The organism is Allorhizobium sp. NPDC080224 (assembly GCF_050281005.1).
Taxonomy (GTDB): domain Bacteria; phylum Pseudomonadota; class Alphaproteobacteria; order Rhizobiales; family Rhizobiaceae; genus Allorhizobium.
In genome coordinates this window covers 55,916-104,550 of sequence record NZ_JBNNWJ010000008.1, presented here as the reverse complement: position 1 = coordinate 104,550, position 48,635 = coordinate 55,916, and the positions used below count along the sequence as shown (strand labels likewise).

Sequence of the window (48,635 nt, the reverse complement as noted above, 5' to 3'; positions counted from 1 at the left end):
GCGGTGATCGCGACCGTCCCCGGTCCTTCGAGGAGCCATCGAGCGGGATCGGCCCGCTCCGGACGGAGGTTTCTCACATGGCACAGGATCTTGCACTCGCTCAACGCCACGCTTTTGCACTCGCCCGCACCCTCATGGTCCCGGTCACGCTGTTCAGGTCCGGCAACCAGTTCGGCGTCCTGCCGAGCGAAGAGATCGACGCCGATGACGATCTCGACATCATCCATGAATTCGATCCCTACGATCGCCGGCCGGCTCATTGAGCCGGCTTCTTTGCCTCCGGAGGTGCCACTTGCGAGCTGTGGCGGCAAGGGAAGCTGCGCCGCGGCCGGCCGCAAGCGGCCAAGGCAAGGTGCAGATTCGCACCTTGCGAGCCGCGCCCTTGCCGTCTTCGCTCTTCGTGGCGTCCGGCAGGCATTCCGCAAAGTGCGGAGAGAAGGAAGCCATAGGAAAGGCGGGCGCCAAGAGCGCCGGGAATGAGGATGGAGAAAAACGAAGTAGAGAAACTCAAGAACCGCGTTCCGTGCGCGGCCGTGCTGGCAAGGGCCGGGTTTGCCGTCGATCTGAAGGAAAGCACGCGGCGCGCCGTCAAGTACCGGCGTGGTGACGACATCATCATCGTGATCCACGACGGCAAGGGCTGGTTCGACCCACTTTCGGATGTCAAGGGCGACGTGTTCTCGCTCATTCAGCACCTCGATGGCGTCGATTTCGTTGAGGCGCTCGGCGCCGCGTCCGGGCTTGTCGGTTTCATGCCGGTTGAGCCGGCTTGGACGCGTCTCGCCCGCGATCGCGAACCTCACGCCTCACCGCTCGAACGCTGGCACACCAGACGCAAACCGTGGCGTGGCTCCGCGACCTGGCGTTACCTTCGCAACGAGCGTCTTCTCCCCGAAGTCGTCCTGCGTACCACGATCCATCAGGATCGACTTCGCGAAGGGCCATATGGCAGCATGTGGGCCGCCCATGTCGACGACAGCGGTTCTGTCACAGGCTGGGAAGAACGCGGTCCCGACTGGCGCGGTTTTTCGACGGGCGGCACCAAGGTTCTTTTCCGCCTGGGTTCGACTGACGCTTTCCGGCTCTGCGTCACCGAAGCCGCGATCGACGCCATGAGTCTTGCCGCTTTCGAGGGCTTGCGGGAGGGGAGCCTCTATCTCAGCACCGGCGGTGGCTGGTCCCCGACGACCGAGGCGGCAGTGCGCGTCCTTGCGGAGCGCCCCGGCGCTCAACTCGTCGCCGCCACGGATGACAACCCGCAGGGGGAGGCGTTCGCGGATCGGCTGCGAGCCATCGCCGAGAGCGCGGATTGCGACTGGCTGCGGCTGAAGCCGCCGGCGGAAGACTGGAACGATGCCTGGAAAGCAAAGGGATTGAAGGACAAGGAAAGAAGGGGAGGGAGAAGAGGCCTGCCGCATGCCCGCCGGCCGCGTCAAGGGTAAAGCTTCGCCCGGCTGAAGCCGGCCCTTGACCCGGCCGGACGGAGAGGCGGCCGTGGGGGAGGGGTCAGGAAGAGCTGAAGATGATGGTGAGGTCATAACGACCAGCCGCGCTTCGACCCGACGAGGCCAAAAGGAGCCCGCCCATGACCCTCTCGCCCATCCGCAAGATCTATCAGGGCATCGCCGACCGACGGCAGATGTTCCGCCTGTTCGATCGTCACGCACAGCGTCCGAACCGCTGGGAGGACGACAGTGCGCTCTTTTGCGGTGAGTGGTTCGAAATCGACCAGGCAGGCCACGACTATATGTTCGAGATCCTGCCGCCGCTCTGGATGCGGGGCGAGATGTTCGCCATGCGCGAATTCCTCACCGGCAGTGTGACCAGTGTCTTCTTCACTCTGAGGATCGATGGGCAGTTCCGCTATTTCCACGGCTACTGCGACCTCGCCGACCAGGGTTCGCCGACGCGGATGCGAGACGCGATCATCGAACGCGAGTCGCGCCCGGTTCGGGCGATGACGCGCGAGGAGCGCTTGGAGCACATCTGGTCGAGCACCCATGACGAATATCGGGGGTATGCAGGTGAACGCTGGCCCGAGCCCGATCGCGGCAAGCGCACCGTGATCTTCTACGGCGGCCGCCAGGGAACTACGCTCAAGCTCCTCGACACGCTGACCGACGACGAGGTCTTGGCGAAGCTGCCGGTCCATCTGCGCTACCTTCCTGACGCGATTGCGGCGTGAGGGAGCGTGTCATGGCAGACTATCACTCCCCGACCGTGGTGCAGCCGAATATCCCGGCCGCCGATATGACGCCGCTGGAGCGGCTTATCCTCGATCTCGTCTTCGACGCGGACAGCGAGGATGACGGCATCTATTTTCATTCATGGTGCGGGCCGAGCAGCATCGTGACTTTGTCAGTCGACGATCTGCGGTCCGCGTCTGATGCCTCGCGTGCGTATGGCGAAAGCAGTATCAGCGAGCGCGTCGCCGCACTTCTTGAGCGACGCGATGCAGGGACGGACGACGATCTGCCGGACGACATCGATGTCGATCTCAGTGACGACGGTTGGGACCGGATGTTTCAGGACATCGTGCGCCGGTCCGCCACGATCGATGAGATCGTCATTACGGCGGCCTTCACCTGCACGAAGATGCGGCCAGACGGATTCGGCGGCAGTGTGATGCGGATCACCGCCGACACCACACGGTATGCGTCGACCGTCGATATGCTGGAGACGGTGTGGGCCGAACCACAGCCATCTTCAGCAACGGAGAGCTCCGGCCTCGAAACGCGACGCCGGCTCGAAGACCTTGCCGCCGCGGCGGGATGGGACAGCTTCACGCTGCTTGTCGTAATCTCCCGATGGCTCGACCAGCACGGCCAAACCGAAAATCTCATTGGCTTCCTCGACGGCCTCGCGGTTGACGAGGACGCATAGCCTTTCCCTTTTCACGCTGTTCGGTCGCGACCGGCTGGACCATCCCAACAAATGGAACGGTCATGTTCACCTTTCCTCTCGAAAACGTGCGCGAGGTCATCGCGCGCGGAATATCCGACGCCGCCACGAACGGCGGCTTTCGAAACCCCTACTACGGCCTCCACCCCGGCAGGCAAGAGAAACCCGGCGTCTTTCTCGTTGGCGACGAAGGTGTCTACCTTTGTTCCAACGGAAAACTTGCGGAGGATCAGAGGCCGCTCGTCTGCTATGCCGAGGAGTGCGACCCGTCCACCAATCCGGACTACTGGCACTACAAGCGCCGGCATTTCGGAGGCGATGACGGCGTCGACTTCCTCGACGCGGCAGAGCTCGAACGGCTGGTAACGGCCTCGCCCTCAGCCACCCATCTCAGGATCGAGATGACCGACACAAGCGTGTCGCTCGGCCTGATCCGCCGCTGACAGCGGCGCTCGGCTCCACCCTTCCAACAAACACTCGCGACCGAACTGCCCACGGGTCACCTCGGGCGGGAGAACGGCGCGCGCTTTCCGAGCACAGGAGAAATTCGCAATGGCGCATGACGATCCCTTCACTCTCGATATGTTCGGCAGCAGTGCTCTGTCGTCGGGCTTAAGCCTCGGTGTCACGGCATTCGGCGGCGCTATCGCCGAAGCTGCCCCCGAAGCTGCCAATGACGACGATCCCGATCCGACACCGCCGGCCCCCGCTCCGGCAATGCCGATCGCCACCCTTCGAAAGCCTGCCGTCCGCAAACAGGGCGATCGCGCCAACCTCTATCTCGATGACGGGGGCCGCGGTCTTGCCACCAGCTGGAAGGAACGGGCGAAGGCGAATGTCGCGGCGGTTCTGCTTGCAGGTGAGATCGAAAGACAGGAGAGGGCCGCCACGAGAGGCGAGCAAGCGAAGCTTGTCCGCTTTACCGGATTCGGCGCTGGCGAACTGGCCAATGGCATGTTCCGCCGGCCGGGCGAGGTGGATTTCCGGGAGGGATGGGACGATCTCGGCTCGTCGCTCGAGAGTGCGGTATCCGAGGGCGACTATTCCAGTATGTCCCGCTGCACGCAATATGCCCATTTCACGCCGGAATTCATCATCCGGGCGATCTGGGCGGGATTGCAACGCATGGGCTGGCGCGGCGGTCGCGTCCTGGAGCCGGGTATCGGCACGGGGCTGTTTCCGGCGCTGATGCCGAAGGCCTATCGCGACAACAGCTATGTGACCGGCGTCGAGCTCGATCCTGTCACGGCACGTATCGTAAGGCTGCTGCAGCCGAAAGCCCGGATCATCGAAGGGGATTTCGCGCGCGCCGATCTTGCGCCGATCTACGATCTCGCCATTGGCAACCCACCCTTTTCCGATCGCACCGTGCGTTCGGACCGGCAATATCGTTCGTTCGGCCTGCGTCTGCACGACTACTTCATCGCGCGGTCGATCGATCTCTTGAAGCCCGGCGCCTTCGCCGCGTTCGTCACCAGTTCCGGCACGATGGACAAGGCGGACGCGACAGCCCGCGAGCATATCGCCAAATCCGCCGATCTGATCGCGGCCATCCGTCTTCCGGAAGGCAGCTTCCGCCGTGATGCCGGCACGGACGTCGTCGTCGATCTCCTGTTCTTACGCAAGCGCAAGGTGGGCGAGCCGGAGGGCGATCTGTCCTGGCTGGACCTGGAGGAGGTCCAAGCCGCGACCGAGGACGAGGGCGCGATCCGCGTCAATCGCTGGTTCGCGCACCATCCGGACTTCGTGCTTGGCGAACATGCCCTGACTTCCGGGCCATTCGGCGAAACCTACACTTGCCGCCATCACGCCGGCGTTGATCTCGAAACCATGCTGAACGCCGCCATCTCTCTTCTGCCGGAAGGCCGCTATGACGGCGAACCGTCCGAAATCGACATCGACCTGGAGGACGAGCTTGGCGAGATCGTCGATCTGCGACCTCGGAACGAGAAGGTCCGTGAAGGCAGCTTCTTCATCGATAATCGTCACGGCCTCATGCAGATGGTTGATGGCGCCCCGGTCGCGATCACGGTGCGCAAGGGCCGAACGGGCGGCGGCCAACCAGGCGAACGCCTGTCGGAAAAGCACGTCCGGATCATCAGGAAGCTGATCCCGGTCCGCAATGCAGTGCGCGAGGTGCTCAAGGCCCAGGAGCAGGATCGCCCGTGGAAGGATCTCCAGGTTCGCCTGCGCATTGCCTGGTCAAGCTTCGTCCGCGACTTCGGCCCGATCAACCATACGACGGTCTCGATCTCGGAAGATGCCGAGACCGGCGAGGTCCGGGAAACCCACCGCCAGCCCAATCTTGCACCCTTCCGCGACGATCCCGATTGCTGGCTGGTCGCGTCGATCGAGGACTACGACCTCGAGACCGACACGGCGCGGCCGGGTCCGATCTTTTCCGAACGGGTGATTTCGCTGCCGGCCCCGCCTGATATCACCAGTGCCGCCGATGCGCTGGCCGTCGTGCTCAACGAGTGCGGCCGCGTCGATATAGACCATATCGCCGAGCTGCTGCATCGTGACGCGCAAGCGGTCATTTCCGAACTGGGCGACGCCATCTTCCGCGATCCGGCCGACGGCTCCTGGCAGACGTCGGATGCCTATCTTTCCGGCCCGGTTCGCACCAGGCTTGCTGTGGCGCAAGCGGCTGCGGAGCTCGATCCGGCTTTCCAGCGGAATGTCGCTGCTCTTCTGGTGGTACAGCCGACGGACCTCCGCCCATCCGACATCACCGCGCGCCTCGGTGCCCCGTGGATCCCGGCTTCGGACGTCATGGCCTTCGTCAAGGAGACGATGGGCGCCGAGATCCGCATCCATCATATGCCGGAGCTCGGCTCGTGGACGGTCGAAGCCCGGCAGCTCGGCTATACCGCCGCCGGCACCTCGGAATGGGGCACGAGCCGCCGTCACGCCGGCGAGCTGCTCGCCGATGCGCTGAACAGCCGTCTGCCGCAGATCTTCGACACCTTCAAGGATGCCGACGGCGAGCGTCGCGTGCTGAATGTCGTCGACACCGAAGCCGCGCGCGACAAGCTGCAGCGGATCAAGGAGACTTTCCAGAACTGGGTCTGGACGGATCCGGATCGCACCGACCGGCTGGCGCGGGTCTACAATGACCGCTTCAACAACATCGCGCCCCGGCGCTTCGATGGAAGCCATCTGAAACTTCCGGGCGCCTCTGGTGCCTTCACTCTTTATGGGCACCAAAAACGCGGCATCTGGCGGATCATCTCTTCGGGTTCGACCTACCTTGCGCACGCCGTCGGCGCCGGCAAGACGATGACGATGGCCGCCGCCATCATGGAACAGCGCCGGCTGGGACTGATCGCCAAGGCGATGCTGGTCGTTCCCGGCCATTGCCTGGCGCAGGCAGCGCGTGAGTTTCTGGCGCTTTATCCTTCGGCGAACATCCTCGTCGCCGACGAGACCAACTTCACTTTAGCCAAGCGCCAGCGTTTCCTGTCGCGGGCCGCGACGGCTGTCTGGGATGCGATCATCATCACCCACTCGGCCTTCAAGTTCATCGGCGTCCCTTCGGCCTTCGAACAACAGATGATCCAGGACGAGCTGCAGCTCTACGAGGATCTGCTGACCAAAGTGGACGACGAGGATCGCGTGTCGCGCAAGCGGCTCGAACGGTTGAAGGAGGGTCTTCAGGAGCGGCTGGAATCCCTCGCCACCCGCAAGGACGATCTGTTGACGATCTCCGAAATCGGCGTCGACCAGATCGTCGTCGACGAGGCGCAGGAGTTCCGCAAGCTCTCTTTCGCCACCAATATGAGCACGCTCAAGGGCATCGATCCGAGCGGTTCGCAGAAGGCCTGGGACCTCTATGTGAAATCCCGCTACATCGAGACGAAGAATCCGGGTCGCGCGCTGGTGCTGGCGTCGGGCACCCCGATCACCAATACGCTCGGAGAAATGTTCTCGATCCAGCGCCTGCTCGGCTACGAGGCCCTGCGCGAGCGCGGATTGCATGAGTTCGACGCCTGGGCGAGCAACTTTGGCGACGAGAAGACCGAGCTCGAACTGCAACCCTCCGGCAAATACAAGCCCGTCAGCCGGTTCGCGAGCTTCGTCAACGTGCCGGAACTGATCGCCATGTTCCGCGCCTTTGCTGACGTGGTGATGCCGGAGGATTTGCGGCAGTACGTCAAGGTGCCGGAGATCGCGACTGGCAAGCGGCAGATCCTGACGGCTGCGCCGACGCCCGCTTTCAAGGCCTACCAGCAGATCCTCGAAACCCGCATCAAGGCGATCGAGATGCGCGAGGGGCCGGCGCAGCCGGGCGACGACATTCTGCTGTCCGTCATCACCGACGGTCGCCATGCGGCGATCGACCTTCGCCTTGTGATGCCGGCGATGGATGACGAGCCCGACAACAAGCTCAATCTGCTGGTTCGGAATGCCCACCGTGTCTGGAAGGAAACGTCGGAGAACAGCTATCTCCGCCCGGACGGCAAGATTTACGAGCTTCCCGGCGCTGCGCAGATGATCTTCTCCGATCTGGGCACGATCAATGTCGAAAAGACGAGGGGCTTCTCGGCCTACCGCTGGATCCGCGATGAACTCATCCGAGTGGGCGTGCCGGCGTCGGAAATCGCCTTCATGCAGGATTACAAGAAGACCGAGGCCAAGCAGAGACTGTTTGGTGATGTCCGCGCCGGCAAGGTTCGTATTCTGATCGGGTCATCGGAAACCATGGGCACCGGCGTCAATGCTCAAGCGCGGCTGAAGGCCCTCCATCATCTCGACGTGCCGTGGCTGCCGTCCCAGATCGAGCAGCGCGAAGGCCGGATTGTCCGGCAGGGCAACCAGCACGACGAGGTCGATATCTACGCCTATGCCACGCAAGGCTCGCTTGACGCGACGATGTGGCAGCAGAACGAGCGCAAGGCCCGGTTCATTGCCGCGGTGCTTTCTGGCGATACGTCCATCCGCAGGCTCGAAGACCTGAACGAGGGGCAGGCCAACCAGTTCGCCATGGCCAAGGCGATCGCATCGGGAGATGAGCGGCTGATGCAGAAGGCCGGACTTGAGGCCGAGATCGCGCGGCTTGAGCGGCTGCGCGCCGCCCATGACGACGATCTCTTTGCGGTCCGTCGACAGCTTCGCGACGCTGAGCGCGAAATCGAGATGGCGACGCGGCGTGTCAGTGAGATCGGCCAGGACATCGAGCGCCTGGTTCCGACATCAGGCCATGCCTTCACCATGACGGTGATGGGCAAGCCGTACACGGAGCGCAAGGATGCCGGCCGGGCGCTGATGAAGGAGATCCTGACCCTCGTCCAGCTCCAGCAGGAAGGCGAGGTTCACATCGCCACCATCGGCGGCTTCGATCTCGCCTATGAAGGCGAGCGCTTCGGCCGGGGCGACAATTACCACTATCAGACCCTGCTCCAGCGCACCGGCGCCGATTACGAGATCGAGCTTGCCATGACCGTCACGCCGCTCGGGGCCGTCTCCCGTCTCGAGCACGCCCTTGGCGGGTTCGAGGAAGAGCGGGAGCGCTATCGTCAGCGTTTGGCGGAATACCAGCGCCGGCTCGTCTCCTACCAGCCTCGGCAGGGCGGCACCTTCGCTTTTGCCGACGAACTGGCGGAAAAGCGTCGGAAGCTGCGTGAGGTCGAGGAGGCTCTGGCACAATCCGCACGCGATGACGCTAGAGCGGAGAGGGCGGTTGCCTAACCCGCCTGTTGACGTGAATCCGCGATCAGGACGGCTATTCGCCGTTGAGGACATTCAGCCGGTAACGCGTTGCCTTGCGCTCGCCGCTGCGCAGAAGAGCGCCTTTCTCGACCAGATCGGAGAGGTCGCGGGTTATGGTCGAGGGTGGAGCGCCGGTGATTGTCGCGTAATTGCCGGCGCTCAACCCTCCTGTGAAACCTTCAGGGCCTTCGGCCAGCATGCGCAGCAGCACTTTCTCCTGTCGCTCGTTCAGCGTGTCCCGCAGCCTGTCCATGAAACGCGCCTTCTCGATCAGGAAGCGGACCAGTTCGTCAGCGGATTTCTGGGCTTCGAGCGCCCTGTCCGCGAACCATGAGAGCCAGCCATCGATAACCAGCGTGGAACTCGCCGCCTCAAGCATGGCGTAATAGTCCTTGCGATGACTGAGCAGCGATTTCGACAATGCGCTGAAGGTTGGCGTCGAGATTGCGCGTGCAAGCACGCTTTCGGCGATCGCTCGGCCGATACGGCCATTGCCGTCCTCGAAAGGGTGGATGCTCTCGAACCACAGATGAGCAATGCCGGCCCGGGTGAGGGCTGAAAGCGGGTCTGGCCCTTCGGGAGAGCTCCGTTCGAGCCATTCGAGAAGTCTGCCCATCTCGACTGCCAGGTGCTCGGATGGAGGTGCTTCGAAATGCACGCGCTGACGGCCGAAAGCGCCTGAGACGATCTGCATCGGTTCGTCATGACGACGATAGCTGCCGATATCCGCAATGTCGCGGCGGCCATTCATGACCATCCGGTGCCATTCGAGAAGCCGCTCCTCGGTGATGGGGTCAAGCGGGTGGCGGTAAAGGTCCGCCATCATTTCGGCAATGCCTGCTTCGGCCGGCCTGCTGCGGAAAGCTGCCGCGGACATACCGAGTTGCCGCCGAAGCGACGATTGCACGCTGTCGCGATCCAGCACTTCCCCCTCGATCGCCGATGTGCTCAATGCATCCGAGCTGAGCAGCTCGATCACGACCTCCTCGCGGTCATCTTTCTCCAGATGGCGTATGGTGCCGACGGCGATAGCGGCATTCTCGATGAATGCCTGCTCCCTGGCACGCAGAAGCTCAGGGTTCCATTCGAACTTCGGCCATCCCGCCAATTCCCAATTCCACGCCATGGGCGATAAACTCCATCTTTATCGCCCATATTGCCCTAGTAATGTGAGCGATAAAAGCGATTTGTTTCGCTCATCCCCGCACCCTTCGTGAAACAAACAGGGGGAGAAAGAAAAGAGGAAAGGAAAAGATCCTCTCGCAGACCGGCCTTCCCGTCGCCGCTGACGCTCAACCGCGTCCTGCGCACCCCTGCCCATCGTTCTCGCAAGGCGCTTCGCCCCGCTCGCCCTGACGGTCAGGGCCGCTCGGACGCAGTTGCGCCGGTCCGCCCGCCCTGCGTTCCGGGAGCTGTCTTCGGAAAGAACTGAAGACAGCAAGGGGTGGCGACCGCCGCCCCGAAACCCCGGAAGGAGCAAATCCCATGCAGATCCTGAAACTTGATCCCCGTGCGCTGAAGGACAATCCCGACGACGCGCGGCGTTCCAAATCCTCGCCCCAAGCCGATGCGCTGCTGCTGGCGACGGTAAAGGCGGTCGGCATCATCCAGCCGCCGGTCGTGTCGCCGGAGACCGACGGAGGCAACGGCTATATCATCCAGGCCGGCCATCGCCGCGTCCGACAGGCGATCGCCGCCGGCCTCGAGGAAATCGAGGTGATCGTCCGCGAGGCGGCCAACGACAATGGCGCCATGCGTTCCATGGTCGAAAACATCGCCCGTGAACCGCTGGGTGCCGTGGACCAATGGAGGGGCACAGAGCGGCTCATCGCCCTGGGCTGGACCGAGGAAGCTATCGCCGTCGCACTCGCCCTGCCGGTCCGCCAGATCAGGAAACTCAGGCTGCTGGCCAATGTGCTGCCGGCTATGCTCGATCACATGGCGCTCGGCGACATGCCGAACGAGCAGCAGCTTCGCACCATTGCCGCCGCGTCGCTGGACGAGCAGAAGGAGGCCTGGAAAGCGCTGAAGCCGAAGAAGAACGAGCGGGCCGATTGGCACAATATCTCGCGTGCACTTTCGAAGACGCGGATGTTTGCCAAGGATGCGAGCTTCGGCGACGACCTAGCCGCAGCCTATGGCATCGAGTGGGTGGAGGATCTCTTCGCGCCCGCAGACGAAGACACTCGCTACACTGCCAATGTCGAAGCTTTCCTCGGTGCCCAGCAGGAATGGATGACGAGCAACCTTCCGAAGAAGGGCGCGATCGTTGAGGTCAACAATTGGGGCCAGCCGGAACTGCCGAAGAAGGCCGAACGGGTCTACGGCAAGCCGTCGAAGTCCGACCATGTGGCCATGTATCTCGACAGGGACGGCAAGGTGCAGTCGGTCGCCTTCCGGATGCCGGAAGATCATAGACAAGCGAAGGGCAAGGACGGGGCATCTACGGCAGGCGGTCAGGTCGTTTCCGACGAGGATACGATCATCGATGCGCCGAAGCCGCGCCCCGACGTCACCCAGAAGGGCCACGACATGATCGGCGATTTCCGCACCGACGCCCTGCATGAAGCACTCGGCCGCGCACCGATCGAGGACGACATGCTGATGGCCTTACTCGTTCTCGCTTTCGCCGGCCAGAACGTCCGTGTCGATTCCGGCGCCAGCGACACTGTGTTCGGGCCGAAGCGGTTCAGGCGCCATGCCGCCCGCCTGTTCTCCGAGGACGGAAAGCTCTCTTTCGACATGGAGACCGTGCGCGTCGCTGCCCGCTCCATGCTGATCGAAGTCCTGTCGTGCCGCCGTGGCATGTCGAACAGCGGTGTCGTTTCCCCCATTGCCGGTGAAGCGATCGGCGCCGACGGGTACCTCACGAACATGGGCTCGGAAGAGTTCCTGTTGTGCCTGTCTCGGCAGGCGCTGGAAGCGGCCGCGAAGGAGGCCAATGTCCTACCGCGCCAGAAGGTGCGGGAGACCCGTGCTGCTCTGGTTGAGCATTTCACGCAAGGCCACTTCGTCCATTCGTCCGCCCTCTTCGCGCCCGATCCGAAAGATGTCGCCGATCTGATCAGGCATGCCGACATTCTCGACGACGAGCAGTCCCAAGCTGCCGTCACCGAGGGTGGCTCTCACGGCGACACGGTCGAAGGCGCGGCGGTCGATGTGGAGGCCGGGGACGATAGTGCCGAAGCCGCCCGGCAGGATGGCAGCACCGCCACGGAAGATGAGGCTCTCGATCCGTTCGAAGACGAGGACGATCTGCCCGACACCTTCGACGGCGCTCCGGTGGCAACCGATCCTGACGACGGGCAGGACGCCTACGGGATCGCGGCGGAATAGCCGCCCCCTCACTTTTCTTCCAAATGATGTTCCGCCGCCGATGTTCTCCACCGGCGGCGGTTTTGTTTCCAGCACCCTCAAACTCAGGGAGAATTCGAATGTCCGCGCATCTCGCATTTCAGGCACCCATCGGCTCGATCATCGCCTGGTCGGACGGCACGCCGCGTCCACCCGAACGCCATCGCAGGAAGCTGTCTGCATGGCAGACCACCAACAGCAGCGGCCGCCTGATCCGCAAGCAGGGCGAACACGTCGGCGGCAGCATCATCCTGCCGGCGAGTTTTACGCTTCATGAAGGCGACCACGGCGCTAGCGGCGTCATCACCATCCGTGTTCATCGGACCTTCTCTTTGGAATCCGGTCTTCGGTTTACGATTGTCGAGCGTCCCGCCATCGGCAGTTGCCGGGTCTTCGACCGGCCGGGCGAACATGCCGAACTGGTTCACCTCGCCGTCAACCGCCAGGCTGCGGAGGAATGGCTGTCCCGGCACGGCTACCGGGATGCCGTGCTCGAGGTCGTCACCGCGGACGAGGTCGCAGCCGATGTTGTGGAAGGGAGGGCTGCAGCATGAGCACCAGCCCTGTCATGACCGAAGCCAGTGCCACCGCCGGGTTTCCGCGGGTATCCTTTGTCCGATCCGCCGATGGGTTTCCGGTCGCCCGCGTTGGCGACACGGCGTTCGCAATGTTGCCTGGTCGTACCGGGCGGCACTTTCTTGGCCTCGGCGGGAAGATCGCCCGGCCGCTCGCCGAGTGGCGGCGGTCGGACTTCTACGGGCATGCCGGTGAACTCGCCGACGAAGCGGCGTTTCGCGCGCGTGTGGTCGAGAACGCCGAGCATCAGCGCGAAATGCAGGCCCTCGGCCGTTCAGAGATCCATACGCGCGCCCATACGCCGTGGGGAATGTCGCAGTGCACGACCGTCTATACGGAGGGCGTCGAGTGCCATTCGACCGCCGGTCACGGCGGCTTCAAGCTCTCGGCCGAGCGCAACCGCAAGGTTCACCCGCTGCTGCGGTCAGAGGGCGGCTTCTATGAGGAAGATTGCGCCTGGGCGATCGTCGCGATCACCTTTCCGGATCTGTTCACGAGCTTCGAGCAGGGCTGCGCCGAACGGTCCATCAAGGACTGGTGGCCGGACGCCTGGGAAGCGATCTTCGGTACGATCCTTTCTGCCGGCGAATCCCATGTAAAGGACCGCCGCGCATTCGAGGCGGCCCATGCCGGGGACTGGATCGTCATCTCCGCCATCCGGTCCGATCATCGTCCCGGCATGACCGAGGTGATCGCCACGCGCGGTGGCCTGCGGGAGCCTAACGGCGAGGAGCGGCGTTTTCTCGTGCCGTCTGCCGAATATGAGCCGGACCGTTTCGGTTTCGTCATCGATGAGACGCGGCATGCGGTCTATGACGGCCCATCGAGCTTCGCTTCATGGTCGGGGAGGGATGCGGCATGATCCCCTCAATTGATCGTCAAGCGCAACTTCGCCGTATGGAGGACGCCTGCCGGCAGACTCGGCACCAACTCGACATGATCGAGCGCCAGATCATCCGCAAGATGACCGCTCTTATCCCGTCACTCGGGCGGCGCCGGACCACATACCGGCGGGGCAAACCGCCCGAGCCGGAAGCCTTCCTGACCCGCTATCGATGCAATCTTGCCGCGATCACCGCCGAACGCCAGCCGGAGATCGATGCCCTCTCTCGAAAGCTCGCGCGGCAGGAGGCGGCAATCGCGTCATTGCGTGGTCGTGCCTCGCCGCCTGGTGGCCTGGCCGAGCGGAGGTATGAGCCAACGGAAACGATCGGTAACCCCTGTCCGCGAATTGGCTGAGGCCGCGCCGGCGGCCAGGCGGTGCGGGGCGACTCTGATGTGGCGGGGCCCTTGCTTGGTTTCCATTCCGGCTTCTGTGTCTGCAGTCTCCCCTTGCCGGTCTGCCCTTCGGTTTCGTGGCGGTCTGAACCGGCGCCCGTTCGATTCAAGGCCGCTGTCGCGCCGCATGGCGGCCTGTCAAGCCGCTCGTCGCAAAGCAGGCACGCGGACTTCGCAGAGCCAAGGCCCCGCTTGCCCGCGCGCCGGCTCCGCTCGATTTGGCCTGCCCGGACCCTGAACCGCCCGTCGTCCGCCGGTTCCTTTCGACCGCACCGAAGGGCAGACCGGCCAAGGGGCCGGAACCGCTTCGGGAAAACCGAAAAGGATATCACCATGGCAAAGCCCACAACTCAGTCGCGTCAAACCGCTCGCCCCTCCGCCCGTGTCGTGCAACTCCGCAAGGGCGCCACCATCGAAATGGTCCGCCTGACATGCCCCGACGAAGCCCAGGCGCTCCGGATTGCCGAAAGCTTCGGCACGGCCATTCTCGACAGTGACGGTATCCGCGACCTGCACGAACGCCTGATCGTCGAGACCGCGAACATGCTTGCCGATGGTCTCGGAGAGCGGGCGATGCTGATCCATCTGCAGCGCATCGTCGGCGCCTATGTCGGATCGGCCCACGGCGCCGGTCAGTTCTACAGCAAAGCCGTCACCGAGGCGCGTGATGCCACCGCCAAGGGTGCGGCGGATGCCCGCGACGAGGATCTCGACGGTCCCGTTGGCTACGACAGCGCCGCCCAGCGCAAGCGGGAGTTTGCCGCCGACATGGGGATCCAGGCGCATGCGCTCCGGATGGCCGCCGAAGGTGCTGTTTCCGCCTACGAGCAGATCGTCGGCGAAACCTGGAAGCCCTTCGACCGGCCGGTCGACAATCCCGGTGAGAAGCTCGACCGCAAGGCGGCTGCGGCGCAGATGTCGGCCTTCGACTGAGGCCATCATGGCGGGGCTCAGGCTCCGCCGCTACCACATCGAGGCCGTCTTCGTTGGAGGCGGCCTTTCCTTGTGCGGAGGTCGAGGCGAAGCGAGACGAAGAAATGTGGAAGAAAAATCCTGGCGCAGGGGCAAGCGACACATCGCGGCCCGTCCCGTTCGGCGGTCCTGCCAGGGTACGCCGGTCCGCGCAACGGCTTCGCCGTCCTCCTCTTCGTTCCGGTCCTTTCGGATGCGCGGGCCTGACCCCGTCCCCGGCGGCGGACCTCCGTGACGGGGCCGCGATGGACGCGGCCTCCAGACAAGGAGGTTTCGAAAATGAGAGGCAAGGAAAACAGCGCGCGCACCGACATCTATGCGCGCATTACGGACAGGATCGTCGCCGATCTGGAAAAGGGCGTGCGCCCCTGGGTGCAGCCCTGGAGCGCCGACAATTTGTCCGGTCGCGTCAGCCGGCCGCTGCGCCATAACGGCCAGCCCTACACGGGGCTCAACGTGCTGCTTCTCTGGTCGGAGAGCGTCGCCAATGGCTTCACGTCGGCGACCTGGATGACGCTGCGCCAGGCTAACGAGCTCGGTGCTCACGTGCGCAAGGGCGAGAGCGGCGCGGCCGTGGTCTACGCCAGCCGCTTTACGAAGACAGAGAAGGATGCCTGCGGCGGCGAGGTTGAGCGCGATATCCCGTTCCTCAAGGCATACAGTGTTTTCAACTGCGATCAGATAGAGGGTCTTCCGGACCACTATTACCGTCGGCCGGAACCGGTTACGGAACCACTGGAGCGCATCGAGCACGCCGATCGCTTCTTCGACAATACGGGTGCGGTCGTGCGCTATGGCGGAGACAAAGCCTATTATTCTCCCGCCACCGACCACATCCAGTTGCCGCGGCCCGAACAGTTCTGGAACATGGCGTCCTTCGTTGCCATCCGAGCCCACGAAACGCTGCATTGGGCAGGTGGCCCCGATCGGTTGAACAGGGACCTCAGCCGTTATCACAAGGATCGTCGCGAGAGGGCCTTCGAGGAGATGCTCGTGGAACTTGGCTCGGCGATGCTTTGCGCCGATCTCGGCATCGTGCCGGAACTGGAGCCGCGACAGGACCACGCCGCCTATATCCAGAGCTGGGCCGCAATTCTTGGCTCCGACAAGCGGGCGATTTTTCAGGCGGCGGCACATGCGCAGCGCGCCGTCGCCTATCTTCACGATCTCCAGCCAAAGGTGGACACCGGGCGGGAGGCAGCCTGATACGTCATGCTCCGATCGTGGAAGGGGACGGCGATCCGCCTTTCCCTATCCCGTCCTGCAATCGTTCTCGTCAGCCGTTGAATGAACCTTGCGGATAGAGGCAAGGCGATCTACATTATTTTCTGAATTTATCTACATGGAGCGACCATGCCGATCAACGTCAACAATCCGGAAGCGGACGCGCTCACGCGCAAGTTTGCCCATATGGCTGGCGTCAGTATTACCGACGCGATCGTGATTGCCATGAAGGAGGCGATCGAGCGCCGCCGTCACGCGGAGACCCCGCTGCAGACCGCCGCCCGGCTGCGCGAGCAGCACGGTGTCGTGCTCAGCGCTGCTGCCAGGCAGCCGCTTCCGCGCGAAGCCTATGACGAATTGTGGGAAAGCTGATGTTCGTTGATGCCTGCGCCATCATCGCGCTTCTCTCCGACGAGCCGGAAGCCGAGCGCGTTTCCGATGCGATCGCGTCGGCGAAGGCCGCCTTCACGTCCCCGGTTGCCGTACTTGAGGCCGTGCTCGGCCTTGCCCGCCCCGACAAGTTTGGCCTTGCAGTGACGGACGTGGAACCGATCGTCATCGAGTTCCTCGACGAGCGCGGAATCGAAATCCGCGATCTGCCGCCTGCGGACGCGACGACCCGGATCGCTCTTTCCGCCGCGCATCGTTACCGCGCGGGCCGCCGGGGCCTCAATCTCGGTGATTGCCTTCATTACGCATGCGCCAAATATTACAATGTGCCCATTCTGGCCACGGCAGATGAGTTCAGACAGACAGACATCGACACCGTACCCTGACCCGGTCAGCCATGCCGGCTGGTTCCGGGCGAAGGTGCAGGAGGCTCTGGAAGATTCCCGGGCGGACACCCCCGACGAACAGGCCGAAGCACATTTCGCCGAGCGGCGTCTAAGGGCGCGTTTCAGCATCGCCGGTCCTCCCTTGTAAGCCCTTCTGATCGGACCGAAGCGGCTGGCAGGAGCAGGGAATGAGTCCTGCCTCGACGGGGAGATCTGGTGTGGCCGATAGAGGCTTGCCCCGCGCCTGGTCGTTTCAAAGCGTTCCCCTCCATTCCGCAGGGGTCTGCGTCCGATGATCTGCGGCAAATCCAGCGTCGCCCGCTTGCCCGACAATACGCGCCCGGTGCAGGAGCCGCCGTGCGCTCGGCGCCCGATCAGTGCATTCGCCATCAACACGATGCTGATGGGGGCGTCGGTGAGGGATCGACGGAATCGGCGGGCCGTGCAGACGGCAGCCGTTGTGAGTTTGATGCCATCACTGCGGTCGCCGTCGGAGATCGCCGATGAAACGCGGGCCATGATCCAGATCCCTTCCCGTTTGAAGCATAGGCCACACCCACGCAGACCTCGATGGATCTGGTGTGACCGAAGGACGACTTCGTCTCAATCGCCATCCCGCAACGGCCGCTTGCTGCTTTCTTCCCCTGCGCACTGCGTTCGCATTCCTCGCGATGCCCAAGAAAGCCGCTCCCTGCCGTCCTCCACTCCGTTCCGGCCCAGAAGGGGTGCGGCGTCGATCGCCCCCGGTCCTTACACCGCCATCAAGGCCGCGACAGGCGCGGCCCGAATAAACCGGAAAAGGAACAGATCATGGCAGTCATCGGCGAATTCACCACCAACGGCAACAACTCCATCATCGGCAACGTCCGCACTCTCACCGTCAGCATGAAGGCCCGCCTGAACCCGATCGAGCGCGTCTCGCGCGACGCCCCGGACTTCCGCATCACCGCCGGCAACGGGGTCGAGGTCGGCGCGGGCTGGAAGGCCGTCTCCAACGACGGCGAGGAATACATCTCGGTCAAGCTGGACGATCCGAGCTTCAACGCCCCGATCACCGCGGCGCTTTGGCCGAGCGAGAAGGAGGGGGAATACGCTCTCATCTGGAACCGCCCGAAGCGGGAGGCCTGATCGCCACCCCAGGGAGCTCCGCCATCAGGCGGGGCTCTCCTTCTTATGCCGCATGAGGAAGCCGGTCGTGGGCATCGAGCCCGCGTCCGGCTTTTCGGGTGCGATACGGTGAGGTGGGATCTGCTCAGATCGCCGGAGGATGCCATGGCGGACCAAAGGCGTCGAGGACGAGCAGTGCCCCCAAAATGCTCGCGCATTTCGGCTCCCCCACTCGCCGCCTCCGGCGGTCGCGTTCCGCGATCCTGGACTCCTCCGCTCCGCCATGACGCGCGGCGTCGTCTTTCACAAACATCAAGGAGACGACGATGACGATTTCTCTCGAAATGCAAATCGAGGAACTGAAAGCTGAGCTCAAGGCCGTTCTGGACGCGAGCGAGCGCCGCCAGATTGCGGCGGAGCTGGAGCTTGTGCTGGCCGAGCTTGCCGTCGTTGAAGCCGAACAGGACGGCCGCATCAGCGGGGAGCCTCCTTTCTAGGAGACTTCCATAGGGCTGCTGATCTCAGCAGCCCATTCGCCTCAGCCGTTCAGTGCGTCCTTGACCGCCTTGCCCGGCGTGAACGTCAGCTTCTTCGAAGCGGCGATCTTGATCGTCGCACCTGTCGCGGGATTGCGGCCCTCGCGCTCCGGGGTCTCCTTGACCTTGAACTTGCCGAAGGATGGAATCGACGTTTCCGCGCCGCTCTTTGCTGCCTCGGCGATCTGGCTGAACACGCTTTCGACGATGGCCTTGGCCTGTGCCTTGCTCAGGTTCTGCTCAGCGGCAATCTTGTCGGCGATTTCGTTGGTGGTGGTCATAAAGGACAATCTCCGCTGCTCATGGATGTCCTTCAGGTATGACGATGAAGGTGCGGCGCCGATAGACGCGCGAATGCTGGAAGTGCTGCCACATGCGAGAAAACCACAGGAAACAGAAGGCTTGGGATGTTCAAGGTCGGCTATTTGGCACGGTGAGCGTCGCGATAGCCCCGCTTTCGTTTCGTGCGCTCCAGGCGCGTCAGCACCGTGTTCGCCTCTTCCTGGCTGTCGAAGGTTTCCATCATCGTCTGGCCGGAAGATCCGATCCGGCCCCAGTTGCGGATGACAGAGGCGCCTCCAAATAGGGTCGGCTGGATCGCGAGCATATAGAAGCGCCGCATGTTCTGGCCTGCGTCAATCCGGTGAAGCTGAACCGGGCCTGTTTTCTCGTTTTGCATGCCCGGATTCTCGCGTCTTCCGGAACCGGCGTCCAACGACTTCCGTGAATCGATTCAGTGTCATTGATTCAAGCTGCTGATGGGTTCACTTTCGAAGAAAGGAGGGGGAGCGGGCGAGGAGGCTTTGCCCCACGGCTCTATGCGCTAAAGCGCACCGAACCCGCCACGCGGTTTCGTCCCATGCGGGTTGCGATCCTCTCGCGGTGCGACCGGTCGCGGGCGCCAAGCCACTCCTGTTCGAGCACGGCACTCATCTCTTCTTCTCGCTTTCGCGATGAAACCTGTTCTGCCCGACGCACGCCATCATATCCTCACGCCGGAACCAGATGGCGCGACCGCATCTCAGCGGCGGATTGCCTGATGTGAAAACGATCTGTTCGTCGCTGCGCATGCGTAGCACCTCATGCGGCATGATCAGCGGCCGGCGGCTGAGTTGTTTGGATCGAGACCGTGACGATCCCTTCATTCCGGTGGAGCGGTTCGTCTGATCAACCTCGACCGTGGTGTCGCCGCAGCGCTTCGAGATGTAGTCCGCCGTATCCGGATCGTTGATCGCCGCGAACGAGATCCACGAGGCGGATTCAAACCATTTGCTCGTCGCGTCACGGCCGCCATAGGCCTCGCGCATCTGGCCGATCGACTGGAAGATCATGGTGAGCGTGATGCCGTATTTCCGGCCGGCGTCCCGCGCCGTTTCGAGGATGCGGAGGTAGCCGAGGCGGGCGACTTCGTCGAGCAGGAACAGCGTGCGTCCTTTGACCTCGCCATTGCGGTTATAAATGGCGTTCATCAGCGAGCCGATCACCACACGCGCCAGTCCCGGATGCGCTTCGAGCACCTTGAGGTCGAGGGCGATGAACACGTCCGTTCCGCCTTCCGCGAGATCGTCGGTCGAGAAACTGTCGCCGGACACGAGGGCCGCATAGTTCATGTAGGAGAGCCAGTGGGTTTCCTTGACTGCATTGGCGTGGACGCCGGAAAACGTCTCCGGCGTCATATTGACGAACACCGCAACGTTCTCCTTCACGAAGTCGGACCCTGACTGCTCGTGGATGCGCGTCAGCCGCTCGCGCAGCTTTGGCTCCGGTTCGGAAAGGTTCGCCCGGACACGGCGCAGCGTTTGATCCTTCTCGTCCGTATGGCCGGACAGGCAGACGTCGGCGATCAGCGCCGTCAGGAGCTGCATGGCGGACGCGCGGAAGAAGTCGTCGCGGGCCGACGCTGTCCGCGCGTTGTCGGTCATGATCCAGGTCGCCACCGCGACGAGGTCCTCTTCCTTCGTGCCACCGAACTTTCCGATCCAGTCGAGCGCGTTGAAGCCCGTGCTATGGGAAGCCGGGTCGAGTACGATTACCTTTCGGCCGGCCTTGCGCCGATGATCGGCGACCATCGGTGCGACCTCACTCGACGGGTCGAGCACGACCAGGCCGCCGCCCCATTTGAGCGCGGTCGGGATCGTCACCGAGGTCGTCTTGAAGCCGCCGGAGCCGGCGAAGACGATGCCATGCGACGAACCGAACGAGCCGTCGAAGCAGAGCAGCGGAGACTTGCCGCCCGCACCCCAGCTTGGCGCCTCGCTGGCCCGGAACGGCATGGCCGCCACACTGTCCCTGTCGACACGATAACGCTCACCAATGACGATGCCGCCGCTCTCCGGAAACAGTTTCGTGGCATCAGGTAACTTCATCCAGTCGGCCTCGCCATGGATTGCCCGCTGGCCATGGATGCGCCGAGGGGCCGGCTTCGTGAACGCGGCATTTCCTCTGAGCCCGACCCGCAGCGCGAAGACGCCGGCGAAGAATGCGGTGGCTGCGCCGAGCATCGTCGCCGGATCGGCATAGGCGAGGACCGACTGTCCTGCCGGAACGCTGGAGACGATGCCGAGAAGTCGGATCGTTTCGCGCATCATGGCGATGACGATCACCATTCCGCTTCCGGCAAGAGTGCCCCATCCGGCACCCTTGATATTCGCCGATCCGTTGGCGGCGAACAGGAACATCACGCCGATTGCGGCGGCCGCAATATAGGGCAGAGCAAGCCCAACGCGCCAGAACATCAGCTTCGTCTGCGGCGTCGATCCGAACGCCGCCAGCCATTGCTCGATGCCGGGCATGACGATCGCGGCCGTGATCATCGTCGCGGCCGGAATGACGACGAGAAAGAGCTTATTCGCCGTCATTGCCAAAGGCCTCCGCGCCGATTGCGGTGAGGCGCGATCGCTCCGCATCGTCGTCTTTGATGCGCCGGCTCGCGTCGATCAGCAGTCCAAGCAGCAGCGCCCGTTTCTCGTAGCGCAGGCCGGCCTTGACGATCAGCCCGCCGAGCTCAATTTTCTCGCGCGTGTCCTTCTTTCGCGCATCGGTCGTCATCGTCCGGGCCATCCGCTCATGCCTCGCCAGCGCTGCCCTGGCCCGCGCCAGTTCCGACCGTCGTGGACGAAGCGCCGATGCTTCCGCCGCCGGCATCCTTCTTGTCCGTCGCCACGCGCGTTGTTGCCCCTTGGCCTCCGCGAAAGTGTTTGGCGATATTCTCGAACGCCACTTGCAATGCGGTCTCGTCGATCTCGATTTCGCCGAGACCGGCTCTCAGCGCGATCCGGCCGATGCGCTCGGCCTCGCGCGTCTCCGCCTGCTTCAGCTGATCCTGCAGCTTGGCGATTTCTTCCCTGATCTTCGACGACGGTCTCTTCATTCCGGTGGCACTCCTTGTCTGTCCTGGCACTGCGTTCGCAAGGCCAAGACTCCTCCGGATGCGCCTTCGGGGAAACATGCAGATTTGCACGTCGGCAAAGCCGACACTTTGGAGGATCATCCCGCCGTTCCGAAGGAGCGGTTCCAAGGGCGCAATTATACGTCGCTGACGCGACGCCTTGCCCAGAGGCCCAACCTGGCCTGGCCGCTCCCGACGAACGAGGTTCGAACCGGGAGTTTCTTGCGCCGTGGCCATCGCCCACTTCTCAGCCAGCATCGTCAGCCGCGGCGACGGCCGCAGCGCGGTGTTGTCTGCGGCCTATCGGCACTGCGCGAAGATGGAATATGAGCGCGAAGCCCGCACCATCGACTACACCCGAAAGCGGGGGCTGCTGCACGAGGAATTTGTACTTCCGGCCGATGCCCCGAAATGGGCGCGGATGCTGATCGCCGACCGTTCCATTTCCCGGGCCGCGGAAGTCTTCTGGAACAAGGTCGAGGCGTTCGAGAAGCGATCCGACGCCCAGCTCGCCCGCGACCTGACCATCGCCCTGCCGCTGGAACTCACGCCCGAGCAGAACATCGCGCTCGTGCGAGACTTCGTCGAAAAGCACATCCTCGCCAAGGGCATGGTCGCGGACTGGGTCATCCATGACAATCCCGGCAATCCGCATATCCACCTGATGACGACATTGCGTCCGCTGACCGAGGATAGCTTCGGGGCGAAGAAGGTACCGGTCATCGGCGAAGACGGCCAACCGCTGCGCACTAAGGCCGGCAAAGTCGTCTATGAACTTTGGGCCGGTTCGACCGATGACTTCAATATCCTGCGCGATGGATGGTTTGAGCGGCAGAACCATCATCTGGCGCTGAACGGCGTCGATCTTCGCATCGATGGCCGCTCCTACGAAAAGCAGGGCATCGACCTTGAGCCCACCATCCACCTCGGCGTCGGCGCCAAGGCGATCGAGCGAAAGGCGGAAAGCCAAGGCGTCCGTCCTGAGCTCGAACGGCTGGAGCTGAACGAGGCGCGCCGGACCGAAAATGCCCGTCGTATCATGCGGCGTCCGGAGATCGTTCTCGACCTCATCACGCGCGAGAGGAGCGTGTTCGACGAAGCTGATATCGCCAAGGTGCTGCACCGCTATGTCGACGACTACGGCGTCTTCCAGCAGCTGCTGGCGCGCATCATGCAGAGCCCGGAATTGCTGCGCCTTCAGCGCGATACCATCGACTTTGCGACCGGCGAGCGTGTGCAGGCTCGCTATACCACGCGCGAACTGATCCGGCTCGAGGCAGGTATGGCACGTCAGGCGACCTGGCTCTCAGGTCGGAAGACGACTGGCGTTTCTGAGACGCCGCTGGAGGCGGTCTTCTCACGCCATACGCGGCTCTCGGGCGAGCAGAAGACGGCGATCGAGCATGTCGCGGGCTCGGCGCGGATCGCAGCCGTCGTCGGCCGCGCCGGCGCCGGCAAGACCACGATGATGAAGGCGGCCCGCGAGGCGTGGGAGCTTGCCGGATACCGCGTGGTCGGCGCGGCACTTGCCGGCAAGGCCGCCGAGGGGCTCGAGAAGGAAGCCGGCATTCAGAGCCGCACGCTCGCCTCCTGGGAGCTGCGCTGGAAACAGCAGCGCGACATGCTGGACGCAAAGACGGTGTTCGTCATGGACGAGGCGGGCATGGTCGCCTCGAAGCAGATGGCCGGCTTCGTCGATGCCGTCGTCAGGGCCGGCGCCAAGATCGTCCTCATCGGCGACCCCGAACAGCTTCAGCCGATCGAGGCGGGTGCTGCCTTCCGCGCCATCGTCGACCGCATCGGCTACGCCGAACTGGAGACGATCTATCGCCAGCGCGAGGACTGGATGCGGCATGCCTCGCTCGATCTCGCGCGTGGGCATATCGACCAGGCGCTTCTTGCCTATCGCACCCGTGGCCATGTCATCGGCGAGAGGCTGAAGGCGGAAGCCGTCGAGAGCCTGATCGCATCGTGGAACCACGACTTCGATCCGAAGAAGTCGATGCTGATCCTGGCGCATCTGCGCCGCGACGTGCACATGCTGAATGAGCTGGCCCGCGCAAAACTGGTCGAACGCGGCATTGTCGGGGCAGGGCATGCGTTCCGGACCGCCGACGGCACGCGCCACTTCGATGCCGGCGACCAGATCGTCTTCCTGAAAAACGAGGGATCGCTCGGCGTCAAGAACGGCATGATCGGTCATGTCATCGAGGCCGCGCCGAACCGCATCGTTGTAATCGTCGGCGAGGGCGATCAGCGGCGCCAGGTGACGGTCGAGCAGCGGTTCTACAGCAATCTCGATCACGGCTACGCCACGACGATCCACAAGTCGCAAGGCGCGACCGTCGACCGGGTGAAGGTGCTGGCTTCGCTGTCGCTCGACCGCCACCTCACCTATGTCGCGATGACCCGTCATCGCGAGGATCTGCAGGTTTATTTCGGGCGCCGGTCGTTTGATTTGAGCGGCGGGTTGACCAAGGTCCTGTCGCGGAAAAACGCGAAGGAGACCACGCTCGACTACGAGCGGGGCACGCTCTACCGGCAGGCGCTTCGTTTCGCCGAGAACCGCGGCCTGCACATCGCCCAGGTCGCGCGCACGCTGCTGCGCGACCAACTCGACTGGACGCTGCGCCAGAAGAACAGGCTCGCCGATCTCACCGACCGTCTTCGGGCGCTCGGCGAACGTCTCGGCTTGCGGCAATCCTCGACAACACAAGCGAAGAAGGAGGCGAAACCTATGGTCGCCGGCGTCACGTTATTCCCATCGTCCGTTCAGGACACGGTCGCTGAGAGGCTCGATACCGACCCGGCGTTGAGGAAGCAGTGGGAGGACGTTTCCGTCCGCTTCCGCTATGTCTTCGCTGATCCGGAAGCGGCCTTCCGGGCAATGAACTTCGACGCAGTTCTCGCCGACAAACAAGCGGCCAATCAGACGCTACAGAAACTTGCCACCGAGCCGGCGTCGATCGGGCCACTCAAGGGCAAGACCGGCATGCTCGCCAGCAAGACGGATCGTGAGGCGCGCCGTGTGGCCGAGGTCAACGTGCCGGCGCTGAAGCGTGACCTCGAACGCTATCTCCAGATGCGCGAAAGCGCGACACAGCGCATGGCGGCGGCCGAGCAGGCGCTGCGTCAGCGCGTGTCGATCGACATTCCGGCGCTGTCGCCGGCGGCCCGCGCGGTGCTCGAGCGGGTGCGCGACGCGATCGACCGAAACGATCTTCCGGCCGCACTGGCCTATGCGCTCAGCAACCGCGAGACCAAACTCGAAATCGACGGGTTCAACAAGGCCGTCACGGAGAGGTTCGGCGAACGCACGCTGCTCACCAATGCAGCCCGCGAGCCTGCCGGTCTGCTCTTCGAGAAGCTCGCCGACGGTCTACAGCCAAAGGAGCGCGAAGAGCTCAAGCAAGCCTGGCCGATCATGCGGACGGCGCAGCAGCTCGCCGCACATGAACGGACGGTGGAAACATTGAAGCAGGCGGAGGAATTGCGTCAAACCCAGCGTCAGAGCCCGGTGATGAAGCAGTGACCGGCCGTCATGTGAACATGCTGCTTGGTGCGGCTTCGATGATCATGGCTGGTGTCACGATAGCCGGGCTGATCGGCGGATACAGGCTGAACCTGACGCCGAGCGAGCCGCTCGGGCTCTGGCGGATCGAGAGGCTCGACCGTCCCGTCGCAGCCGGAGATCTGGTCTTCATCTGCCCGCCGGCGAACCCACTGTTCGAGAAAGCGCGCCGGCGCGGCTATCTTCGCCGAGGTCTCTGTGCCGGTGGCTTTGCGCCGCTCATCAAGACCGTCGCCGCACTTCCCGGCCAGCATGTCGAGATCGGCGATCACGTCGTCATCGATGGCCGTTCGCTCGACCTATCCGCTGTCCTGAAGACGGACGGCGAGGGCAGGGCGATCGCGCCCTATCCCGGCGGTGTCGTGCCATCCGGACACCTCTTTCTCCACTCTTCCTTTGCGAGCTCCTATGACTCCCGATATTTCGGCCCAATCCCCGCTGCGGCCCTGCTCGGCCTTGCCCGCCCGGTCATCATCTTCGATCCATGATCCCACCGGTCAGCGTCGGCGATCCTCTTTGCTCATCATCGCCGCAGTGGCCTGCGGCTGGCTCGGCTGGAGCGGCAATGTGCTGGCCCTACCGGTGGCAACGCTCTTTCCGGCGCTCTGGACGATGGCGCCCTCGCGCCTTGTCGCTGCGCTGGTGTCGACAGGCTATTTCCTCGCCGCCTCACGCGGCCTGCCGCAGGGCGTCGCGAATTTCTATTCCTCCGATCTCTGGCCCGGGTTGCTGCTTTGGACGGGCGCCTCCTTCTCATTCGTCGCCGTGCATGCGGCGGCCTGGACACTGCCGGTTAGGGAGCGGTCTGGGAAGGGGCATCCGGGAAATGGACGGGCGCTGCGCTATCTGGTGGCGGCGGTGCTCACGGGGTTGCCGCCCTTCGGCATCACCGGATGGGCGCATCCGCTGACGTCAGCCGGCGTCCTGTTTCCGGGATGGGGATGGTGGGGGCTTATCGCGACGGCAGCCGGCCTTCTCGTCATGACGACGCGAGTTTGGCCGGCTGCGGCCATCGCCCTGGGAGGGGTCTGGCTCTGGTCCACTGCCACGTGGACGGACCCGAAATTACCGGAAGGCTGGGAAGCCGTCGACCTCGAACAGGGCCAGATGCTCGGCCGTGATGGATCGCTCGAGTATCACCGTGACCTGATCGCAACGGTGCGCGAGGCGGCCAAGGGAACCCGCGTCGTCGTCCTTCCCGAAAGTGCGCTCGACTTCTGGACGCCGACGGTCGCGCGCCTCTGGCAGGACGCAATACGGGATCTCGACATCACCGTCATCGCCGGCGCCGCAGTCGTCGACGCCAAGGGCTATGACAATGTCATGGTCGTGGTTTCGGCCGCGGAGGTGAGGATCATCTATCGCGAACGCATGCCCGTTCCGGTCTCCATGTGGCAGCCGTGGCTTGCCTGGACAGGGCAAAGCGGCGGCGCTCGTGCCCATTTCTTCGAGAACCCGGCCGCTGAACTCGACGGTATCAGGATCGCACCGCTGATCTGCTACGAGCAACTCATCCTTTGGCCGGTGGTGCAGTCGATGCTGCAGAGTCCCGGCATTATCGTCGCGACAGGCAACGGCTGGTGGACCAAGGGCACGTCCATCGTCGCCATCCAGCAGGCGAGCACCGTCGCCTGGGCGAAGCTCTTCGATCTGCCCGTCGTCATGGCCTTCAACACGTGAGAAAGGAAAACCGGGATGGTCGATTCCGCCCTCATCCAGCAATGCGCAGATCCCGGCCTGAAGCCGGCGATCGTGGAACAGTTCATCGAGCGGGCAGGATCGCAGGATCCGCTTGCCGTGACCGTCCGATCCGGAAACCGCGTCGTTCTTGTGCCGAAACCGACGACGCCAGACGAGGCCATGGAGCTGATCCGCCAGAACATCGGCCGCAACAGCCTACGGGTCGGGATCACGCAGTATCCGGCCGGTCTCGGCATCATGGAGGCGGGCGAGCTCAAGCTGGACATCGTCGACGCCTGCGCCAATCTGAAAATGGGCACGGCCCTGTTCGCCAAGGTCTATCGCATCGTCATGAAGTGGTACGGCAACCCCACCGACAAGGAAGCCCTGCCGCAGGTGTTCGACGACGCCATCATCGCCTGGCAGAGCGGATACTTCGAGGGGACAGCGGTGTTCCGGGCGCCGGACCCTGGTGAAGTCCAGGTGCCTGAACCTGACAAGGAGGAGCCCACGAGCAATGCTACCCAGCCGTCGGCAGATTCTGCCGAGGAAGCCGTGAGCGATCCCGTCAGGGATGAGGCCCGCGATGGCGATCCAAACAAGGCCGGCATCCGTGTCAATCTCTCCGGAATTGGTGCTGAATGACGTTGATGCTCGCGACATTCACCGCACGACTTGCTTGATCATGTGCATGTTTGCACTGGCGAATTCAGCTTCCGCCCTCTATAAGGGCGGATAGGGCAGTACGCGCTGCCCCGAGGTGTGGAAACCTCTATCTGGCGGTTGGTGCTGGCCGTTGCAGCACCAGAATCCTCTGACCGATTGGCCGGGGGCCTGTGACGTATGTCCAGGTGCTCCGGTACTAAAGGTCGCAGGACTGTCCAGGTACAGTTTCCAACCCCCGGCTTGGGATCAGGGATTAACGTTTGCGGGGGCGCACCGCGGACAAGCCGGAGACGAAATCGAATGGTATCGGAGTCCACATCGTCAGAAGAAAAAATGGAGATCCGAGCTGCAGTCGGGCTGACGCAGGGTCTCTCCAAGCCTGACCTTGAGAGCCTGACCGTGGACGCCATCCGAATCCACCGACGTTTGGTCGGGGAGGCAGACCAGCTTTTCCAGAACCTTCCCGACGACTACAAATCCGGTAAGGCAACCGGTGGCACTCAGCATCTCAGTTACATCCAGGCTTGCATGGAAATGCACGCGCAGATGTATGTGGTGAACACGCTGGTCACCATCCTTGGCTATATTCCGAAAGTATCAGTGAACTGAGGCTCAGATCAGCTTTCTGCGAATGGCGACGGCGGTCAGATGGGTCAGTGTGTGCACGTCGAAGCGCTTCTTCGTTTCGGCGATCTTGACGCGCACGCTATTGTATTTAACGCCCTCGAGGTCCGCGGCTTCTTCCATCGTCTTGCCGACGGCGATCCAGCTCAGATAGGCGGCCCCTTTGGGATCGAGAGCAATCGGTTCCTCGACACTTGGGGCTGGTTCAGAGAGGGCGATGCGGGCATGAAGCTGCGCGACAGCGGACGCGGCCTCGACAGGGTCGATCTCGCGGTCCAAGTCGATTACCGGCTTCTCCGAGGCAAGCGTGAATATCGCGAGGGAGCCGTATGCGGCTTTGATGGGGATTGTAATGCCGGACCGAATCCCGAAGTCGGCCGCATGCGCGTAGAAGGAGCGTTCGGCCTTGGAGGGTCTTGACGTCTGGTGTTCGCCGCTCCAGGTGAAGGTCCGCTTCAGGGATTTCGCGCGTCGAACGACGGGATCAATTGCAAGATAGCCTCGCGCGAAATAGTCGGATTGAAACTCTTGGCGATAATTGGAGATTGCGACGGAGCGCCCCGGCTGGAGGTTGAGATAGGCATACCCTGCGAACCCAATCTGCTCGGTAAAGGTTGCGAGGGCGAGTTTAAGGATGCCTTCATCTCCAGGGATTGCGGCGAGATCGGTCAACTTGTCCAGCCAGTATTGCATTCAGAACTCCATCATCGATCGTCAGGGGGCAGAGGTCAAATTATTCCTCTGCGGATAGAGCGCCGTAGTGCCGCAGTTTGGCACCTTCAGCTGAACCGTAGGCGGTGAACTACGCCTGACGCTTTCTATGTAACTGGGCGATCCACCACCGATCAACGAAAAAACATACGACAGAAGTGCTTCCAGACAGCCTCAAGCGATAGCGCATGAGCTTCATGTTTGGAGTTCCCGACAGCGCCCATCCCATTTCACGGTGAGGGTCGAGATCTTTAGCAGGCATTCACCGAGTAGAAACAGTTCAGGCTGATTGCCGTGGTGGTTCCACCCTGTTGTCGGGTGGAGCCACCTGGGCTAGACGTTGCTACATCAATCCTTCTATTTGCGCCCGGTTTGTGCGGTGTTTGTCTCTGTGTTAGCGGGAATGTGGCTACAATTCGCGCCCGGCAGCGCGGCAGCGGCAGCCCCAAGCGGCAGTAGGGCTGCGAGGTCCATGCCGGTTTCCACGCCACAGTTCTGGAACAGACGCACGATATCCTCGGTGGCAACGTTGCCGCTGGCGCCCGGCGCATAGGGACAGCCGCCGAGTCCTCCGATCGCCGAGTCGAAGATGCGCACGCCGCGTTCGTAGGCCGCCCGCACATTCATCCAGCCGTGGCCGTAGGTGTCATGTGCATGCATCGCCCAGGTCGAGACCTCGGGAAAGGCTGTCATTACAGAATCGAACAGCGCCGCAACCTGATCCGGCGTGCCGCGGCCGGTGGTGTCGCAGAGGCAAACCTCGGCATCTGGGCGCACCTCGAGCGCGCGGCCCAGAAGGTCGAGCACCGCCGTAGCGGGGGTCATGCCCTCGAACGGGCAATGGAAAGCGGTGGCAAGGTTGAGCCGCATGCGGATCCCCGCCGGCGCCTCGGCCACAAGCCGGGCGTAGTCGGCCAAGGCCTCGTTCGGTCCGACGCGCACGTTCGACCGGCTGTGGCTTTCCGAAACCGAGATGACATAGGACAGGAAACGCGCCCCGGCCTCGATCGCCTTGTGGCCGTAGCGGGCATTGGGGACCAGGACCTGCGGCAGAACGGCGCCCTGCGCCAGAACATTGGCCAGCACCTCGGCCGCATCGGCGAGCTGCGGAATGGCGCGCGGGCTGACGAACGAGGTGATCTCCATTCGCCGCACCCCTGCGGCCGCAAGGCCGCGGATCATGGCGATCTTGGTTTCGGTCGGTATGAAGGGACCAATGTTCTGGAACCCGTCGCGCGGACCGACCTCGACGATCTGGACAGAAGTCATGCAATCACTCCCTTCTTCTGAAGCTGCTCGATCTCGGCCGCGGTGTAGCCGGCGATGTCGGCGAGAACCGCTTCGGTATCCTGTCCGACCTCCGGGCCGGTGCTGCGGATCGTGCCGGGAGAGTCGGGAAAATGCGGCACGATGCCGGGGTGAAGCAGTGTGCCATGGCGCGGATCGCTGACTTCGCGGACCATGCCGCGTGCACGGAACTGCGAATCCCCGGCGATGTCGGCGGCGGAGTAGATCAGGGTCGAGGGGATGTCAGCCCCGGCCAGAACTTCTGCCAGGCGCTTGGCGTCGAAGGTGCAGGACCAGGCGGAGATCGCCGCGTCGATCAATTCGACATGCTCGAGGCGACCGGCATTGTTTTTCAGTGCCGGGTCTGCAGCCAGATCGCCGCGCCCGATCAGTGCCATCAACCGCTGGAACAGCAGATCGGAATTTGCGGCAATGATGACCCAGCGACCATCCTTCGACGGATAGGCATTGGTCGGTGCCGCCGAAGCGATGCGGGCGCCGACGGGCTGGCGGACTAGACCGAGGGCGCCGTATTCCGTAACCACCCCTTCCATGAGCGACAGAACGGCCTCGGTCAGCGCGACGTCGATGGTGCAAATGTCGTCATCGGGCTGGCCCTGCGATGCCAGAGCGCTGCGGCGGACGAGTCCGGCAAGAACCCCGATCACCGCATAGAGACCGGCGATCGAATCGCCGATGCTTATACCGACGCGCGGCGGCGGCAGGCCGGTGGTGCCAGGAGGATGGTCTGTCAGGTGGCGCAGCCCGCCGATCGCTTCGCCGATGACGCCGAAAGCCGCGCGGTCGCGGGCCGGACCTGTCTGTCCGTAGCCGGAGACATGGGCAACGACTAGACCGGGCCGCAGTTCTTGCAACCGCCTACGATCGAAACCGAGCCGCGCCAGACCGCCTGGGCGCTGGTTCTCGATCAGCGCGTCTGACCGGGCAATGATCCTTGCCACGGCCTCGATCCCCTCGGGTTGCTTAAGGTCGACCACCACCGATCGCTTGTTGCGGCCATGAACGCTCCACCACAGCGAGGCGCCGCTGGATTGTGCCCCCCAGCCGCGGACAGGATCGCCCCCGGGTGGCTCGATCTTGATGATCTCGGCCCCGAGATCGCCAAGAATACGGCTGGCAAACGGAGCGGCGATGAAATGGCCGATCTCGACAATGCGGATGCCGGAAAGCGGCGGTGTGGCTTCGTGTCTGGTGGACATCTGTCTTCCTCGCGATTTTCCGGCGGCATAAGTGCCGCTGGAAAAAGGTCCTTGTCTTTCATGGTGGCTCCAGCGCGTGCCGGCCTTCGATCAGCCGAGCGGACGCCCGGCGCTGTGGCGGCCCACCGCCGCGACGATGCCGTCCGCGTCGATGCCGAAGTGCCGGTAGAGATCGGCGATCCTGCCTGTCTGGCCGAAACGCTCGACCCCGAGGGGTGCGGTCCGGTGCCCGCGTACGGCGCCAAGCCATCCCAGGGTCATCGGATGTCCATCGATCACCGTGACGATCAGGCAGTGCGGCGGCAGACCGGCAAGCAGTCGATCGGCCTGCGACACGCCGTCAGGGGCATGACGTGCTGCCGTCCAGCCGGCGTGAAGCCGGTCGGCCGAAGTAACCGCCAGCACGCCCACGTCGCGCCGCGCTCCGGCGATGCGCCCTGCCGCCCGGATTGCCTCGGGCGCGACCACACCCTGGTAGGCGATCACCACCTCGGCATTCGGGCCTGGCTCGCGCAGCCAGTAGGCCCCGTCGATCACTCCCTGCGCGAACCCCGGATTCGGGCGGCGCAAGGGCTGCTCGACTGGCCGGGTGGAGAGCCGAAGATAGACCGACCCGCCAGCGGCATCGGCAAGCCCGGTGCGCGGATCGGGATCCTGTTCGCCGTCGCGCTGGAGATAGTCGAAGGACCAGCCCATGATGATGGCAAGTTCGTCCAGGAAGGCGGGCTCGAATGCGGCGAGACCGTCCTGCGACATGCCGATCAGCGGAGAGCCGATGGACTGGTGTGCGCCGCCTTCGGGGGCAAGCGTTATGCCCGAAGGTGTGCCTACTAACATGAAGCGCGAATCCTGATAACAGGCGTAGTTCAGCGCATCGAGGCCGCGCGCAACGAACGGGTCATAGACCGTGCCGATCGGGATCAGCCGTTCGCCGAACAGGCTGTGCGACAGGCCCGCTGCGCCGAGCAAGAGCATCAGATTCATTTCGGCGATGCCAAGTTCGATGTGCTGTCCCCCGGGCGTGAAGGCCCATTTTTGTGTCGAGGGAATGCGTTCGTCGCGGAACGTGTCGGCCTTGGTGGTCCGCGCGAAAAGTCCGCGCCGATTGACCCAGCCGCCGAGATTGGTCGATACCGTGACATCGGGAGATGTGGTGACGATCCTGTCCGCCAGCGGTCCGCCGAGGCGCGCGATCTCGTCCAAGATCTTGCCGAAGCCAGCCTGGGTCGAGAGGATCCGGTCCGTGGGAGCAATCGTCGCCGGAACCGGAAGTTGCGGCGCGGTAAAGCGGCGTCGCCCCTCGCTGAAGAACGGCACGCGCGACAGGAAGTTGCGAAGTCCGGCCTCGTCGGCGACGGCGGCGAAGGGTTCCCATTCGGCGCCTTCGGGTATCGCCATCGTCTGCTGAAACTGGGCCATCTGCCCGACTGTCATCAACCCGGCGTGATTGTCTTTGTGGCCTGCAAGCGGCGTGCCCCAGCCCTTGACTGTATAGGCTAAGAACACCGTCGGCTGTTCGCCCGTCGTGGCGTCGAAGGCCTCGCACAGGCTGGCAAGGCAATGGCCGCCGAGGTTTTCCATCAGCGCGGCGAGCTCCGCGTCACTGCGCGACTCGATCAGCGCCGAGGCCGGACCCTGGTCGTCGAGATCCTCCATCAGCCGCCGGCGCCATGCGGCCCCGCCCTGGAAGGTCAGCGCCGAATAAAGCGCGTTCGGGCAGGCGTCGATCCAGCCGCGAAGCTTCTCGCCGCCGGGTTCGGCGAAGGCTTCCCGTTGCAGGGCCCCGTATTTCAGCCGCACCACCCGCCAGCCGAAGGCTGCGAAACTCGCCTCGATCCGCGCGAAAAGCCCCTCGCGCACCACGCCATCAAGGCTCTGACGGTTGTAGTCGATCACCCACCAGACGTTGCGCAGATCATGCTTCCAGCCTTCCTGCAGCGCCTCGTAGATATTGCCCTCGTCCAGTTCCGCATCACCGATCAACGCCACCATGCGGCCCAGCGGAGCGGCCCGGCCATGGCCCTGAAGATAGTCCTGCACCAGGCTGGCAAAGATCGGCATGGCGGCCCCGAGCCCGACCGAGCCGGTCGAGAAATCCACGTCGTCCATATCCTTGGTCCGCGAGGGATAGCTTTGCACCCCGCCATATCCACGGAAGTTCTCCAGCCTGTCGCGGGTCTGGTTGCCCATAAGATACTGGATCGCGTGGAAGACCGGTCCGGCATGCGGCTTCACCGCCACCCGGTCCCCGGGACGCAGGGCATGGAAATAGAGCGCGGTCAGGATCGCGGCCATCGATGCCGACGACGCCTGGTGCCCCCCAACCTTAACGTCTCGCTCGTCCTTTTTGCGCAGGTGATTGGCATGGTGGATCGTCCAGCAGGAGAGCCAAAGAAGTCGCTGGTGCAATGTTTCCAGATGCGAAAGATCCCCGGCGCGCTGCAGCAGGCCGGCAGCAGGAGAGGTCGAAGTCACTTCGGGTGCTATGGTCATGAGGTCACACTGCATCGGGTTGGTTCATCGGCGCGGCATCGCGGAAGGCAGGCAGGGCATCGAGAGCGTCGAAGATCCGCTTGATCGTGGGCCAGCGGTTGGTATCAATCGCAAAGCGCCGGTTGTTCCAGACCTGGGCGTAGAGGCAGCAGTCGGCAAGACCGGGCCTGTCGCCATGGCAATATGTGCCGGTGTGGCAGTCCTGCGCCAGCATGATTTCGAGCGGATCGAACGTGGTCTCGACCCAGTGGACGAACCAAAGCTTCTGCGCGGCTTCGTCGGCGCCGAACTGTTCGGCTAGTCGGTTGAGCACCCGCAGGTTGTTGAGCGGATGGATTTCGCATGCGATCATGTAAGAAAGCGCCCGCACCCTGGCCCGTCCAGCGGCATCTTTCGGAAGGAGCGATGGCCCGGCATGGGTTTCGTCAAGCCATTCGATGATCGCCAGGGATTGCACGAGCGCCGTTCCATCCTCGAGTTCCAGCACCGGCACGAGACCGGCGGGATTCATTGCCAGATAGCGGGGTGCCCGCGTTTCGCCCTTGCGGAGCGCATAGGCAACATACTCGGTCGCAAGCCCTTTTAGGTTCAGCGCGGCCCGCAGGCGCGTCGAGGTGGAGGACCGGAAGAAGTTGTGCAGGCGCATGGTCATCTCAGTTGCTCCTCATGCCCGTGGCCCGATCGTCGTGACAATCTGGCCGAGACCGTCGATCGAGACCACGCAGACATCGCCGACCTGCATTGCTCCCACGCCTGCGGGCGTGCCGGTCATCACCAGGTCGCCTGGGCGGATTTCCATCGAGTGCGACAGGATCGACACGATCTCGGGCACCGACCAAATCAGGTCCGCAAGATCCGCGTGCTGCCTCACGGTGCCGTTGATCGTCAGTCTGATCGCGCCGTGGTCGGGATGGCCGACTTCCGCAACCGGGTAGATCGGGCCGATCACGGCAGAACGGTCAAAGGCCTTGCCCCAGTCCCAGGGCCGACCCGTCTCGCGCGCGGCAAGTTGCAGGTCGCGCCGCGTCAGGTCGTTCCCGACAGCATATCCGAAGATATGATCCAGCGCCCGATCCTCGGGAATGTCAGAGCCAGCATTGCCGATGGCAACCACCAGTTCCGCTTCATAGTGGAAGTTCTTCGTTTCGGGCGGATAGGCGACGGTCTGCCCGTCCTCGACGATGGCATCCGCCGGCTTGGTGAAGAAGAAGGGCGGATCGCGATCCGGGTCTTTGCCCATCTCGCGCGCGTGTTCTGCATAGTTGCGTCCGACGCAGAAGATGCGCCGCACGGGAAAACGTGCGTTGGTTCCGGCGACCGGCAAGCTGGGAATGGGCAGCGGTGGGAAGCAGTAGTTCATCGGTGGTCTCACCTTTTCACAGGGTTGCATCTCAAGATTCATGCTCGGGGCGAGCCGACTGTGGCGATGTGGCGGACATCCTGCGCAGGAGCCATAGCACCGCCAGCATCCCCAGCCCGATCCCGTAGGCGGCGGCAACCGGAAGCCCGCCCAGTGGCAGCGGCATCAGCAGCAGCGCGCCGCTCAGCACTAGAAGCATGCGCCGGACGCCTTCGATAGGTCCGCCAAACCAGCCGGCGAGCGCGGCAGATATCGCGTAGACCCCGCTCATCGCCGCACCTGCGGCCGTGACGATCTCCAATGCGCTGCCTTGCATCATAAGCGGTGGTGACACCACGAAAAGGAACGGCACGATATATGCCGTCCAGCCCAGCCGCATCGCCACGAGCGAAGTCTGCATCGGCGGTGCCTTCGCAAGGGCGGCCGCGAAGAAGGCACCGATGGCGATCGGGGGCGTAACCATCGACATCATGCCGAGGTAGAAGATGAAGAAATGGGCTGCGACCGGCGAGACTCCGGCCTCGACAAGCGGCGGGGCAAGCAGAACCGCCAGCAGAAGGTAGACCGCGACCGTCGGCATGCCCATTCCGAGAACCAGGCTGGCGACCGCTGTCAGAACCAGAAGAAGCAGGAGGTTGCCCTGGCCTATCTCTGCCAGCGCGAAGGTGCCGGCAAAGCCCAGGCCGGTGACGTTGAGAACGCCGATGATGAACCCGGCGGCCGCCGAAATCATCAGGATGTCGGTCATCGCGAAGCCGGTCTCCACCAGCGATTGCCAGATCGCGCGCAGAGCGATTCGTTGACCGCCATAGCCGTAGGCCGCGCCGCAGATCATGGCCGCGCCGGTTGCCCAGAGCGCCGCGGTTTCCGGTCGCTGGCCCAGCCAGAACAATGCGACCACCATGACAACGAACGGCAGGATGAAGATGCCTCCGCGGCGCAGCGTTCGACCCGCGGATGGAATCTCGTCATCGAGCAGGGGGGCAATGCCGGACGCGGCTGCCTCGAGATCGACCTGGAAATAGAGCGCCAGATAGTAGAGCGCGGCGGGGATGACGGCGGCAAGCGCGATCTCTGCATACGGAACCTGAAGGAAATCGGCCATCAGGAAGGCGACTGCGCCCATGACCGGAGGAGCGATCTGGCCTCCGGTAGATGCCACGGCTTCCACCGCCGCGGCCATCGTTGGCCGATAGCCCGTCCGGGTCATCAGCCGAATAGTGACGACCCCGGTCGCCACGATGTTGGAGACCACCACCCCGGATATCGTGCCGAACAGGGCGGATGCGAGAATGGAGATCTTGGCCGCCGCGCCCCGGCGACGACCCAGTGCCGCGAGGGAAATGTCATTGAAGAACTCGGCGCCGCCCGCTCGCATGAGGATCTGCCCGAACAGCACGAATGCGACCACGACACTTACGGCCACGTTGAGCGTGAGGCCCAGCATGCCATTGGCGTCGAAGGCGACATAAGTCAGAAGCTGCTCGGGCGCCACATGCCGGGTTTGCAGGGAACCGGGCACCATATGGCCGATCAGCCCGTATCCGGCAATGCCAAGCACCACCAGCACCAGCGCCCAGCCGACGACCCGGCGCAGACCCTCGATCACCAGAAGGAACAGGACTGCGGCGATTGCCACTACGTCGAACGAAGCCGACATAGCCCGACCGATCAGATCGACGTATCGAAAGGAAACGTACAGAGATGTCCCCAATCCAAGCGCGGCCAGCACCCAGTCCAACAGTTGTCCCTGAACCGCCCGCTCGGCGCCGTCGCTGCCGCGGCGCTCGATCAGGAAGACCAGCCCGAGACCGACGCCGAGAGCCGCCGCAAGCACCTGCTCGGTGTAGATGTAAAGGCCGAGACGGCTGGGCATGTCCAGCGCGAAGGCAATGGCGATGAGTGTCAGAGCGACTGCCAGCCCCTGTACGACAACAGGACGGGCAGCCATTGGCCGGAAGCGGTTTGTCTGTGTCATCTCGGAGTTCCCATTGGACGAGTTGTCGCGATGCGGGAGCGCGGCAGGGCGCTGGCCTTTGTCTGTCTCGCCCGCCGCAACTATCCCGTTAGTTTGCCGGCGTCTTGGCCACGCCACGCTCGGCGAAGAATTCCTCGGCACCCGCATGGTATTCCACACCGGGGTAGTCCACATATGCGGTTTCGAGGTTCAGCGCGGCGAGGGGCGGATAGGCCGCCATAATCGCGTCGCGGCTGTCGAACAGCGCGGCCAGAAGCGCCTTGACTCGTTCGTCGGGAACATGCGCGCCGACCACCAGCACATTGTCCCAGGTGAGCATCATGATTGGCTTCTCGACGCCGACCCGAACCGGCGCGGGCGTGACTTCCGTGAAATAGTAGGTCGGCCGATGCTTGCGCACCGCTGCTAAGGCCGCCTCGCCCGAGGCAACTTCCAGGAAGCGGACCCCGCCGACTGAGGCGCCGACTTCGGCCACCTTCGGCCCGCCCACCGCGAAAAAGGCAGCATCCGTCTGCCCCGAAACAAGCGCGTCGGCTCCGCGGATGAGTTCGGGCATCGGCACGCCGACCACTTCGTCATAGCTGATCCCGTCGGCCTCGAGCAGCGCGCTCACCAGTGGGCGGTTGAGCGGAAACGCCTCCCAACCGGAGGGCACACGCATACCCTTGAGGTCGGACACGCGAATCATTTTCGAGTCGGCTCGCACGAAAAGCCCGACCGGGAAGGGATTGATCCGGGCCACGACCCGCAGGTTCGGCATCGGCGCCGAATATTCGCCGGACCCGTCGACTGCGGTGATCACATCGTTGATATCATTCAGCGAATACTCGGCCAGCGCGTCGTTGACGGCCTGCATCATCTGGCTGTTGCCGCCATAGGGCTGAACAACCAGCCTGCCACCGTCGGCCTTGCGGGCCTCGGCGGCGATGACCGACGCCATGGTGTTCCATACAGAACCGGCGGGCGGGGTCGCAATCGCCTCAACCTGCGCAGAAGCATTGCCTGACACCAGACACGCAAAAATTGCGACCGTCGAAAGTCGTGCCGAAAACAGCTTGCTCATTTTCATCCTCCCTTTGTTGTCGATGCGCTGGTCTGGATCTTACCTCCCTGCCAGTCCGGCAAAAGAATGTTATCCAGATTTCAGAAAATTGAAAGCATGCTTTTTTTTATTGCCGAGATTTTCAGAATGCGATAACAAGCTGTGGAGCTTGGGGATCGCGGAGGGGCTGTTTGGTCCCAGGCCAATTTTTGTTCCAACGGGAGGAAGTTCAAATGAATGCCAGTGTGCAGGGCGCTTTGCGCTCATACTCCGACGCCGAAATTCTCGGGATGATTGACGAGAAAGCCGGAGTCTACAATCCGAAGATCTACACGGACGAATCGCTCTACAAGCTTGAACTGGAGCGCATCTTCGCCCGCACCTGGGTCTGCATGGGCCATGAGTCGCAGATTGCCAAGCCGGGTGACTTCATCACGGCCTACATCGGCGAGGATCCTGTCGTCGTGTCGCGGCAGAAGGATGGAAGCATTCGCGTGTTCCTGAACCAGTGTCGGCATCGCGGTATGCGCATCTGCCGCGCCGACTCTGGCAATGCGAAGGCGTTCACCTGCACCTACCATGGCTGGGCCTACAACCAGGGCGGCGAACTTGTCAGTGTCCCGATGGAGCAGGAAGCCTTCGGTGGCTGCCTGAACAAGAAGGAGTGGGGCCCGAAGCAGGCGCGGGTCGACACCTACAAGGGTCTGATCTTCGCGAACTGGGATGCTGAAGCTCCATCGCTTGACGAGTATCTGGGCGAGGCCAAATTCTACATGGACATCATGCTCGACCGCTGCGAGGGCGGCACAGAGGCGGTGCCCGGCATCCAGAAGTGGGTCATCCCCTGCAACTGGAAGTTCGCTGCCGAGCAGTTTGCGTCGGATGCCTACCACGCCGGCACGACCTCACATCTGTCCGGCATCATGGCGGGCGTGCCGGACGACGTGGATCTGTCGCAGGTCGCACCGCCGACCACGGGGCTGAACGTCCACATGTCGAACGGCCACGGCTGCGGCCTGTTCTTGCGCAACCCGATGTTCTATATGACGATCCTCGGGCCGAAAGTGACCGAATACCTGACTGCCGGACCGGCCTATGAGGAAGCGACGCGCCGCCTGGGCAAGTCGCGGACCGATGTACACTTGTGTCACTGCAACATTTTCCCGAATCTGTCGTTCCTGGCAGGAATCAACACGGTCCGCATGTGGCAGCCACGCGGCCCCAACGAGATCGAGGTCTGGACCTTCACCGTGGTGGACAAGACCGCCCCGGCCGAGATCAAGGAAGAATGGAGCCGCAACGTTTCGCGCACCTTCTCGGCAGGTGGCGTGTTCGAGCAGGACGATGGCGAAAACTGGTGCGACATCCAGCAGGTGCTGAAGGGGCACGTCGCCCAGCAGCAGAAGTTCAACATCGAGATGGCCTCTCACACGATTACGACCGAGAATCCCGAGGGCTTTCCTGGGATCAGCTTCGCGTACACCTATGGTGAGGAATCGGCACGCGGAATGTATCGCTACTGGACGCAGATCATGACAGCCCCGGACTGGCCCTCCATCCGCGAGATCAAGCCGCTTCCGGTTGCGGCGGAATAACGCTCCACTGGCGGCGACAGTTCGCTGACTAGTCAGATAGTCAGCCGGAATGCCCGGCAGGCACCATAATGCATTGGGAGGAAACCATGCTCGATACTACCTTCAAAACCGCCTTTGAGCGCAAGCCGAAGACCGTTTCCCTTGAGCTTCAGCACGAGGTCGAACAATTCCTGTACTGGGAGACTAAGCTGCTGACGGATCGCCGTTACGAGGAATGGTTCGGCCTTCTCGCTTCGGATCTGCGCTATTGGATGCCGATACGCTCGACCAGGATCATGCGCGAAGTCGCTCAGGAATACACCGACGAGAACGGCTTCGCCCATTTTGACGACAACTGGCACACGATGAAGGGCCGGATCAAGAAGATCATGTCGGATGTGGGCTGGTCCGAGAACCCGGCCTCGCGTCTGCGGTATCTGGTCGGCAACGTGATGATCGTACCCGAGAGCGACAACGAGCTGAATGTCGTTTCCGCGATGATGATCTACCGCACGCGGCAGGAGCGTCAGCTGGACGTGTTCGCTTGCGAGCGCCACGATGTGCTGCGTCGCGTCGACAGCGAGGCCGGTTTCGAGATTGCGAGCCGTAAGGTTCTGGTGGATCAGAGCACGATCCTGTCGAACAACCTCAGCTTCTTCTTCTGATAGGGGGAAAAATGGCGTGGACAAAAGCTTTCCCTTCGGCAGACCTGCCGGAGGGAGAAATGAAACAATTTGCCGGGGCGGCAGAGCCGATCCTGATCTGCAAGCTGGGCGGCAAGGTGCACGCTGTTCAGGATACCTGCACGCACGACACCTGGTCGCTAGCAGATGGCTTTCTGGAGGACGGGATCGTCGAGTGCAGCCTTCACTTCGCAAAGTTCTGTGTAAGAACTGGTCAAGTTAAGGCGCTTCCTGCCTGTGACGCCCTCAAGGTCTTCCCAGCAAAAATCGAGAACGACTTTATCTACATCGACTGCTGATACAGAATTACGAAAGCAAAGGGAGGAAAAGCAATGCAACTCAAGGATCAAGTCGCGCTCGTGACGGGCGGCGGGTCAGGTCTTGGTCGGGCCATTGTCGAGCGATACGTGGAAGAGGGTGCACACGTCGCAATCTTCGATCGTTCGCACGAACGCATCGAAGAAGTTACGCGGGCGCTTGGCGGCAAGGTCATTGGCATCGCCGGCGACGTGCGCGAGATGGCCGACAACAAGCGGGCAGTGGTTGAATGTGTGAAGGCTTTTGGCAAACTTGATACCCTGGTCGGCAATGCCGGCGTCTGGGACTGGTCGAAATCGCTGGTGTCCACAGCGGACGATGCACTCGTCAGCGCCTTTGACGAGATGTTCGCGATCAACGTCAAAGGTTACGTCCTTGCTGCCAAGGCGGCGTTGCCCGAGCTGTACAAATCCAAGGGGCAGATGATCTTCACCGCCTCGAATGCATCGTTCTATCCTGGTGGCGGCGGCGTTCTCTACACCGCGACGAAACATGCCGTGGTCGGTATGATCAAGCAGATGGCGCACGAGTTCGCGCCTCATGTGCGGGTTAACGGCGTCGCCCCTGGCGGTATCGGCGGCAGCAACCTTGCCGGCATCGGTGCCCTTGGCCAGGCGGGACAGAAGTTCTCGGAGCTGCCGCTGAACGACCTGATGAAGCAGATGCTGCCGCTCGAGCGAGCGTTCCACGCTCGGGAATATGCCGGTGCATATGTGTTCTTCGCAAACCGCAAGGACAACCAGCCGGGAACCGGCGGCGTGCTGAACTTCGATGGCGGTATCGGCATGCGTGGCTTCGCGTCCGCAAACATGGGCGCCGAACTGGTCGAAGCCTTCGGCAACGCCTGAATCGGCCGGGGCAGTTTCGAACTCTGTTACCGGATCGAACCTGCTTCGGGGCTGATATGACCGACTGTCCTAGACCGGACCGATCCGGTTGATGGCTGTTGCGCCCGGCATGGCTACCGGGTGCGGGCATCGACAAACCAACAGGAGGAAACGCAATGGATACTTTGCTCTATATCGACAACGAGGCGCGCGGCGCGACTGACAACGAAACCTTCGCCCGCCGCTCGCCGGTGACCGGCGAGGTCGTCACCCAGGGGGCAGCGGCTAAGTCGGAGGATGCGCTTGCGGCGATCGATTCGGCGCAGCGCGCATTCTTGACTTGGTCCCAGACCGGTCCGGGCCAGCGTCGCGTGCTGCTGATGCGCGCCGCCGACGAGATCGAGAAGCGCACCGAAGACTTTGTCGTCGCCATGAAGGGCGAGGTTGGCGCCGGCGAGCTCTGGGCGCGCTTCAACGTGATGCTTGCGGCGAACGTGTTCCGCGAAGCCGCAGCAATGACCACGCAGATCCAGGGGCGCACCATTCCCTCGGACAAGCCGGGTACGCTGTCGATGACCGTGCGCCAGCCGGTTGGCGTAATCCTCTCGATCGTGCCGTGGAACGGGCCGATCGTGCTGGCGGCGCGCGCCATCGCCTATCCGCTGATGTGCGGCAACACGGTCGTTTTCCGTGCCTCGGAAACCTCGCCCAAGACGCACGCCCTGGTGGCAGAGGCAGTCTATGCCGCAGAGTTCCCGGCCGGAACGCTGAACTTCGTGACCAACGATCCGAAGGACGCCCCCGAAGTCATCGAGACCATGATCGCCCACCCGGCGGTGCGCCGCGTCAACTTCACCGGCTCGACCAACGTCGGCCGGATCATAGGCGAGAAATGCGGCCGCCATCTCAAGCGGTGCATCCTGGAGCTTGGCGACAAGTCGCCGATGGTCGTGCTGCGCGATGCCGACATCGACGGCGCAGTGAACGCGACGATTTTCGGAGCCTTTCTCTACCAGGGACAGATCTGCATGTCGACCGAGCGGGTCATCGTCGAGGAGCCGATCGCCGACGCCTTCGTAGAGAAGCTTGCGGCACGCGCTGCCCAGCTTCAGGCCGGCGACCCGCGCACCCAGGCCGCCTGCGCACTTGGCCCGGTCGTGAGCCAGGGTGCCGCAGACCGGCTAAACGCACTTCTTGACGACGCAGTCGCCAAGGGGGCGGAGCTCAGGTCCGGCGGTCACGCCGACCACACGCTGATGTCGGCGACCGTGCTTGACGGTGTCACCTCAAAGATGCGCATCTATTCGGAAGAAGCCTTCGGCCCCATCCTGCAAGTGATCCGGGTGAAGGACGCAGACGAGGCGGTGCACGTTGCCAACGACACGGAATATGGTCTCTCGTCCGCCGTGTTCGGTACCGACATGACCCGTGCGCTCGATGTGGCGATGCGCATCCAGACCGGTTCTGTCCACATTAACGGCGCCACCGTCGCCAACGAGGCGCAGGCTCCTTATGGTGGGACCAAGGCAAGTGGGTGGGGTCGTTTCGACAGCCAGGCTGTGATCGAGGAATTCACGGAGCTGAAGTGGCTGACGATCGAACAGCCAACCCAGCAGTATCCGCTGTAACCGGCGGCCAGAGGGAATGATCGGGTCTGGCCCGCGGTTTAAACCATGGGCCAGACCATCAAAGACGCGGGCACTGCTTGAACGCGCCACGTATGCCAGGACATCATCAGCCCGAAGGAAACCGTGGCGAAGATGATGACGAGCCCACAATCTCTACCGTTGTCGAAGCGCAACATCAGGAGGAATAGATGACCGTGAACACCGCAGTTGACGAGGCCCTGTCCGACAAGGCTCGCGCCTTCAACCTCTTCAACCCTCCTGAGGACTATTTCGACAACCCGAGCCCATTCTTCCGGCTTCTCCGAGACGGTGATCCGGTACACACACAGGAAGACGGCAGCGTTCTTCTCACACGCTATGACGACGTGCGTCAGATCTGGCGGGATGTGAGTGGCCTCGTCAATAAAAGGGAACAATTCTGCAAGCGTTTTGGTGAAGGACCTTTGCTGGAACACCACACCTCGACCATGCTTTTCCGTGACAATCCAGATCACGACCGTCTGCGCAACATCGTCAACCCGTTCTTCTCGCAGAACTCAATCCAGATGCTTTCCAGATTCACCCAGGAAGTGGTGGATCGCGAGATCGAGAAGGTCAAGAAGATGGGCGAGTTCGACTTCGTCCGCGACTTTGCCTTCCGAATTCCGGTGGCGCTGATCTGCAAGATCATCGGCGTTCCCGTCGCGGATGCGGATCATATCCAAGCCATTGGTCGCAAGGTCCTGTTTCCACTGAATCCAAAGGTATCAGAAACAGCTATTGCGGAAGGGCACGACGCCGTCACCGAATTCAAGAACTACCTGCGCCCGTTCTTGGACGAGATCAAGTCGCGGCCGACGATCGACCCGACCGAGAGCATCCTCTGCGCGATGGCCGCAGCCCAGCGTGAGGGTGTCGAGGTCAGCGATGACGAGATCCTGCACATGTGTATCGTGACGCTGAACGGCGGCCATGAGACCACGACGAACCTCATCTCGCAGTCGATCCACTTTCTGATGGACGATACGGAAAGCCTGTCGCAACTGCGGGGCGGCGAGGTCCCGATCGCGCCCGCGCTCGAGGAGCTGATCCGTTTCATCACGCCCTTGCAGCTTCAGGGTCGGCGCACGACGCAGGAGGTGGTTCTTGAAAGCGGCAACGGGACCCTCCCCGCCGGAACCGAGGTCGTCCTGTGCCAGGCTTCGGCCAACCGAGACGAACGGATCTTCGGCGACCCCGACAAGCTGAACCTCTCCCGCCGGCCGAACAACCATGTCGGCTTCGGTGCCGGAATCCACGTCTGTCTGGGGCGGCCGCTGGCGCGGCTCGAAGCCTCGATCGCAATTCCCACTGTGCTCCGGGAACTGCCGACGCTGACGCGGAACGGCAAGGTGCGCTTCCAGCACAACACGCGGTTCCGGGGTTTGGAACTGTTTCCTGTAAAGCTCGCCTAAGCCGGCGGGCAAGCGGACGGGAAAAGGATGAGGGGTCCGGCCATGCCGATGTGGCGGCCGGAGCATGAGAAGCTATCGCAAGTGATGTTGGGATCACGGATCGGGAAAACCAGGATGAAGATTTGCCGTTTTAACAAGAGCCGCGTCGGGCTTGTCGAAGGGGACGAGGTCATTGATGTGACCGACGCGCTGGATCTGCTGCCGCAAGTGCGCTACCCGCTGCCGCGGCACGACCCGATGATTGCGCTTCTCGACCGGCTGATGCCCGCATTTGCGGCTGCGTCGCGCAACGGTGAGCGCAGGAAGATCACTGAAGTCTCCCTCGAGTCTCCGGTGGCGAACCCCGGCAAGCTGGTGGCGGCGCCGGTCAATTACGTCAAGCACCTAGAGGAAGCGCGCGAACAGAAGGAACTTCACCAGAACAATGCCGCCCAGATCCGCGTCATTCACGAGACGGGACTTTTCCTCAAGGCCACGAGCAGCCTGATCGGGCCTTCGGACCCTGTAACGCTGCGCTTCCCCGATCGTCGCTCTGACCACGAGATCGAACTTGCGGTGATCATTGGCCGCCGGGCTGATCGCGTGGCGGCAAAGGACGCGCTTGAACATGTCGCGGGCTACGCGATCGGCCTGGATATGACGGTTCGGGGGGCCGAGGAGCGCAGCATGCGCAAGTCGGTTGACAGCTATTCGGTGTTGGGCCCATGGCTGGTTACTGCTGACGAGATCCCCGATCCGTCCCAGCTGGACTTCGAACTCCAGGTCGATGGCGTCACCCGGCAGAAGGCCAATACGCGAGATCTGCTGCTGAGCGTGCCGGAGCTGATTGAGATGGCCAGCCGTTTCTACACGCTCGAGGTCGGCGATGTCATCTTCACCGGCACGCCCGAGGGTGTCGGGCAAGTCCTGCCAGGAAACAGGCTTCACGCTTGGATAGATAAGATCGGTTCCATGGAGGTTCAGATCAACTGACTTTTTGGGCGGCCGACCATAGACCTGCGGTGCGGCCGCCGACCTCCTGACAGCAATTCAATCGCTTTCAGGACCAAGCGTTTCAGGGATAGATGGACGCGTTTGTTTGCCGGACTTTTGAACATAATTGGCCAACTGCATCACAAACTGCTGTTTTTCTTGCGGATCGAGCTGTTGCAAAATCAGTGACCGTAACCGTTCGATTCGTCCTTCACCTTTGGTTACCAAGGCCTCCCCGGTAGGGGTCAGTTCAAGCACTTTCTGTCTGCCATCGGTTTCACTTTGCGTGATGAGCAGCAGTCCACGCTTTTCCAGCGCAGTAGCTGTCCTGCCGCAGCTGGCCTTGTCCACTACGGCATGACGGGCAAGTTCAGTCACAGACAGGCCGGGAAAATTCCGCAACGTGGCGATCATTATCCACATCACGGGCGACAGGTTCAGACCAGCCATGGCTTCATCGAAACAATACAGAAAGATCTGGTAGGTGCGCCGAATCAGATGCGCAGGATGATCAATCAGTATCTTTTGGCGTTTCCTGACCTCCAGGGTTCCCTGTGGGTATAGCATAGCCTGGTCTTTCATCCTTCAAAGTCCTCTTTTGGCTTGGCCGACCGGCACCGGCAGACACCAGCGAATATCGATACGATGTACGTAAGTATGCTTTCAAACTTTGGTCAGCGCAATGACCGACAGCTTGTAATCCTGCCACGCGCAAGCCTCACGTATGGCTGACCGAACAGTCCGCAATCAGCTTGACGCGCCACGAGAAGAGATGCTAGAAGATAGTATGCATGCTTGATAAGTGGATTGACCGGTGGTATTGGCAGCAACTTAAAAAGCAGAAGTGACCTGGGCGGCGGAGGAGCCTGAGCGCCAGGTGTGCAAGTCTTACGACGACTTCAGTCGAAGCGAGTTCGGTGGGAGAGGAGTCCTGATGGTTATCAATCTTGTTTTTGTCGATGCGTCCGGCGAGCGACGCGAGGTTTCGTCGGTTGAGGGGCGGTCCCTGATGGAGGCTGCGTCTCTGTCTGGTATTCCGGGGATCGACGCCGATTGTGGCGGGGCATGCGCCTGCGCCACTTGCCAGGTCTATGTAGATGCCGACTGGCTGTCTCGTCTTCCGCCCATCGGCGAATCGGAATCCAATATGCTGGAATTCGCGGCCAACCGTCATGAGAGCAGCCGCTTGGCCTGTCAGATCAAATTAACGCCGGAACTGGATGGTCTCACCGTGACCACTCCCGAGTTCCAATTCTAACAAATCAGAATGCACGCCCGCCTGATTGCAGGGCACATAGTGGAGGACACCAATGTCGCTGATCGAGAAGCCGGCTGAATCGCCGGAACGGAAGAGGTTCTACGACAAGATCAACAACTCTTCATATACCGCGCTCTGGACGGTGCTTTCTGACATCATTACGCCAGAACCTCGCAGCGCCTGCATGTCGCATCTGTGGCATTTCGATGAGGCGAAGTCCTATTTGCTCGAAGCTGGCGGGCTTATCACAGCCGAGGAGGCGGAGCGGCGCGTTCTCGTGCTGGAAAATCCCGGCCTGCGCGGGCAATCCCGAATCACGACTTCGCTATATGCCGGCCTCCAGGTCGTCATGCCGGGCGAGGTCGCCCCGGCCCACCGCCACAGCCAGTCGGCGCTGCGCTTCGTGATGGATGGCGCGGGCGCCCAGACCTCGGTCGATGGTGAGCGCACGATCATGCAGTTCGGCGATTTCGTGATCACCCCCCCGGGCGCATGGCACGACCACGGTAACGAGTCGGGTGAGCCGATGATCTGGCTCGACGGGCTGGATATCCCGATAGTCTCGGTCTTCGACGCTTCCTTTGCCGAAGAGCATCACGACGATCGGCAGCCGATCACCCGCCAGACGGAGGACAGCAGCTGGCGTTTTGGCGCAAACATGCTGCCGGTCGATTATGAACGGACGCGGCTTGCCTCGCCGATCTTCAATTATCCGTATGAGCGTTCGCGCGAGGCGCTGGCTCATCTGGAAAAGCAGGGAGAGATCGATCCCTGCCACGGCATCAAGATGCGCTACATCAATCCGGTGGATGGCGGCTGGGCGATGCCGACGATCTCGCCCTGTCTTCAGCTTCTGCCGAAGGGGTTCAAGACTCATCGGTACCGTTCGACCGATGCCACCGTGTTCGTCGTAACCGAAGGCACGGGGCGCAGCATCATTGCCGGCAAGACCTATGAATGGGGGCCGAAGGACGTCTTTGTGGTGCCAAGCTGGAAGACCGTTACGCATGAGGCCGATGGCGACGCGGTGCTGTTCTCATACTCCGATCGCGTTTGCCAGGAAAAGCTTGGACTCTGGCGGGAAGACCGCGGCAACGCGATACCGCTCTGAGAAGCAAGCCTGCCGCTGACTGCGACCGCAGTCGGTGCAACCTATGCGCCCTTGCAAAGGAAGACCCTTGATGAAACGCGAATTGCTTACTGTGGATGACGTTACCGGTTGTTGGGCGATCATGCCCACACCGTCGAAGCCAGGTGCATCCGATCCGAACGCCGTCGACACCGTCGACCTAGACGAAGCCGCGCGTGCTGCGGAGGCATTGGTCGCGGCGGGCGTCGACGGCATCCTGTCGCTTGGCACGCTGGGCGAGGCCGCAACCACGACTTGGGAAGAGAAAGAAGCATTCATGCGCACTCTGGTCGAGACGGTGCGCGGCCGTATTCCGGTCTTCGGTGGCACGACCGCCCTTAACACGCGGGACACGAT

The 48,635-nt window shown here is 62.8% G+C and carries 46 protein-coding genes (1 of these 46 cut by a window edge); 31 read left to right on the top strand and 15 right to left on the bottom strand.

The annotated features are described in order from the left end of the window. The first annotated feature begins 77 nt into the window (after window positions 1-77). From ACQKP1_RS24550 to ACQKP1_RS24525, 6 genes are all read left to right on the top strand, one after another. Window positions 78-263: a hypothetical protein gene (locus ACQKP1_RS24550; protein WP_427277359.1), complete on the top strand. Its 186-nt coding sequence runs from the start codon at window positions 78-80 to the stop codon at window positions 261-263. 219 nt (window positions 264-482) lie between these two features. Next, window positions 483-1,442 (top strand): DUF3991 and toprim domain-containing protein, encoded by a 960-nt coding sequence (locus tag ACQKP1_RS24545; protein WP_427277356.1) that lies wholly within the window; start codon window positions 483-485, stop codon window positions 1,440-1,442. Window positions 1,443-1,585: 143 nt separating this feature from the next. Then, complete coding sequence (locus ACQKP1_RS24540; RefSeq protein ID WP_427277355.1) at window positions 1,586-2,185, top strand: DUF1419 domain-containing protein; 600 nt, start codon at window positions 1,586-1,588, stop codon at window positions 2,183-2,185. Between the two features lie 11 nt (window positions 2,186-2,196). Continuing rightward, a complete protein-coding gene (locus tag ACQKP1_RS24535) occupies window positions 2,197-2,883 on the top strand; it encodes a hypothetical protein (protein ID WP_427277354.1) in 687 nt (228 codons plus the stop codon). A gap of 62 nt (window positions 2,884-2,945) precedes the next feature. Further along, entirely contained in the window at window positions 2,946-3,344 is a 399-nt protein-coding gene (locus ACQKP1_RS24530; RefSeq protein ID WP_427277353.1) for a DUF3085 domain-containing protein, read from the top strand. Window positions 3,345-3,453: 109 nt separating this feature from the next. Beyond that, on the top strand, window positions 3,454-8,592 hold the full coding sequence (locus tag ACQKP1_RS24525) for a lactate dehydrogenase (protein ID WP_427277352.1): 5,139 nt from the start codon (window positions 3,454-3,456) through the stop codon (window positions 8,590-8,592). Window positions 8,593-8,626: 34 nt separating this feature from the next. Here ACQKP1_RS24525 and ACQKP1_RS24520 read toward each other — a convergent pair whose 3' ends face one another. Beyond that, entirely contained in the window at window positions 8,627-9,739 is a 1,113-nt protein-coding gene (locus ACQKP1_RS24520; RefSeq protein ID WP_427277351.1) for a Fic family protein, read from the bottom strand. A gap of 359 nt (window positions 9,740-10,098) precedes the next feature. Between ACQKP1_RS24520 and ACQKP1_RS24515 the strand changes: the two genes are divergently transcribed. The 10 genes from ACQKP1_RS24515 to ACQKP1_RS24470 all read left to right on the top strand — a co-directional run bounded on the left by ACQKP1_RS24515 (window position 10,099) and on the right by ACQKP1_RS24470 (window position 18,397). Then, window positions 10,099-11,949, top strand: coding sequence for a ParB/RepB/Spo0J family partition protein (locus ACQKP1_RS24515; RefSeq protein WP_427277350.1), 1,851 nt, complete (start codon window positions 10,099-10,101; stop codon window positions 11,947-11,949). Window positions 11,950-12,047: 98 nt separating this feature from the next. Next, window positions 12,048-12,521: a hypothetical protein gene (locus tag ACQKP1_RS24510; RefSeq protein ID WP_427277349.1), complete on the top strand. Its 474-nt coding sequence runs from the start codon at window positions 12,048-12,050 to the stop codon at window positions 12,519-12,521. After that, window positions 12,518-13,405: a DUF7007 domain-containing protein gene (locus tag ACQKP1_RS24505; protein ID WP_427277348.1), complete on the top strand. Its 888-nt coding sequence runs from the start codon at window positions 12,518-12,520 to the stop codon at window positions 13,403-13,405. Before ACQKP1_RS24510 ends, ACQKP1_RS24505 begins: the two co-directional genes overlap by 4 nt. Further along, on the top strand, window positions 13,402-13,782 hold the full coding sequence (locus tag ACQKP1_RS24500; protein ID WP_427277347.1) for a hypothetical protein: 381 nt from the start codon (window positions 13,402-13,404) through the stop codon (window positions 13,780-13,782). Before ACQKP1_RS24505 ends, ACQKP1_RS24500 begins: the two co-directional genes overlap by 4 nt. 372 nt (window positions 13,783-14,154) lie before the next feature. Then, window positions 14,155-14,754 carry a hypothetical protein gene (locus ACQKP1_RS24495; protein WP_427277346.1) on the top strand — a complete coding sequence of 200 codons (600 nt, stop codon included), beginning with the start codon at window positions 14,155-14,157 and terminating at the stop codon, window positions 14,752-14,754. 318 nt (window positions 14,755-15,072) lie between these two features. After that, window positions 15,073-15,999 (top strand): ArdC family protein, encoded by a 927-nt coding sequence (locus ACQKP1_RS24490; protein ID WP_427277345.1) that lies wholly within the window; start codon window positions 15,073-15,075, stop codon window positions 15,997-15,999. A 147-nt stretch (window positions 16,000-16,146) separates the two neighbouring features. Beyond that, window positions 16,147-16,389, top strand: a complete 243-nt coding sequence (locus tag ACQKP1_RS24485) for a type II toxin-antitoxin system VapB family antitoxin (RefSeq protein ID WP_427277344.1) — start codon at window positions 16,147-16,149, stop codon at window positions 16,387-16,389. Continuing rightward, complete coding sequence (locus ACQKP1_RS24480) at window positions 16,389-16,793, top strand: type II toxin-antitoxin system VapC family toxin (protein ID WP_427277343.1); 405 nt, start codon at window positions 16,389-16,391, stop codon at window positions 16,791-16,793. The genes ACQKP1_RS24485 and ACQKP1_RS24480 overlap by 1 nt, the downstream gene beginning before the upstream one ends. An 810-nt stretch (window positions 16,794-17,603) precedes the next feature. Further along, window positions 17,604-17,921, top strand: a complete 318-nt coding sequence (locus ACQKP1_RS24475; RefSeq protein ID WP_064334949.1) for a DUF736 domain-containing protein — start codon at window positions 17,604-17,606, stop codon at window positions 17,919-17,921. Between the two features lie 305 nt (window positions 17,922-18,226). Next, window positions 18,227-18,397 (top strand): hypothetical protein, encoded by a 171-nt coding sequence (locus tag ACQKP1_RS24470; RefSeq protein WP_427277342.1) that lies wholly within the window; start codon window positions 18,227-18,229, stop codon window positions 18,395-18,397. A gap of 41 nt (window positions 18,398-18,438) precedes the next feature. On the opposite strand, the gene ACQKP1_RS24465 is transcribed toward ACQKP1_RS24470, so the two are convergent. The 5 genes from ACQKP1_RS24465 to traC form a co-directional block, all read right to left on the bottom strand. After that, the gene (locus ACQKP1_RS24465) at window positions 18,439-18,717 is read right to left on the bottom strand and encodes an HU family DNA-binding protein (protein ID WP_427277341.1); all 279 of its coding nucleotides are present in this window, start codon (window positions 18,715-18,717) and stop codon (window positions 18,439-18,441) included. A gap of 140 nt (window positions 18,718-18,857) precedes the next feature. Continuing rightward, window positions 18,858-19,115: a WGR domain-containing protein gene (locus ACQKP1_RS24460; protein ID WP_427277340.1), complete on the bottom strand. Its 258-nt coding sequence runs from the start codon at window positions 19,113-19,115 to the stop codon at window positions 18,858-18,860. Window positions 19,116-19,365: 250 nt separating this feature from the next. Next, window positions 19,366-21,294 carry a Ti-type conjugative transfer system protein TraG gene (traG, locus tag ACQKP1_RS24455; protein WP_427277339.1) on the bottom strand — a complete coding sequence of 643 codons (1,929 nt, stop codon included), beginning with the start codon at window positions 21,292-21,294 and terminating at the stop codon, window positions 19,366-19,368. Next, window positions 21,281-21,496: a type IV conjugative transfer system coupling protein TraD gene (gene traD / locus ACQKP1_RS24450; RefSeq protein WP_427277338.1), complete on the bottom strand. Its 216-nt coding sequence runs from the start codon at window positions 21,494-21,496 to the stop codon at window positions 21,281-21,283. Before traD ends, traG begins: the two co-directional genes overlap by 14 nt. 4 nt (window positions 21,497-21,500) lie before the next feature. Next, entirely contained in the window at window positions 21,501-21,806 is a 306-nt protein-coding gene (traC, locus tag ACQKP1_RS24445; RefSeq protein WP_427277337.1) for a conjugal transfer protein TraC, read from the bottom strand. A 247-nt stretch (window positions 21,807-22,053) separates the two neighbouring features. Between traC and traA the strand changes: the two genes are divergently transcribed. The 5 genes from traA (at window position 22,054) to ACQKP1_RS24420 (ending at window position 28,350) form a co-directional block, all read left to right on the top strand. Continuing rightward, entirely contained in the window at window positions 22,054-25,356 is a 3,303-nt protein-coding gene (traA, locus tag ACQKP1_RS24440; RefSeq protein ID WP_427277336.1) for a Ti-type conjugative transfer relaxase TraA, read from the top strand. Window positions 25,357-25,373: 17 nt separating this feature from the next. Further along, window positions 25,374-25,883: a conjugative transfer signal peptidase TraF gene (gene traF, locus ACQKP1_RS24435; protein ID WP_427277358.1), complete on the top strand. Its 510-nt coding sequence runs from the start codon at window positions 25,374-25,376 to the stop codon at window positions 25,881-25,883. A 28-nt stretch (window positions 25,884-25,911) separates the two neighbouring features. After that, window positions 25,912-27,075: a conjugal transfer protein TraB gene (locus tag ACQKP1_RS24430; protein WP_427277335.1), complete on the top strand. Its 1,164-nt coding sequence runs from the start codon at window positions 25,912-25,914 to the stop codon at window positions 27,073-27,075. Window positions 27,076-27,090: 15 nt separating this feature from the next. Further along, window positions 27,091-27,720 (top strand): TraH family protein, encoded by a 630-nt coding sequence (locus ACQKP1_RS24425; protein ID WP_427277334.1) that lies wholly within the window; start codon window positions 27,091-27,093, stop codon window positions 27,718-27,720. A 321-nt stretch (window positions 27,721-28,041) separates the two neighbouring features. Continuing rightward, the gene (locus ACQKP1_RS24420) at window positions 28,042-28,350 is read left to right on the top strand and encodes a transcriptional repressor TraM (protein WP_427277333.1); all 309 of its coding nucleotides are present in this window, start codon (window positions 28,042-28,044) and stop codon (window positions 28,348-28,350) included. 3 nt (window positions 28,351-28,353) lie between these two features. Here ACQKP1_RS24420 and traR read toward each other — a convergent pair whose 3' ends face one another. The 8 genes from traR to ACQKP1_RS24380 all read right to left on the bottom strand — a co-directional run bounded on the left by traR (window position 28,354) and on the right by ACQKP1_RS24380 (window position 38,477). Beyond that, on the bottom strand, window positions 28,354-29,058 hold the full coding sequence (gene traR / locus ACQKP1_RS24415) for an autoinducer-binding transcriptional regulator TraR (RefSeq protein WP_427277332.1): 705 nt from the start codon (window positions 29,056-29,058) through the stop codon (window positions 28,354-28,356). Window positions 29,059-29,433: 375 nt separating this feature from the next. Continuing rightward, window positions 29,434-30,345, bottom strand: coding sequence for a hydroxymethylglutaryl-CoA lyase (locus tag ACQKP1_RS24410; protein ID WP_147180947.1), 912 nt, complete (start codon window positions 30,343-30,345; stop codon window positions 29,434-29,436). Then, window positions 30,342-31,583 (bottom strand): CaiB/BaiF CoA transferase family protein, encoded by a 1,242-nt coding sequence (locus ACQKP1_RS24405; RefSeq protein WP_427277331.1) that lies wholly within the window; start codon window positions 31,581-31,583, stop codon window positions 30,342-30,344. The genes ACQKP1_RS24410 and ACQKP1_RS24405 overlap by 4 nt, the downstream gene beginning before the upstream one ends. Before the next feature lie 90 nt (window positions 31,584-31,673). Continuing rightward, a complete protein-coding gene (locus tag ACQKP1_RS24400; protein WP_427277330.1) occupies window positions 31,674-33,878 on the bottom strand; it encodes a transketolase in 2,205 nt (734 codons plus the stop codon). A gap of 202 nt (window positions 33,879-34,080) precedes the next feature. Then, the gene (gene maiA, locus ACQKP1_RS24395; protein WP_147180950.1) at window positions 34,081-34,728 is read right to left on the bottom strand and encodes a maleylacetoacetate isomerase; all 648 of its coding nucleotides are present in this window, start codon (window positions 34,726-34,728) and stop codon (window positions 34,081-34,083) included. A 12-nt stretch (window positions 34,729-34,740) separates the two neighbouring features. Further along, window positions 34,741-35,436, bottom strand: a complete 696-nt coding sequence (locus ACQKP1_RS24390; RefSeq protein WP_147180951.1) for a fumarylacetoacetate hydrolase family protein — start codon at window positions 35,434-35,436, stop codon at window positions 34,741-34,743. Between the two features lie 31 nt (window positions 35,437-35,467). After that, window positions 35,468-37,414 (bottom strand): TRAP transporter permease, encoded by a 1,947-nt coding sequence (locus tag ACQKP1_RS24385; RefSeq protein ID WP_147180952.1) that lies wholly within the window; start codon window positions 37,412-37,414, stop codon window positions 35,468-35,470. Window positions 37,415-37,502: 88 nt separating this feature from the next. Further along, complete coding sequence (locus ACQKP1_RS24380; RefSeq protein WP_147180953.1) at window positions 37,503-38,477, bottom strand: TAXI family TRAP transporter solute-binding subunit; 975 nt, start codon at window positions 38,475-38,477, stop codon at window positions 37,503-37,505. Window positions 38,478-38,689: 212 nt separating this feature from the next. On the opposite strand from ACQKP1_RS24380, the gene ACQKP1_RS24375 reads away from it, so the two are divergent. The 7 genes from ACQKP1_RS24375 to ACQKP1_RS24345 all read left to right on the top strand — a co-directional run bounded on the left by ACQKP1_RS24375 (window position 38,690) and on the right by ACQKP1_RS24345 (window position 45,891). Then, complete coding sequence (locus tag ACQKP1_RS24375) at window positions 38,690-40,051, top strand: aromatic ring-hydroxylating dioxygenase subunit alpha (RefSeq protein WP_147180954.1); 1,362 nt, start codon at window positions 38,690-38,692, stop codon at window positions 40,049-40,051. Between the two features lie 86 nt (window positions 40,052-40,137). After that, window positions 40,138-40,695, top strand: coding sequence for an aromatic-ring-hydroxylating dioxygenase subunit beta (locus ACQKP1_RS24370; RefSeq protein WP_147180955.1), 558 nt, complete (start codon window positions 40,138-40,140; stop codon window positions 40,693-40,695). An 11-nt stretch (window positions 40,696-40,706) separates the two neighbouring features. After that, a complete protein-coding gene (locus ACQKP1_RS24365) occupies window positions 40,707-41,012 on the top strand; it encodes a non-heme iron oxygenase ferredoxin subunit (RefSeq protein WP_147180956.1) in 306 nt (101 codons plus the stop codon). A gap of 33 nt (window positions 41,013-41,045) precedes the next feature. Beyond that, on the top strand, window positions 41,046-41,879 hold the full coding sequence (gene hcaB, locus ACQKP1_RS24360) for a 3-(cis-5,6-dihydroxycyclohexa-1,3-dien-1-yl)propanoate dehydrogenase (protein WP_147180957.1): 834 nt from the start codon (window positions 41,046-41,048) through the stop codon (window positions 41,877-41,879). A gap of 155 nt (window positions 41,880-42,034) precedes the next feature. After that, window positions 42,035-43,486, top strand: a complete 1,452-nt coding sequence (locus tag ACQKP1_RS24355) for an aldehyde dehydrogenase (RefSeq protein ID WP_427277329.1) — start codon at window positions 42,035-42,037, stop codon at window positions 43,484-43,486. A gap of 188 nt (window positions 43,487-43,674) precedes the next feature. After that, window positions 43,675-44,919 (top strand): cytochrome P450, encoded by a 1,245-nt coding sequence (locus ACQKP1_RS24350; RefSeq protein ID WP_147180959.1) that lies wholly within the window; start codon window positions 43,675-43,677, stop codon window positions 44,917-44,919. Window positions 44,920-44,961: 42 nt separating this feature from the next. Beyond that, entirely contained in the window at window positions 44,962-45,891 is a 930-nt protein-coding gene (locus tag ACQKP1_RS24345) for a fumarylacetoacetate hydrolase family protein (RefSeq protein WP_427277328.1), read from the top strand. Between the two features lie 57 nt (window positions 45,892-45,948). On the opposite strand, the gene ACQKP1_RS24340 is transcribed toward ACQKP1_RS24345, so the two are convergent. Then, window positions 45,949-46,473: a MarR family winged helix-turn-helix transcriptional regulator gene (locus tag ACQKP1_RS24340; protein ID WP_147180960.1), complete on the bottom strand. Its 525-nt coding sequence runs from the start codon at window positions 46,471-46,473 to the stop codon at window positions 45,949-45,951. A 352-nt stretch (window positions 46,474-46,825) separates the two neighbouring features. Here ACQKP1_RS24340 and ACQKP1_RS24335 point away from each other — a divergent pair, with 352 nt between their 5' ends. From ACQKP1_RS24335 to ACQKP1_RS24325, 3 genes are all read left to right on the top strand, one after another. After that, the gene (locus tag ACQKP1_RS24335; RefSeq protein WP_147180961.1) at window positions 46,826-47,149 is read left to right on the top strand and encodes a 2Fe-2S iron-sulfur cluster-binding protein; all 324 of its coding nucleotides are present in this window, start codon (window positions 46,826-46,828) and stop codon (window positions 47,147-47,149) included. Between the two features lie 61 nt (window positions 47,150-47,210). Next, window positions 47,211-48,260 (top strand): gentisate 1,2-dioxygenase, encoded by a 1,050-nt coding sequence (gene gtdA, locus ACQKP1_RS24330; protein WP_210245761.1) that lies wholly within the window; start codon window positions 47,211-47,213, stop codon window positions 48,258-48,260. A gap of 70 nt (window positions 48,261-48,330) precedes the next feature. After that, a protein-coding gene (locus ACQKP1_RS24325; RefSeq protein WP_147180963.1) for a dihydrodipicolinate synthase family protein crosses the window boundary here: on the top strand, window positions 48,331-48,635 show its 5' portion. 691 nt of this gene lie beyond the right edge of the window; only the first 305 of its 996 coding nucleotides appear in the window; it begins with the start codon at window positions 48,331-48,333; the stop codon falls past the right edge of the window.

Coding starts and splice junctions, on each gene's coding strand:
- traD (WP_427277338.1), bottom strand. CDS start 21,496: ATGGCCCGGACGATGACGACCGATGCGCGAAAGAAGGACACGCGCGAG.
- ACQKP1_RS24505 (WP_427277348.1), top strand. CDS start 12,518: ATGAGCACCAGCCCTGTCATGACCGAAGCCAGTGCCACCGCCGGGTTT.
- ACQKP1_RS24380 (WP_147180953.1), bottom strand. CDS start 38,477: ATGAGCAAGCTGTTTTCGGCACGACTTTCGACGGTCGCAATTTTTGCG.
- ACQKP1_RS24510 (WP_427277349.1), top strand. CDS start 12,048: ATGTCCGCGCATCTCGCATTTCAGGCACCCATCGGCTCGATCATCGCC.
- ACQKP1_RS24545 (WP_427277356.1), top strand. CDS start 483: ATGGAGAAAAACGAAGTAGAGAAACTCAAGAACCGCGTTCCGTGCGCG.
- ACQKP1_RS24490 (WP_427277345.1), top strand. CDS start 15,073: ATGAGAGGCAAGGAAAACAGCGCGCGCACCGACATCTATGCGCGCATT.
- ACQKP1_RS24460 (WP_427277340.1), bottom strand. CDS start 19,115: ATGCAAAACGAGAAAACAGGCCCGGTTCAGCTTCACCGGATTGACGCA.
- traG (WP_427277339.1), bottom strand. CDS start 21,294: ATGACGGCGAATAAGCTCTTTCTCGTCGTCATTCCGGCCGCGACGATG.
- maiA (WP_147180950.1), bottom strand. CDS start 34,728: ATGACCATGCGCCTGCACAACTTCTTCCGGTCCTCCACCTCGACGCGC.
- ACQKP1_RS24425 (WP_427277334.1), top strand. CDS start 27,091: ATGGTCGATTCCGCCCTCATCCAGCAATGCGCAGATCCCGGCCTGAAG.
- ACQKP1_RS24405 (WP_427277331.1), bottom strand. CDS start 31,583: ATGTCCACCAGACACGAAGCCACACCGCCGCTTTCCGGCATCCGCATT.
- ACQKP1_RS24345 (WP_427277328.1), top strand. CDS start 44,962: ATGCCGATGTGGCGGCCGGAGCATGAGAAGCTATCGCAAGTGATGTTG.
- ACQKP1_RS24535 (WP_427277354.1), top strand. CDS start 2,197: ATGGCAGACTATCACTCCCCGACCGTGGTGCAGCCGAATATCCCGGCC.
- traF (WP_427277358.1), top strand. CDS start 25,374: ATGCTGCTTGGTGCGGCTTCGATGATCATGGCTGGTGTCACGATAGCC.
- ACQKP1_RS24335 (WP_147180961.1), top strand. CDS start 46,826: ATGGTTATCAATCTTGTTTTTGTCGATGCGTCCGGCGAGCGACGCGAG.
- ACQKP1_RS24485 (WP_427277344.1), top strand. CDS start 16,147: ATGCCGATCAACGTCAACAATCCGGAAGCGGACGCGCTCACGCGCAAG.
- ACQKP1_RS24355 (WP_427277329.1), top strand. CDS start 42,035: ATGGATACTTTGCTCTATATCGACAACGAGGCGCGCGGCGCGACTGAC.
- ACQKP1_RS24520 (WP_427277351.1), bottom strand. CDS start 9,739: ATGGCGTGGAATTGGGAATTGGCGGGATGGCCGAAGTTCGAATGGAAC.
- ACQKP1_RS24340 (WP_147180960.1), bottom strand. CDS start 46,473: ATGAAAGACCAGGCTATGCTATACCCACAGGGAACCCTGGAGGTCAGG.
- ACQKP1_RS24480 (WP_427277343.1), top strand. CDS start 16,389: ATGTTCGTTGATGCCTGCGCCATCATCGCGCTTCTCTCCGACGAGCCG.
- ACQKP1_RS24470 (WP_427277342.1), top strand. CDS start 18,227: ATGACGATTTCTCTCGAAATGCAAATCGAGGAACTGAAAGCTGAGCTC.
- ACQKP1_RS24500 (WP_427277347.1), top strand. CDS start 13,402: ATGATCCCCTCAATTGATCGTCAAGCGCAACTTCGCCGTATGGAGGAC.
- ACQKP1_RS24475 (WP_064334949.1), top strand. CDS start 17,604: ATGGCAGTCATCGGCGAATTCACCACCAACGGCAACAACTCCATCATC.
- ACQKP1_RS24375 (WP_147180954.1), top strand. CDS start 38,690: ATGAATGCCAGTGTGCAGGGCGCTTTGCGCTCATACTCCGACGCCGAA.
- ACQKP1_RS24465 (WP_427277341.1), bottom strand. CDS start 18,717: ATGACCACCACCAACGAAATCGCCGACAAGATTGCCGCTGAGCAGAAC.
- ACQKP1_RS24420 (WP_427277333.1), top strand. CDS start 28,042: ATGGTATCGGAGTCCACATCGTCAGAAGAAAAAATGGAGATCCGAGCT.
- ACQKP1_RS24385 (WP_147180952.1), bottom strand. CDS start 37,414: ATGACACAGACAAACCGCTTCCGGCCAATGGCTGCCCGTCCTGTTGTC.
- ACQKP1_RS24550 (WP_427277359.1), top strand. CDS start 78: ATGGCACAGGATCTTGCACTCGCTCAACGCCACGCTTTTGCACTCGCC.
- ACQKP1_RS24410 (WP_147180947.1), bottom strand. CDS start 30,345: ATGACTTCTGTCCAGATCGTCGAGGTCGGTCCGCGCGACGGGTTCCAG.
- ACQKP1_RS24525 (WP_427277352.1), top strand. CDS start 3,454: ATGGCGCATGACGATCCCTTCACTCTCGATATGTTCGGCAGCAGTGCT.
- traR (WP_427277332.1), bottom strand. CDS start 29,058: ATGCAATACTGGCTGGACAAGTTGACCGATCTCGCCGCAATCCCTGGA.
- ACQKP1_RS24365 (WP_147180956.1), top strand. CDS start 40,707: ATGGCGTGGACAAAAGCTTTCCCTTCGGCAGACCTGCCGGAGGGAGAA.
- traC (WP_427277337.1), bottom strand. CDS start 21,806: ATGAAGAGACCGTCGTCGAAGATCAGGGAAGAAATCGCCAAGCTGCAG.
- ACQKP1_RS24350 (WP_147180959.1), top strand. CDS start 43,675: ATGACCGTGAACACCGCAGTTGACGAGGCCCTGTCCGACAAGGCTCGC.
- ACQKP1_RS24370 (WP_147180955.1), top strand. CDS start 40,138: ATGCTCGATACTACCTTCAAAACCGCCTTTGAGCGCAAGCCGAAGACC.
- ACQKP1_RS24400 (WP_427277330.1), bottom strand. CDS start 33,878: ATGGCCGCGATCCTGACCGCGCTCTATTTCCATGCCCTGCGTCCCGGG.
- hcaB (WP_147180957.1), top strand. CDS start 41,046: ATGCAACTCAAGGATCAAGTCGCGCTCGTGACGGGCGGCGGGTCAGGT.
- ACQKP1_RS24515 (WP_427277350.1), top strand. CDS start 10,099: ATGCAGATCCTGAAACTTGATCCCCGTGCGCTGAAGGACAATCCCGAC.
- ACQKP1_RS24495 (WP_427277346.1), top strand. CDS start 14,155: ATGGCAAAGCCCACAACTCAGTCGCGTCAAACCGCTCGCCCCTCCGCC.
- ACQKP1_RS24540 (WP_427277355.1), top strand. CDS start 1,586: ATGACCCTCTCGCCCATCCGCAAGATCTATCAGGGCATCGCCGACCGA.
- ACQKP1_RS24530 (WP_427277353.1), top strand. CDS start 2,946: ATGTTCACCTTTCCTCTCGAAAACGTGCGCGAGGTCATCGCGCGCGGA.
- ACQKP1_RS24390 (WP_147180951.1), bottom strand. CDS start 35,436: ATGAACTACTGCTTCCCACCGCTGCCCATTCCCAGCTTGCCGGTCGCC.